Annotated in this window: 53 protein-coding genes (1 of these 53 running past the window's edge); 20 read left to right on the top strand and 33 right to left on the bottom strand. The window is 72.3% G+C overall.

Annotated features, from left to right (window positions below; genetic code table 11):
- Positions 1-127: 127 nt before the first annotated feature.
- Together AB0I21_RS13440 and AB0I21_RS13435 are read left to right on the top strand one after the other, a co-directional pair.
- Positions 128-2,320 (top strand): cellulose binding domain-containing protein, encoded by a 2,193-nt coding sequence (locus tag AB0I21_RS13440; RefSeq protein WP_360560931.1) that lies wholly within the window; start codon positions 128-130, stop codon positions 2,318-2,320.
- Positions 2,321-2,354: 34 nt separating this feature from the next.
- Complete coding sequence (locus AB0I21_RS13435; protein WP_360560929.1) at positions 2,355-4,433, top strand: discoidin domain-containing protein; 2,079 nt, start codon at positions 2,355-2,357, stop codon at positions 4,431-4,433.
- Positions 4,434-5,978: 1,545 nt separating this feature from the next.
- Here the strand turns inward: AB0I21_RS13435 and AB0I21_RS13430 are convergent.
- The 4 genes from AB0I21_RS13430 to AB0I21_RS13415 all read right to left on the bottom strand — a co-directional run bounded on the left by AB0I21_RS13430 (position 5,979) and on the right by AB0I21_RS13415 (position 7,589).
- Entirely contained in the window at positions 5,979-6,473 is a 495-nt protein-coding gene (locus tag AB0I21_RS13430; RefSeq protein ID WP_360560928.1) for a hypothetical protein, read from the bottom strand.
- On the bottom strand, positions 6,470-6,865 hold the full coding sequence (locus AB0I21_RS13425) for a hypothetical protein (RefSeq protein WP_360560926.1): 396 nt from the start codon (positions 6,863-6,865) through the stop codon (positions 6,470-6,472). Before AB0I21_RS13425 ends, AB0I21_RS13430 begins: the two co-directional genes overlap by 4 nt.
- Positions 6,862-7,101 carry a DUF2316 family protein gene (locus tag AB0I21_RS13420; RefSeq protein WP_360560924.1) on the bottom strand — a complete coding sequence of 80 codons (240 nt, stop codon included), beginning with the start codon at positions 7,099-7,101 and terminating at the stop codon, positions 6,862-6,864. The genes AB0I21_RS13425 and AB0I21_RS13420 overlap by 4 nt, the downstream gene beginning before the upstream one ends.
- Before the next feature lie 65 nt (positions 7,102-7,166).
- Positions 7,167-7,589 (bottom strand): MarR family transcriptional regulator, encoded by a 423-nt coding sequence (locus AB0I21_RS13415; RefSeq protein ID WP_360560922.1) that lies wholly within the window; start codon positions 7,587-7,589, stop codon positions 7,167-7,169.
- A 70-nt stretch (positions 7,590-7,659) separates the two neighbouring features.
- On the opposite strand from AB0I21_RS13415, the gene AB0I21_RS13410 reads away from it, so the two are divergent.
- Positions 7,660-8,283 carry a maleylpyruvate isomerase N-terminal domain-containing protein gene (locus tag AB0I21_RS13410; RefSeq protein WP_360561014.1) on the top strand — a complete coding sequence of 208 codons (624 nt, stop codon included), beginning with the start codon at positions 7,660-7,662 and terminating at the stop codon, positions 8,281-8,283.
- A 24-nt stretch (positions 8,284-8,307) separates the two neighbouring features.
- A complete protein-coding gene (locus AB0I21_RS13405) occupies positions 8,308-8,745 on the top strand; it encodes a DUF5990 family protein (protein ID WP_360560920.1) in 438 nt (145 codons plus the stop codon).
- Here the strand turns inward: AB0I21_RS13405 and AB0I21_RS13400 are convergent, their stop codons facing one another.
- From AB0I21_RS13400 to chvE, 6 genes are all read right to left on the bottom strand, one after another.
- A complete protein-coding gene (locus AB0I21_RS13400; RefSeq protein WP_360560919.1) occupies positions 8,746-9,201 on the bottom strand; it encodes a hypothetical protein in 456 nt (151 codons plus the stop codon).
- Positions 9,201-9,884, bottom strand: a complete 684-nt coding sequence (locus AB0I21_RS13395) for a molybdopterin dinucleotide binding domain-containing protein (RefSeq protein ID WP_360560917.1) — start codon at positions 9,882-9,884, stop codon at positions 9,201-9,203. The genes AB0I21_RS13400 and AB0I21_RS13395 overlap by 1 nt, the downstream gene beginning before the upstream one ends.
- Positions 9,851-10,309: a hypothetical protein gene (locus AB0I21_RS13390; protein WP_360560915.1), complete on the bottom strand. Its 459-nt coding sequence runs from the start codon at positions 10,307-10,309 to the stop codon at positions 9,851-9,853. The genes AB0I21_RS13395 and AB0I21_RS13390 overlap by 34 nt, the downstream gene beginning before the upstream one ends.
- A gap of 422 nt (positions 10,310-10,731) precedes the next feature.
- Entirely contained in the window at positions 10,732-11,949 is a 1,218-nt protein-coding gene (gene mmsB / locus AB0I21_RS13385) for a multiple monosaccharide ABC transporter permease (protein ID WP_360560913.1), read from the bottom strand.
- Positions 11,946-13,475, bottom strand: a complete 1,530-nt coding sequence (mmsA, locus tag AB0I21_RS13380) for a multiple monosaccharide ABC transporter ATP-binding protein (RefSeq protein ID WP_360560911.1) — start codon at positions 13,473-13,475, stop codon at positions 11,946-11,948. Before mmsA ends, mmsB begins: the two co-directional genes overlap by 4 nt.
- 35 nt (positions 13,476-13,510) lie before the next feature.
- The gene (chvE, locus tag AB0I21_RS13375) at positions 13,511-14,641 is read right to left on the bottom strand and encodes a multiple monosaccharide ABC transporter substrate-binding protein (RefSeq protein WP_360560909.1); all 1,131 of its coding nucleotides are present in this window, start codon (positions 14,639-14,641) and stop codon (positions 13,511-13,513) included.
- A 226-nt stretch (positions 14,642-14,867) separates the two neighbouring features.
- Between chvE and AB0I21_RS13370 the strand changes: the two genes are divergently transcribed.
- The 4 genes from AB0I21_RS13370 (at position 14,868) to AB0I21_RS13355 (ending at position 18,094) form a co-directional block, all read left to right on the top strand.
- Positions 14,868-16,208, top strand: a complete 1,341-nt coding sequence (locus AB0I21_RS13370; protein ID WP_360560907.1) for an AMP-binding protein — start codon at positions 14,868-14,870, stop codon at positions 16,206-16,208.
- A 48-nt stretch (positions 16,209-16,256) separates the two neighbouring features.
- Entirely contained in the window at positions 16,257-16,694 is a 438-nt protein-coding gene (locus tag AB0I21_RS13365; RefSeq protein WP_344504391.1) for a cold shock domain-containing protein, read from the top strand.
- A 2-nt stretch (positions 16,695-16,696) separates the two neighbouring features.
- Positions 16,697-17,680, top strand: coding sequence for an SDR family oxidoreductase (locus AB0I21_RS13360; RefSeq protein ID WP_360560905.1), 984 nt, complete (start codon positions 16,697-16,699; stop codon positions 17,678-17,680).
- Positions 17,681-17,761: 81 nt separating this feature from the next.
- A complete protein-coding gene (locus AB0I21_RS13355; RefSeq protein WP_360560903.1) occupies positions 17,762-18,094 on the top strand; it encodes a hypothetical protein in 333 nt (110 codons plus the stop codon).
- Here AB0I21_RS13355 and AB0I21_RS13350 read toward each other — a convergent pair.
- The 5 genes from AB0I21_RS13350 to AB0I21_RS13330 all read right to left on the bottom strand — a co-directional run bounded on the left by AB0I21_RS13350 (position 18,025) and on the right by AB0I21_RS13330 (position 21,924).
- Positions 18,025-19,599: a cellulase family glycosylhydrolase gene (locus AB0I21_RS13350; protein ID WP_360561012.1), complete on the bottom strand. Its 1,575-nt coding sequence runs from the start codon at positions 19,597-19,599 to the stop codon at positions 18,025-18,027. The two genes, AB0I21_RS13355 and AB0I21_RS13350, sit on opposite strands and share 70 nt — an antisense overlap.
- Before the next feature lie 179 nt (positions 19,600-19,778).
- Positions 19,779-20,549: a DUF305 domain-containing protein gene (locus AB0I21_RS13345; protein ID WP_360560901.1), complete on the bottom strand. Its 771-nt coding sequence runs from the start codon at positions 20,547-20,549 to the stop codon at positions 19,779-19,781.
- On the bottom strand, positions 20,546-20,770 hold the full coding sequence (locus AB0I21_RS13340) for a hypothetical protein (protein WP_360560899.1): 225 nt from the start codon (positions 20,768-20,770) through the stop codon (positions 20,546-20,548). Before AB0I21_RS13340 ends, AB0I21_RS13345 begins: the two co-directional genes overlap by 4 nt.
- Positions 20,771-20,878: 108 nt before the next feature.
- Entirely contained in the window at positions 20,879-21,277 is a 399-nt protein-coding gene (locus AB0I21_RS13335; RefSeq protein ID WP_360560897.1) for an RIP homotypic interaction motif-containing protein, read from the bottom strand.
- A gap of 53 nt (positions 21,278-21,330) precedes the next feature.
- Positions 21,331-21,924, bottom strand: coding sequence for a DNA mismatch repair protein MutL (locus tag AB0I21_RS13330; RefSeq protein WP_360560895.1), 594 nt, complete (start codon positions 21,922-21,924; stop codon positions 21,331-21,333).
- Between the two features lie 59 nt (positions 21,925-21,983).
- On the opposite strand from AB0I21_RS13330, the gene AB0I21_RS13325 reads away from it, so the two are divergent.
- Both AB0I21_RS13325 and AB0I21_RS13320 read left to right on the top strand, forming a co-directional pair.
- On the top strand, positions 21,984-22,697 hold the full coding sequence (locus AB0I21_RS13325) for a response regulator transcription factor (protein ID WP_360560893.1): 714 nt from the start codon (positions 21,984-21,986) through the stop codon (positions 22,695-22,697).
- A complete protein-coding gene (locus tag AB0I21_RS13320) occupies positions 22,694-24,013 on the top strand; it encodes a HAMP domain-containing sensor histidine kinase (RefSeq protein WP_360560891.1) in 1,320 nt (439 codons plus the stop codon). The genes AB0I21_RS13325 and AB0I21_RS13320 overlap by 4 nt, the downstream gene beginning before the upstream one ends.
- Before the next feature lie 21 nt (positions 24,014-24,034).
- Here AB0I21_RS13320 and AB0I21_RS13315 read toward each other — a convergent pair whose 3' ends face one another.
- The 6 genes from AB0I21_RS13315 to AB0I21_RS13290 all read right to left on the bottom strand — a co-directional run bounded on the left by AB0I21_RS13315 (position 24,035) and on the right by AB0I21_RS13290 (position 31,852).
- Complete coding sequence (locus AB0I21_RS13315; protein WP_360561010.1) at positions 24,035-25,501, bottom strand: serine/threonine-protein kinase; 1,467 nt, start codon at positions 25,499-25,501, stop codon at positions 24,035-24,037.
- A 101-nt stretch (positions 25,502-25,602) separates the two neighbouring features.
- Positions 25,603-26,199, bottom strand: a complete 597-nt coding sequence (locus tag AB0I21_RS13310) for a TetR/AcrR family transcriptional regulator (protein ID WP_360560889.1) — start codon at positions 26,197-26,199, stop codon at positions 25,603-25,605.
- 12 nt (positions 26,200-26,211) lie between these two features.
- Complete coding sequence (locus AB0I21_RS13305) at positions 26,212-28,359, bottom strand: YhgE/Pip domain-containing protein (RefSeq protein ID WP_360560887.1); 2,148 nt, start codon at positions 28,357-28,359, stop codon at positions 26,212-26,214.
- A gap of 82 nt (positions 28,360-28,441) precedes the next feature.
- Positions 28,442-29,023 carry an ATP-binding cassette domain-containing protein gene (locus AB0I21_RS13300; RefSeq protein WP_360560885.1) on the bottom strand — a complete coding sequence of 194 codons (582 nt, stop codon included), beginning with the start codon at positions 29,021-29,023 and terminating at the stop codon, positions 28,442-28,444.
- Between the two features lie 79 nt (positions 29,024-29,102).
- On the bottom strand, positions 29,103-30,728 hold the full coding sequence (locus AB0I21_RS13295; protein ID WP_360560883.1) for a methyl-accepting chemotaxis protein: 1,626 nt from the start codon (positions 30,726-30,728) through the stop codon (positions 29,103-29,105).
- Between the two features lie 65 nt (positions 30,729-30,793).
- Complete coding sequence (locus tag AB0I21_RS13290; RefSeq protein WP_360560881.1) at positions 30,794-31,852, bottom strand: LysR substrate-binding domain-containing protein; 1,059 nt, start codon at positions 31,850-31,852, stop codon at positions 30,794-30,796.
- Between the two features lie 71 nt (positions 31,853-31,923).
- Between AB0I21_RS13290 and AB0I21_RS13285 the strand changes: the two genes are divergently transcribed.
- On the top strand, positions 31,924-33,132 hold the full coding sequence (locus AB0I21_RS13285; protein ID WP_360560879.1) for an MFS transporter: 1,209 nt from the start codon (positions 31,924-31,926) through the stop codon (positions 33,130-33,132).
- 176 nt (positions 33,133-33,308) lie between these two features.
- On the opposite strand, the gene AB0I21_RS13280 is transcribed toward AB0I21_RS13285, so the two are convergent.
- The 4 genes from AB0I21_RS13280 to AB0I21_RS13265 form a co-directional block, all read right to left on the bottom strand.
- Positions 33,309-33,878, bottom strand: coding sequence for a DUF305 domain-containing protein (locus tag AB0I21_RS13280; protein WP_360560877.1), 570 nt, complete (start codon positions 33,876-33,878; stop codon positions 33,309-33,311).
- A 615-nt stretch (positions 33,879-34,493) separates the two neighbouring features.
- Complete coding sequence (locus tag AB0I21_RS13275) at positions 34,494-35,396, bottom strand: aminoglycoside phosphotransferase family protein (protein WP_360560875.1); 903 nt, start codon at positions 35,394-35,396, stop codon at positions 34,494-34,496.
- Positions 35,393-36,436, bottom strand: a complete 1,044-nt coding sequence (locus AB0I21_RS13270; protein ID WP_344504372.1) for a LacI family DNA-binding transcriptional regulator — start codon at positions 36,434-36,436, stop codon at positions 35,393-35,395. Before AB0I21_RS13270 ends, AB0I21_RS13275 begins: the two co-directional genes overlap by 4 nt.
- A gap of 115 nt (positions 36,437-36,551) precedes the next feature.
- Positions 36,552-40,019 carry a discoidin domain-containing protein gene (locus tag AB0I21_RS13265; RefSeq protein WP_360560873.1) on the bottom strand — a complete coding sequence of 1,156 codons (3,468 nt, stop codon included), beginning with the start codon at positions 40,017-40,019 and terminating at the stop codon, positions 36,552-36,554.
- A 255-nt stretch (positions 40,020-40,274) separates the two neighbouring features.
- On the opposite strand from AB0I21_RS13265, the gene AB0I21_RS13260 reads away from it, so the two are divergent.
- Positions 40,275-41,678: a GH1 family beta-glucosidase gene (locus AB0I21_RS13260; protein WP_360560871.1), complete on the top strand. Its 1,404-nt coding sequence runs from the start codon at positions 40,275-40,277 to the stop codon at positions 41,676-41,678.
- Between the two features lie 43 nt (positions 41,679-41,721).
- Here the strand turns inward: AB0I21_RS13260 and AB0I21_RS13255 are convergent, their stop codons facing one another.
- Positions 41,722-42,168, bottom strand: a complete 447-nt coding sequence (locus AB0I21_RS13255; RefSeq protein WP_360560869.1) for a response regulator — start codon at positions 42,166-42,168, stop codon at positions 41,722-41,724.
- Positions 42,169-42,262: 94 nt separating this feature from the next.
- On the opposite strand from AB0I21_RS13255, the gene AB0I21_RS13250 reads away from it, so the two are divergent.
- From AB0I21_RS13250 to AB0I21_RS13240, 3 genes are all read left to right on the top strand, one after another.
- The gene (locus AB0I21_RS13250) at positions 42,263-42,601 is read left to right on the top strand and encodes an STAS domain-containing protein (RefSeq protein WP_360560867.1); all 339 of its coding nucleotides are present in this window, start codon (positions 42,263-42,265) and stop codon (positions 42,599-42,601) included.
- Between the two features lie 34 nt (positions 42,602-42,635).
- Entirely contained in the window at positions 42,636-43,460 is an 825-nt protein-coding gene (locus AB0I21_RS13245; protein ID WP_360560865.1) for a zf-HC2 domain-containing protein, read from the top strand.
- A gap of 154 nt (positions 43,461-43,614) precedes the next feature.
- Entirely contained in the window at positions 43,615-43,860 is a 246-nt protein-coding gene (locus AB0I21_RS13240) for a hypothetical protein (RefSeq protein WP_360560863.1), read from the top strand.
- A 93-nt stretch (positions 43,861-43,953) separates the two neighbouring features.
- On the opposite strand, the gene AB0I21_RS13235 is transcribed toward AB0I21_RS13240, so the two are convergent.
- A complete protein-coding gene (locus AB0I21_RS13235) occupies positions 43,954-44,403 on the bottom strand; it encodes a DUF309 domain-containing protein (RefSeq protein ID WP_360560861.1) in 450 nt (149 codons plus the stop codon).
- A 32-nt stretch (positions 44,404-44,435) separates the two neighbouring features.
- Here AB0I21_RS13235 and AB0I21_RS13230 point away from each other — a divergent pair, with 32 nt between their 5' ends.
- Positions 44,436-44,699: a hypothetical protein gene (locus AB0I21_RS13230; RefSeq protein WP_344504361.1), complete on the top strand. Its 264-nt coding sequence runs from the start codon at positions 44,436-44,438 to the stop codon at positions 44,697-44,699.
- Positions 44,700-44,993 carry a hypothetical protein gene (locus tag AB0I21_RS13225; protein WP_360560859.1) on the top strand — a complete coding sequence of 98 codons (294 nt, stop codon included), beginning with the start codon at positions 44,700-44,702 and terminating at the stop codon, positions 44,991-44,993.
- A gap of 4 nt (positions 44,994-44,997) precedes the next feature.
- Here the strand turns inward: AB0I21_RS13225 and AB0I21_RS13220 are convergent, their stop codons facing one another.
- Positions 44,998-48,807: a SpoIIE family protein phosphatase gene (locus AB0I21_RS13220; RefSeq protein ID WP_360560857.1), complete on the bottom strand. Its 3,810-nt coding sequence runs from the start codon at positions 48,805-48,807 to the stop codon at positions 44,998-45,000.
- A 194-nt stretch (positions 48,808-49,001) separates the two neighbouring features.
- Between AB0I21_RS13220 and AB0I21_RS13215 the strand changes: the two genes are divergently transcribed.
- Positions 49,002-49,697, top strand: a complete 696-nt coding sequence (locus tag AB0I21_RS13215; protein WP_360560855.1) for a GntR family transcriptional regulator — start codon at positions 49,002-49,004, stop codon at positions 49,695-49,697.
- 42 nt (positions 49,698-49,739) lie between these two features.
- Here AB0I21_RS13215 and AB0I21_RS13210 read toward each other — a convergent pair whose 3' ends face one another.
- On the bottom strand, positions 49,740-50,594 hold the full coding sequence (locus AB0I21_RS13210) for a DUF2127 domain-containing protein (protein WP_360560853.1): 855 nt from the start codon (positions 50,592-50,594) through the stop codon (positions 49,740-49,742).
- A gap of 38 nt (positions 50,595-50,632) precedes the next feature.
- Entirely contained in the window at positions 50,633-51,553 is a 921-nt protein-coding gene (locus tag AB0I21_RS13205; protein ID WP_360560851.1) for a phosphatase PAP2 family protein, read from the bottom strand.
- 128 nt (positions 51,554-51,681) lie between these two features.
- Here AB0I21_RS13205 and AB0I21_RS13200 point away from each other — a divergent pair, with 128 nt between their 5' ends.
- Positions 51,682-52,473 (top strand): maleylpyruvate isomerase family mycothiol-dependent enzyme, encoded by a 792-nt coding sequence (locus tag AB0I21_RS13200; protein WP_360560849.1) that lies wholly within the window; start codon positions 51,682-51,684, stop codon positions 52,471-52,473.
- Positions 52,474-52,621: 148 nt separating this feature from the next.
- Here the strand turns inward: AB0I21_RS13200 and AB0I21_RS13195 are convergent, their stop codons facing one another.
- Both AB0I21_RS13195 and AB0I21_RS13190 read right to left on the bottom strand, forming a co-directional pair.
- Positions 52,622-52,954 carry a hypothetical protein gene (locus AB0I21_RS13195; RefSeq protein ID WP_360560847.1) on the bottom strand — a complete coding sequence of 111 codons (333 nt, stop codon included), beginning with the start codon at positions 52,952-52,954 and terminating at the stop codon, positions 52,622-52,624.
- Positions 52,955-53,233: 279 nt separating this feature from the next.
- The gene (locus AB0I21_RS13190) at positions 53,234-53,602 is read right to left on the bottom strand and encodes a hypothetical protein (protein WP_360560845.1); all 369 of its coding nucleotides are present in this window, start codon (positions 53,600-53,602) and stop codon (positions 53,234-53,236) included.
- Positions 53,603-54,104: 502 nt separating this feature from the next.
- On the opposite strand from AB0I21_RS13190, the gene AB0I21_RS13185 reads away from it, so the two are divergent.
- The gene (locus AB0I21_RS13185) at positions 54,105-56,240 is read left to right on the top strand and encodes a BTAD domain-containing putative transcriptional regulator (RefSeq protein ID WP_360560843.1); all 2,136 of its coding nucleotides are present in this window, start codon (positions 54,105-54,107) and stop codon (positions 56,238-56,240) included.
- 229 nt (positions 56,241-56,469) lie between these two features.
- On the opposite strand, the gene AB0I21_RS13180 is transcribed toward AB0I21_RS13185, so the two are convergent.
- Positions 56,470-56,583 carry the final stretch of a M4 family metallopeptidase gene (locus AB0I21_RS13180; RefSeq protein WP_360560841.1) on the bottom strand. It continues 2,109 nt past the right edge of the window, so only the last 114 of its 2,223 coding nucleotides appear in the window; its start codon lies off the right edge, out of view; the stop codon is at positions 56,470-56,472.

Genomic DNA, 56,583 nt, shown 5'->3' with positions numbered 1-56,583 from the left:
AGCATTGACGCGTGGTGATGCATTGCCCGGCCCTGGACCCCGGGACTACGGTCTCGCCGTCCCGGGTCGGGCAATTGTGACACTCGCCCGACCGCCCGTTCGCATGTTGTACAGCGAGGAGCGGATCGTGCGGTTCATCCCCCATCGGCGGCGGGCCGTCGCCATCGCCGCGGCCGGCGCGGTGGCCGTCGCCGCGGCCGCCGTCACCGTGACCGTGGCGTCGGCCGCCGCGTCCGGCTGCCGCGTCACGTACACCGTGACCAACTCCTGGCAGGGCGGCTTCGGCGCGAACGTCGACATCACCAACCTCGGCGACGCCGTGAACGGCTGGACCCTGGCGTGGACGTTCCCGGCCGGGCAGACCGTCACCCAGGCGTGGAACGCGACCGTCACGACCAGCGGCGGCCAGACCCGGGCTTCCGATGTCGGCTACAACGCGCCGATCGCGACCGGGGCGACCGTGTCGTTCGGCTTCAACGGCACGTGGACGGGTAGCAATCCATCGCCTGTTGGATTTTCGCTGAACGGCGTCACCTGCACCGGAGCCCCCACATCGTCCGCGCCACCGCCCTCTTCTTCGGCGCCGCCGCCCCCCACGGGCAACGCCAAGCAGATGGAGGATCTCGACCGCGGCCTCATCTCCGTGCGGTCCGGCAGCGGCAACCTCGTCTCCTGGCGGCTGCTCGGCACCGAGGCCCTGTCGACGGCGTTCAACCTGTACCGCGGCGGCACCCGCATCGCGACGGTCACCACCGGCACCGACTACCTCGACGCCGGCGCCGCCGCGGACGCCTCCTACACGGTGCGCGCGGTCGTCGGCGGCACCGAGCAGACCGCGTCGGCAGCGTCGCTGCGCTTCGCCAACGGCTACCTCGACGTGCCGATCTCCTCGCCCGGCTCCGGCTACACCGCCAACGACGCCTCCGTCGGTGACCTCGACGGCGACGGCGACTACGAGATCGTGCTGAAGTGGGACCCCGCCGATGCCAAGGACAACTCGCAGTCCGGTGTCACCGGCGTCGTGTACGTCGACGCGTACCGGCTGGACGGGCAGCGCCTGTGGCGGATCAACCTCGGCCGCAACATCCGCGCCGGCGCCCACTACACCCAGTTCCAGGTGTACGACTACGACGGCGACGGCCGCGCCGAGGTCGCCATGAAGACCGCGGACGCCACGGTCGACGGCACCGGCCGCGTCATCGGCAACGCCTCCGCCGACTACCGCAACAGCTCCGGCTACGTGCTCAGCGGCCCCGAGTTCCTCACCATGTTCAACGGCCTCACCGGCGCCGCCATGTCCACAGTGGACTACGTGGTGCCGCGCGGCACCGTCTCGTCGTGGGGCGACAACTACGGCAACCGGGTCGACCGGTTCCTGGCCGGCACCGCATACCTCGACGGGCAGCGCCCATCGCTGATCATGGCCCGCGGGTACTACACGCGGTCGGTCATCGTCGCCTGGGACTTCCGCAACGGCTCGCTGACCCGGCGCTGGACCTTCGACAGCAACAGCTCCGGCAACAGCGCTTACGCCGGCCAGGGCAACCATCAGCTCTCCGTCGCCGACGTCGACTCCGACGGCCGCGACGAGATCGTGTACGGGTCGATGGCCGTCGACGACAATGGCGCCCGCCTCTGGAACACCGGCAACGGCCACGGCGACGCCCTGCACGTCGGCGACCTCGACCCGTCCCGGCCGGGCCTGGAGGAGTTCAAGGTCGATGAGGACGGCAGCAAGCCCTCCTCGTGGATGGCCGACGCGCGCACCGGGCAGGTCCTGTGGACCACCCCGGCCAACGGCGACAACGGCCGCGGCGTGTCCGGCGACATCTGGGCCGGCAGCGCCGGCGCCGAGTCGTGGTCCTCCGCCGCCGACGGCGTCCGCAACCCCAAGGGCACCGTCGTCTCCACCCGCAAGCCGAGCTCGACGAACTTCCTCGCCTGGTGGGACGGCGACACGACCCGGGAGCTCCTCGACGGCACCCACATCGACAAGTACGGCACCTCCGGCGACACCCGGCTGCTGACCGCCTCCGGCGTGCACTCCAACAACGGCACGAAGTCGACGCCGTCACTGTCCGGCGACATCCTCGGCGACTGGCGCGAGGAGGTGATCTGGCCCACGTCGGACAACACCGCGCTGCGCATCTACAGCACGCCCGACCCGACCTCGACGCGGCTCTTCACGCTGATGCACGACCCGCAGTACCGGTGCGCGATCGCCTGGCAGAACACCGCGTACAACCAGCCGCCGCACCCGTCGTACTTCATCGGCAGCGGCATGTCGACGCCGCCGGCGCCCGTCATCTACGTGCGTTAGCGTTCCTGTCATACCTGGGCGGTAGCTTGTTGGCATGACGTCGGCGAGCTCGGACCTGATCCGCAGGGTGGATCGGTGCGTGCTCGCCGGCGACGTGCCGGGATTCCCCGTGGTGCCTGACGGGTGGCTGGCCGTGGCGGTCGCCCCCGCCGTTTCCGTCACTGCCTCGGACCTCGCCGCGGCGGTGCCGCCCGACGCCGAGCGCGTCGTGCTGCTCGCGGCCGGCCCGCTCGGCCCCGACCTCGCCGTGGCGCTGGACCGGCCCGTCGTCGCGCCCGACGGCCCGGTCGTGCAGACGCCCGGCGGGGTGATGGTCACGACCGACGCCGGCGGCGGCTGGTGGCGGCACCGGCCCGGCCGGCCCGCCGAGCCGCTCGGCCCGCGCTGGCCCGCACCCGACTGGCAGGGATCCGCGCCGCTGTGGCCCTCCACGGTCATCGCCCAGCCAGTCCCCGCCGGCTGGCTGCTGTCCCCCGCCCCGGTGGGCTCGGCGGCCGCCTTCGACGGGGTCGAGTTCGCCGTCGCCGTGGACCCGTCCCGGCCGCGGCTGCTGCTCGACCCGGCCCTCACCGGCGAGCAGCTCGCACTGGCCATGACCGCCCTGCCGACCCGCGTGCGGCGGGTCGCCGACCTCGTGCCGCTGGGCGCGGGCCAGGGCGCCGGCCGCGCGGTCGCCGCGACCGCCGCCGCCCGCCTCGGCGAGCCCGTCCACCTGGTCAACGGGGTGCCCCTGCACACGCCCGCCGGGTCGATCGTGGTGTTCGCCCTCGACGCCCACCGCCGGCCCGTGTGGGCGGAGCCCGCGTGGCTGCTGCGCCTCACCCCTGACGGCGGCGAGGAGGTCGTGGCGTCGTCCCCGCCGCACGCCTCGCTGCGCGAGCTCTCCCCCGCCACCTATGCGATGGACATGGGCTGGCAGGTGCGGTTGAGCGGCGGCGGGATCCATGCGTTCCCCGGCCCTCCCCCGCCACCCGCGAAGGGCCGCGCCTCGTTGCCTGACGCGGCTCCCGTCACCGAGTCGTTCGCCGCTGTGGATGCGGGCGGTTCTTCGGCCCCGGCTTCGTCCCCCGCTTCGTTCGCCGAGCGGCCGGGTGCCTACCGGGTCGTCGTCGGCACCGCCGGGGAGACGATCGACGACCTGGTGTGGCCGCCGCTGTCGGCGATGTTCACCGCGCTCCTGTCCGACATCCCCGCCGCCGTCGACCTCGTCGTGGAGGGCACGTCCTCGGCGTGGGGCGAGGCCGCCGAGCGGGAGCTCGCCGAGCGACACCCCGGCGGCGGCGTGACCAACGGGCAGGCACGCGGGTTCCAGCGCGCCGACCTGCTGCCCATGCCACCCGCACCCCTGCCGCCCGACCCACCGGCCGCGGCCCGCCGCGCCCGCAACGGCCTGGCGCTGCTGGCCGCCGCGGCGGTGGTCGTGGTGCTGCTCGCCGTCGCGGGCCTGGTCGCGTTCTGGCCTCGCGGCGGCAACGGCGCCGACCTCGCCGGCGACGCCGGGCCACAGACGGCGACGACCCCCGACGCCGCGCCCGGCACCCCGTCCGCGGCGGCATCGGCGAGCGGCAGCGCCTCCCCTCGGGCCAGCACGTCCGCCTCGCCCCGCGGCTCCACCCAGGCATCGGCGTCGGCAGCGGCCGGCCCCAGCCTCACCACCTCGGCCACGGGCACGCCCCCGCTGCCGCTGGACACCGGCACCGACGTAGCACGCGGCCGGCCGGCCACGGAGAGCAGCCACACCGACCCGTATGTCGCGAGCCGCACCACCGACGGCGACCCGATGAGCTACTGGGAGAGCCGCAACAACGCCTTTCCCCAGTGGATCCAGGTCGACCTCGGCGCCCCGGTCGCGGTCCGCCGCATCGTCCTGCGCCTGCCACCGTCGTCGGCCTGGCCCGCCCGCACCCAGACCGTGACCGTCCTCGGCAGCCCCGACGGCGCCACCTTCTCCGTCCTCGTCCCGGGCGCCGCCTGCCGCTTCGACCCCAACAGCGGCCAGCAGGCCACCCTCACCGTCAACGCAGGCAACCACCGCTACGTCCGCATCCTCATCTCCTCCAACACAGTCCAGCCCGCCGGCCAACTCTCCGCGATCGAGCTGTACCGCGGCTGACCCGTGGAGACCGCGCCCCAGACCACACACGCCATCGCCCCACCACGCCATCGCCCCACCACGCAGGTGCTCCCTGCGACGCCCCGCAACCACCCGACTTCGACTCCATCAACGGCAAGCCCGCCAGCTCAGACGACCACCACTACGTCCACAGTCCTACCGCCTCCAACAGGCCAACCCACCGGCCAACTCTCCTCAATCGAGCTGCACCGCGGCTGACCCGTGGGGACCGCGGCTGACCCGTGGAGACCGCGCCCCAGACCACACACGCCATCGCCCCACCACGCCATCGCCCCACCACGCAGGTGCTCCCTGCGACGCCCCGCAACCACCCGACTTCGACTCCATCAACGGCAAGCCCGCCAGCTCAGACGACCACCACTACGTCCACAGTCCCATCGCCTCCAACAGGCCAACCCGCCGGCCAACTCTCCTCAATCGAGCTGCACCGCGGCTGACCCGTGGCACCGCGCCCCAGACCACCCACGGCCCTGCCAGCACCCCCTGGACCTCCACAACACACGACTTCAACCTCACCAGCGGCCGGCGGCACCACGCTCGCCGTCAACTCACGCGACAACCGCTACGTCCGCGTCCGCATCTCCTCCACCACAGTCCAACCCGCCGGCCAACCCTCCGCGATCGAGCTGCGCCGCGGCTGACCCTCTCCGACCACGCGGGCCGCCACTCCGGACCGCGGCTGACCCTCACGACCACGCGTCAGCCCACCACGCGGACCATTCCTGACCACATCACCGTCGCGTCAGACGCCAGGCGCCGCCGGGCATGGTGCCACTGCCGCGAGGGGTCGTGCCCCCGTTGGTGTTGTCGCCACCACCACCAGCCGTGGCGCTCTGCCCGTCACACCAGGCCATCGCGTCGGGGCGCGTCATCTTCGTGTCATGCGCGGGCCACCACGCCCACCCACGCCATCGTCGCGTCACACACAACGCCAGGCCACCGCGTCGGGCCGCGTCATCTTCGCCTCATGCGCGGGCCACCACGCCAGCCCACCGCGGCCAGCCACGCCATCGTCGCGTCACGCACCACGCCAGGCCCCAACGCCAGGCCACCACGCCAGGCCACCACGCCATCTCATGCCATCGTCGCGTCACGCTCTGCGCCACCGTGCCAGGCCGTCACGCCAGCCAGAAGAGATCCCCATCGCCAGCAGTGCCACACCCTTCAGAGCTATGACGGCGGACACCGCGCCGCTCAACCGCGGTGGCACACCGCGGGCGGCCGCTCAGGCAGCCGGGCGCCACACCCCGCACAACTCGCCCCACACGACGAGAAGATCGAAGGACGAATCCGGCCGCCCGCATGACCAGAACCGTCCTTGGATCACAGCGGAGCACCGGTGAACCCGGCAGGCCGGACCGGACGTGCGGACGTTCGCCCGGACCGTCGAGCAGCACGATCGCCGCCACAGGTGCGCCACGCGCGGGCGTCAGGTCGGGGCGGGTGGCGTTCGTTGCTGCTGGCCGGCCTCTTCGGCCGCGGGGCGCGGAGTCCGATCGTCGTGCCGGGCGGTGAGGGCAGGTGTTAGTCGTGCGAGTAGCTGTCGACGGTGATGCCGTCGCGGCGGACGGTGATGTGGGCGTGGTCGCCGAATGCGTCGAGCAGCACCTGGTTGAACGCTTCGCTCTCGAGGGCGTCGGTGAACGCGCGGGCCCGGTCGTACCGTTCCTCGTCCGGGCCGGTGTATGCGCTGTGCCTCTGCCCGTTGACCCACTTGCCCTCCCGGCGGCCCAGCGACGGGTGTCGTCCGTCCTCGAGCCGGAGCTGGTGGGTCAACTGCGGCTCGAGGGCCGGGTCTTCGGGAGTCCGGAACCACGGCGTGTCGACGCTGAACACGCACGGGTCCCCGTCGTTGTAGTAGGGCGTGTACTGCGTCCAGCCGAACTCGACGATCACGTCGTCGGCGAGGAGCGCGCGGATCAGTGGTTCGAGGTCCGACAGCGGGCGCTGCTGCACCGTGGGGGCGGGGCGGATGATGGTCCCGTCGACCGGGATGCCGAGAAAGTTGAAGTGGCTCATTCGGCTGGCTCCTCGGTCCGGGGTTCGCTCTGCAGAAGGTGGGACAGCGGGAGTTGCTTGCGTTGCGCGCCGGACATCCACGGCGCGATCGGCATGCCGGCGATGTAGTCGGCCGGCGACGGGAGCCAGCCGAGGTCTTCCAGGACGTGCCGCTCCGCGATCAGCCGGACGGGGACCTGGACCGTCCCACCGGCGCTCCGGGGGACTTCGATGGTGCGGCCGAAGATGCGTTGGCACAGCCAGACGCCCTCGGTGTGGTGGTAGAGCGACCGGTGCCGGACGTCGCCGATCGTCTTCTTGGAGGAGTCGATGAACTCCTCTATCTCGATGTAGTTCTCAGGGGCGCCGCCCCACTTGCGCGCCGCTGAGACCGCATGGTGCCAACTGTTCACGCGCTCTCCCGCTCCCGGCGACGCCACGCCGGTAGGGAATGTAGATCATCGCCGGGCGGCGGGCAATCGCGGACGCCGGCGGGGTCGATGGCGGGGCGCGGGTGCAGGAGGTCGTCGAGGTAGGCGGTGGTGAAGCCGAGGTCGGCCGCCAGGGCGTCGGGGGTACGGCCAGTCAGGCGCTGGTTGGCTTGGAGCTCGGCGGCGGTCTGGGCCTTCTCGGCGAGGTTGAGTGACATGGGGTCCTCCGTGCTGGTTCAGGGCAGTGCGGTGGCGCGGGGCGCGGGGCGGTCCTCCGGGCTGATCAGGTCAGTGCGGCGGCGCGGGTGCGCAGGGTGGCGAGGGTGTGCGCCAGGGCGGCGCGTTCCCCGGTCGTCAGGTCGGCGAAGAGCTCGGCCAGGAACTCGTGCCGAGTCGCGGTGGCCAGGGTGTTGGCGTGTTCGCCGGCAGGGGTGAGGCGGACCAGGCGGGCGCGGCGGTCGCGTGGGTCGTCGGTGCGCTGGACCAGGCCGTCGCGGGACAGGCCGTCGATCAGCTCGGTGATCGTGCGTGGGGCGACGTCCAGCGCGGTCGCGAGCTCGCTCTGCCGGGCAGGGCCGGCGGCCAGGGCGCCGAGGACCCGCTTGCGGGCGACGGACACGCCGTGCCGCTGGAGGCGGGTGTCCAGGACCCGGCGGATCTGGGTCACACAGCCCAGCAGCTGGTCGACGAGGTCGAGATCGTTCACACCCAAACGATAAACCCTCATCGTGAGGGCCCTCAACAAACTGTCCGGCACCGAATAGGATCGGCGGGTGATGCGATCTGCGTTTCTCGATGCCAGTGACACCGCCGCGGGGCTGCTGCGGGACCCGGCCGTGACGGCGAGGTGGGGCGAGCCCAGTGCGCTGCCCGGGTTCACCGTCGGCGGGCTGGCCCGGCACCTCGCCAATCAGGTCACCAGGACCGTGACGCTGCTCGCGGGGCCGCCGGGTGAGGCCGCCGTCCCCGTTCTGGACCACTTCACCGGCGCGGGCTGGGCCGGGTCGGGCAGGGACAGCGACGACAACGTCCTCATCCGTACGCGGGGCGAGGAGGCCGCCGTGCTGACCAGCGCCGCCGAGCTGACCGCCGAGGTCGACGCGGCGCTGGACGAGCTGCGCACGACCGTGCCTGCGCAGCATCCGGAGCGGATCGTGGACCTCGGGGAGTGGGGGCTGACGGTCGACGACTTCCTGCTGACCCGGGTGCTGGAGCTCGTCGTGCACGTGGACGACCTGGCGGTGAGCCTCGACGTACCGGCGCCGCAGCTGCCGCCGGAAGCCGTCACGGCCACCGTGGAGCTGCTCGGCAGGCTGGCGGTGTGGCGGCACGGGGCGCTACCGGTGGTCAGGGCACTCGCCCGGCAGGAGCGAGCCCCCGCGTCCATAGCCGCGCTGTAAACCAAGCGGCATAGGGTCAGGGGTGTGCGAATCCGGATCGAGGGCACCGACCTGCCGGGGCGGCGCCCCGGCGCCGACGCGTTGCGGCTGCACAACGTACACGTGGGCGTGCAGCGCAAGGCCGAGGTGGTGGACAGGGTCCGGGCCGACGCGCCGGACGTGACCTGGGACCTGGAGGTGACCAGCCGGGAGGTCGACGGGCTGCTCGACGTCGGCGGGCCATGGGTGCACGGCCGGCCCGGGGCACGGTTCCTCTACCTGAGCTGGGGCGCTGTGACGGGCGACGAGTTCGCGATGTTCCGCCGGGCGAAGCTCATGTTCGGCGACATCCCGACCGAGGTGCTGCGGGCGGCGCACGACGGGGCCGGCACGCTGCACGGCCGGCTCGGCCTGACCGACGCGGCGGGCGACCCGGTGTGCGCACGGGTCCGCCCGCCCACGATCGTGTGGACGGTGCGCTGATCAGGCGACGACGAGCGCCTGCGGTGCCGCCTGCCGGATGCGGGTCCGCAGCCACTTGAGCTGCACGGCGGTCTCGCCCTCGCAGCGCAGCACGACCCGCAGCAGGTCCTCGTCCCGCACGCCGCGGGCGGCCTGACCGACGACGGTCCAGCTGACGTCGCACTCGGCCGCCATGAGGTACAGGTCGTGCAGGTCCCGCAGGAGGCCCAGCCCGCCGCCGCGCGTGCCGGTGAACAGGGTCGAGTGGAGCCGGTCCGGCTCGTCGGGTGCCTCCGCCGCGTACCGTGCGGCGAAGGGTGCGAGCTGCGAGGCGTGCGCGTCGCACTGGGCCGCCAGCCGGGTGCACAGGGCGCGGATGTCGGGCTCGTCGCCGTGCGCCGAGGCGACCTCCCGGAACGCGTCGGCGAGGCAGGTCTGCGAGCGGTGCAGCAGGCCGAGGTAGTGACCGAGATGCATCACGTCACCTTGTCGAGACGGACCGCCGTGACCTTGAACAGCGGCTGTTTGGAGACCGGGTCCCAGGAAGTGACGGTCAGTTCGTTGGCCGCCCGGTCGAAGGCCCCGGGAGCGTCGAAGTACCCTTGGTGGAACGGGATGAAGACCACGCCGGGCCGGATGCCGCGGATCCGGGCGGGCGCCCGGACCGTGCCGCGCGGTGAGGTCACCGCGACCAGGTCACCGTCGCGGATGCCGGCGGCCGCGGCGTCCGCGGCGTTGACCTCGACCCACGGCTCCGGCGCGGCGGCGTTGAGCTGCGGCGCGCGGGCCGTCTTCGTCCGGCTGTGGAACTGGTGGACGCTGCGCCCGGTCGTCAGCAGCAGCGGGTACTCGCCGGTCGGCGTCTCGGGCGACGGCTCGTACGCGACGGCGTGCAGGAACGCCCGGCCGCCGGGCCGCCTGGCTGCGTACTCCTCCTTGGTGAGCTCGGCGCCCGTTGCCAGGTCGTGGCCGTAGCTCTCGCAGCGGTCCGGGTCGGTGTTGAAGACGCCGTCCGTGTAGAGGCGCTCATCCCCGAACGGCCACTGGATGCCGGTGTAGTCGCACGGCCGGCCGGCGCCGCGCAGCTTCCACGCCTCGAACGCCTCCTCCGGGGTGCTCCACGGGATCAGCGGGTCCCCGGAACAGGAACGGAAGTCCATCCGACGCAGGCCGCCGCGGTCGCCTGGTTGGACTGGTAGAAGCCCTGCAGCACGGTCGACAGCAGGCGCTCGGACGTGCCGAGCAGCTCCGCGGCCCGCTCCACGTCGGCGGCGCGGACGTCGCAGATCTCGGCGACGCGGTCCGGCCGGTACGGGTCGACCACCTCGCACAGGTTGTCGAAGCCGACCGTGTGGTCGCGCACGTACGAGGCGTCGTACCGGTCCCGCTCGATGAGGAGGCGGAGCAGGCCGTTCATCAGGGCGAGGTTGGTGCCGTTGCGGACGGCGAGGTGCAGGTCGGCCTCGCGGGTGACCGGGGTGCTGCGCGGGTCGACGGCGAGCATCGCCGGCGGGTTCGGGCCGCGACGGCGGTCCAGCATCCGTGCCCACAGCACGCAGGCGGTCTCCGCGACGTTGTGCCCCACCGCGCGATCGTGTCGCAGTGATCGATGTCGGTGTACGAGCCCGGCTGCCCGTCAGTGCCGAAGCTGGCCTTCAGCGCCGCGGCGGCGGTGGCGGTGCACAGCCGGGTGTTGCCGTCCATGTGGAGCACCGACGCCGACTGGTGCCAGGAGTCGACGTCCTCGACCGTCAGGCAGGAGTCCAGTCTGGTCGGCCAGGTTCCGCCGGCACCGTACGGTGTGCGCGGCCCCCACGGGTCGGCGATTCGGTCCTGGGTCACACCGTGACCAATGCCCTGGAGCGCGCGGGCGAACCAAAAATTGAGGCCCGGGGGATCGTCAGCATCCCCCGGGCCTCTCCATCCACCGGTCCGCGTCCCGCCCAGGTCACGTACCGGCGAAACCTCAGCGGCAGCGGCCCGCCCAGGTCACGCACGAGCGAGACCTCAGCGGGAGCGGCCCGCCCGGCGCTTCGCCCAGACGTCGAACGCGACCGCCGCCAGCAGGACCAGGCCCTTCACGAGCATGACCCGCTCGCTCGGGGAGCCGATGAGGGACATGCCGTTGTTGATGACGGCCATGATGAGGCCGCCGGTGATGGCGCCGACGACCTTCCCGACGCCGCCCTGCACCGCCGCGCCCCCGATGAATGCCGCGGCGATCGCGTCCAGCTCGAACGCGTTGCCGGCGGTCGGGCCGGCCTGGTTGAGGCGGCCGGCGAAGATGATGCCGGCGATCGAGGCGAGCAGCCCCATGTTCACGAAGATCCAGAAGGTCACCGACTTGACCTTGACGCCGGACAGCCCGGCGGCCTGCAGGTTGCCGCCGACGGCGTAGATGTGCCGGCCGAAGACGGTGCGCTGGGAGATCAGCGTGTACAGCAGGACGAGCGCGGCGAGCAGGACCAGCACCCACGGCAGGTTCTTGAAGCGGGCCAGCTGGACGATGATGAACATCAGCACGAGTGACGCGCCGGCGATCTTCGCGACGAACACGGGAAGGCTGTCGACGGCCTGCCCGTAGCCGATGCGGCCGCTGCGGGCCCGCCACTGCACGACCGCGATCCCCGCCACCGACGCCAGCCCGACGAGCAGCGTGAAGCGGTCCGCGCCGCCCAGGACACCCAGATCGGCATTGCCGAGGAAGCCCGGCGTGAAGCCGTTGGCGAGGGTCCGCACGTCGTCGGGGAACGGGCCGATGCCCTGGTTGCCCAGGACGGTCATGGTGAGCGCCCGGAAGACGAGCATGCCGGCGAGGGTGACGATGAACGCCGGGATCCCGAAGTACGCGATCCAGAACCCCTGCCAGGCGCCGATGAGCGCCCCGACGGCGAGGGTGGCCAGGATCGCGACGGGCCATGGCACGTCCAGGTCGACCATGAGCACCGCGGCGACGGCGCCGGTGACCGCGACGACGGAGCCCGCGGACAGGTCGATGTGCCCGGCGATGATGATCAGGATCATGCCGATGGCGAGGATCAGGATGTACGAGTTCTGCACGACGATGTTCGAGATGTTCTGCGGCTCCAGCAGCGAGCCGGACGTCAGGACCTCGAACAGGACCACGATCGCGGCGAACGCGATGTAGATGCCGCTCTGGCGCAGGTTGACCGAGAAGCGGGTCGGCGCCACGGTCTCCGTGTCGGCCTCCACGATGGTCGTCATGAGCGTTCCTTAAAGCTGGTCATGAGCTGCATGAGCCGCTCGGGGGTCGCGTCGGCGCGGGGTAGTTCGCCGGTGACCCGGCCCGCCGACAGGGCGTAGATGCGGTCGCAGATGCCGAGCAGCTCCGGCAGCTCGGAGGAGATGACCAGGATCGCCTTGCCCTCGTCGGCGAGCCGGTTGATGATCGTGTAGATCTCGTACTTGGCGCCGATGTCGATGCCGCGGGTCGGCTCGTCGAGGATCAGTACGTCAGGGTCCGTGAAGATCCATTTGGCGAGCACGACCTTCTGCTGGTTGCCGCCGCTGAGCGTCCCGGTGACGGCGCCGACGCCGGGCGCCTTGATGTTGAGGCTGCGCCGGTAGTCCTCGGCGACCCGGAACTCGCGGTTCTCGTCGACCCAGCCGCCCTTGGCGATGCGCGGCAGCGCGGCGCCGGAGACGTTGCGCTGGATGTCCTCGATGAGGTTGAGGCCGTACCGTTTGCGGTCCTCGGTGGCGTACGCGATGCCGTGCGCGATCGCGTCGCCGACGGTCCGCAGCTCGACCGGGACGCCGTCCTTGTACACCTGGCCGCTGATGCCGGTGCCGTAGCTGCGCCCGAAGACGCTCATCGCGAGCTCGGTGCGCCCGGCGCCCATGAGTCCGGCGAGCCCGACGATCTCGCCGCGGCGCACCGACAACGACGCCCGGTCGACGACGACCCGCCCGTGCTGGGTGGGGCTGTGCACGGTCCAGTCCTCGATGCGCAGCGCCTCGGCGCCCACCTCGTGCGACATCCTGGGTGGGAAGCGGTGCGACAGGTCCCGGCCGACCATGCCGGAGATGATGCGGTCCTCCGACACGCCCAGCTCGTCCATGTCGAGGGTCTCGATGGTGCGGCCGTCGCGAAGGATCGTGGTGGTGTCGGCGACCGCCTCGATCTCGTTGAGCTTGTGCGAGATGATCACGCAGGTGATGCCGCGCTCGCGGAATTCGAGGAGCAGGTCCAGCAGGTGCCGGGAGTCCGACTCGTTGAGCGCCGCGGTCGGCTCGTCGAGGATCAGCAGCCGGACTTCCTTGGACAGCGCCTTGGCGATCTCGACGAGCTGCTGCTTGCCGACGCCGAGGTCCATCGCCGGTGTGACCGGGTTGTCACGGAGACCGACCCGGCGCAGGAGCGCGCCGGCGTCGGCGTTCGTGCGGTTCCAGTCGATCAGGCCCCAGCGCTTCCCGGACCGTACCCGCTCGTTGCCGAGGAAGATGTTCTCGGCGATCGACAGGTGCGGGATGAGCGCCAGCTCCTGGTGGATGATGACGATCCCGCGCCGCTCGCTGTCGCGGATCCCGGCGAAGTGGCAGGGCTCCCCGTCGAAGTCGATGTCGCCGGTGTACGAGCCGTGCGGGTACACGCCGGACAGCACCTTCATAAGGGTCGACTTCCCGGCGCCGTTCTCACCGCAGATCGCGTGGATCTCCCCGCGACGGACCTCGAGGTTCACATCCTGCAGCGCGGCAACGCCGGGAAACGTCTTGGTGATGCCGCGCATCCGCAGGATTACGTCGGACTGAGCCTGGGACATGGCTACTTGAGGTCGCTCTCGGTGTAGTAGCCCGAGTCGATGAGGACCGTCCTGTAGTTCGACTTGTAGACGATGACCGGCTCCAGGAGGTACGACGGGACGACCTTCACGCCGTTGTCGTAGTCCTTGGTGTTGTTGGTCTCCGGCTTGCCGCCCTTGAGGACCGCGTCGGCCATCTTCACGGTGACGTCGGCGAGCTTGCGGGTGTCCTTGTAGATCGTCGCGTACTGCTCACCGGCGATGATGGACTTGACCGACGCCTTCTCCGCGTCCTGGCCGGTGACGATCGGGTAGGGCTGGCCGGCGGTGCCGTAGCCGCTGCTCTTCAGCGCCGACAGGATGCCGATCGAGAGGCCGTCGTACGGGGACAGCACGCCCTGGACCTTGGTGCCGCCGACGTAGGTCTTGGTGATGATGTCCTCCATGCGCTTCTGCGCCGTGGCGGGGTCCCACCGGAGGATGGCGACGGTCTTGAAGTCGGTCTGCCCGGACTTCACCACGAGGGTGCCCTTGTCGATGTACGGCTTGAGCGTGTCCATCGCGCCGTTGAAGAAGAAGGTGGCGTTGTTGTCGTCGGGCGAGCCCGCGAACAGCTCGATGTTGAACGGCCCGGTCGCGGTGCCGTCGCTGCCGTCCTCCTTCTTCAGGCCGAGGCCGACCAGCAGCGACGTCGCCTGCTGCACGCCGACCTTGTAGTTGTCGAAGGTGGCGTAGTAGTCGACGTTCGGGGACTTGCGGATGAGCCGGTCGTACGCGATGACCGGGATCTTCTTGTCCGCGGCCTGCTGCAGCTGGGTCGTGATGGCGGTGCCGTCGATCGAGGCGATGATGAGCAGCTTGGCGCCCTTGGTGATCTGGTTCTCGATCTGGTTGACCTGGGTCGGGATGTCGTTCTCCGCGTACTGCAGGTCGACCTTGTAGCCGAGCTTCTCCAGGGCCGCCTTGACGTTGTTGCCGTCGGCGATCCACCGCTCGGAGGACTTCGTCGGCATCGTGACGCCGATGAGGCTGCCCGCGCCGGCGGCGGCGCCCGCCTCCTTGTCGGCGGTCTTCTCGGCGGAGCCGCAGCCCGTGACGCTGAGTGCGACGGCGAGGCTGAGGCCCGCGGCGGCCAGTGCTCTGGTGAACTTCATCGGGGGTGTCCTCCACGGTGTACGCAGGGTGCAGCGCCCGGTGACCCGCTCATGTGAGCGCTATCAACGGTGCCGGCAGGAATCTGTGGGTGTCTTGGTCATGGGAGGACTTGAAAGCCGGGAAACGTTTCAAGCCCGTGGCGGGGGTGTTGCTCGGCACAGTGTTAACGCTCACAAATGAAGGTGTCAAGACACCATCGGATCACGAAATGGGAGGATGGTCGTCATGCGCCTGCTCGCCGGCACCACCGGCCCGGGATCCGCCGACCGGCCCGACGCGGTGACCGTCGACGGCCGGACCCTGTCCTCCGAGGCCCTGCTCGGCGCGGCCCTCGCGGTCGCCGCGGACGTGCACGGCGCGGCCACCGTCGCCGTCGACGCGACCCCGTCCCTGGAGACGGTCGTCGCGGTCGTCGGCGGGCTCCTCGCCGGCGCCGCCGTCGTGCCCGTGCCGTCCGACGCCGGCCCGGCCGAGCGCTCGCACATCCTCGACGACTCGGGGGCCTCGGTCGTCCTGGACACCGTCGACGTCACCCGGCGCTCGTCGGTCAGCCTGCCCACGCCGGCGCCCGAGGCCCCGGCGCTCATCATGTACACCTCCGGCACCACCGGCGCGCCCAAGGGCGTCGTGCACACGCACGCGTCGCTCGAGGCCGGCGTGGACGCCGTCGCCGACGCGTGGGACTGGACGCCGGACGACCGGCTCGTGCACGGACTGCCGCTGTTCCACGTGCACGGTCTGGTGCTCGGGGTGCTCGGTGCGCTGCGGGCCGGTTCTCCGCTCGTACACACGCGGAAACCGCAACCTGAGCGGTATGCCGCCGCCGGTGGGACCCTCTACTTCGGCGTGCCGACCGTGTGGTCGCGGATCTGCGCGCAGCCCGCCGCGGCCCGGGCGCTGTCCCGCGCGCGGCTGCTCGTCTCCGGCAGCGCCGCCCTCCCCGTGCCGGTCTTCGAGCGCCTGCGCGCGCTGACCGGCCACGCACCGGTCGAGCGGTACGGCATGACCGAAACCCTGATCACGATCAGCAGCCGCTTCGACGGCGCCCGCTTCCCGGGGGACGTCGGCGTCCCCGTGCGCGGCGTCGAGACCCGCGTCGAGGCGTCCGACGGCGACATCGGGGAGCTGTGGGTGCGCGGACCCATGCTGCTGCGGCGGTACGTCCACCAGCCCGCCGACCTGGTGGACGGCTGGTTTCGCACCGGCGACATCGCCCGCTGGAGCCCCGACGGCCGGCACCGGATCGTCGGCCGCGCCTCCACCGACCTCATCAAGTCCGGCGGCTACCGCATCGGCGCCGGCGAGGTCGAGGACGCCCTGCTGGCGCACCCCGCGGTCCGCGAGGCGGCCGTGATCGGCACCCCGCACGCCGACCTCGGCGAGGCGGTCACCGCGTACGTCGTCGTCGCCCCCGGCGCGGCGCTGGGCGCGGATGACCTCGTCGACTTCGTCGCCAGGCAACTCTCCGTGCACAAGCGGCCGCGCGTGGTGCACCTGGTCGAGGCGCTACCACGCAACGCCATGGGCAAGGTGCAGAAGAAGCGCCTCGGTGGTCCTATGCTCTGATGTGCCGGACCCAGCGGACGCGGGCCGGCTCGATGGCTGGTGGTGGTCGTGGTGGAGACAGGCAGAATTCTGCGGTTCGACGAGGTGCGTGGTTACGGGTTCATCGCCCCCAACGCGGGCGGCGAGGACGTGTTCGTCCACGCCAACGACTTCGGCGAGCAGCGGCACCTCGTGCATCCGGGGATGCGCGTCGAATACGAGGTCGAGGAGGGCGAGCGGGGCCTGAAGGTCGCCACCGTGCGCATCCTCGACGCGCCCGCGCGCCGCGAGCACGCCCGGCCGTCGCGGCCCGTGCACCATGACGACGAGGACGCCGAGCCCGGCGACGACGACGGCCTGTGCGACGTGCTCAGCAGCCGCGAGTTCTCCGCCGAGGTGACCGAGCTGCTCATCCAGCACGTCCCGTCGCTCACCGGCAGCCAGATCTCGCAGGCGCGCCAGCATCTGGTCAGCTTCGCGCGGACCCACGGCTGGGTGGAGAGCTGAGGATGAGGGTCCTCTTCATCGGCGGCAGCGGCATCATCAGCTCCGCCTGCACCGACCTGGCCGTCTCCCGCGGCATCGACCTGTACGTGCTGAACCGCGGCACCAGCACGACCCGGCCGCTCCCGCCCGGCGTCACGGTCCTGCGCGGCGACATCCGGGACCCGCTGTCCGCCCGCGCCGCGCTCGACGGCCTGACCTTCGACGCGGTGGTGGACTGGGTCGCGTTCACGCCGGAGCACGTGCGCACCGACGTCGAGCTGTTCCGCGGCCGGACCGGTCAGTATGTCTTCATCAGCTCCGCGTCGGCCTACCAGACCCCGCCGGCCCGGCTGCCCGTCGTGGAGTCGTCCCCGCTGCGCAACCCCTTCTGGCAGTACAGCCGGGACAAGATCGCCTGCGAGGACCTCCTCGTGCGGGAGTACCGCGAGTCCGGGTTCCCCGCGACCATCGTGCGCCCCTCCCACACGTACGACCGCACCCTCGTGCCCTTCGACGGCGGCTGGACCGCACCCGCCCGCATGCGCGCCGGCCGCGAGGTCGTCATCCACGGCGACGGCACGTCCCTGTGGACCCTCACGCACCACACCGACTTCGCCCGGGGCTTCGTCCCGCTGCTCGGCCACCCCCGCGCCATCGGCGACGTCTTCCACATCACCAGCGACGACGTCCTCACCTGGAACCAGATCGCCGAACACATGGCCGCCGCGCTCGGCGTCACCGCCAAGCTCGTCCACGTCCCGTCGGACGCGATCGCCGCCGCCGACCCGGACTGGGGCGCCGGCCTCCTCGGCGACAAGGCCCACTCGATGGTCTTCGACAACAGCAAGCTGCGCGCCCTGGTCCCCGACTACGTCGCCACCGTCCCCTTCCACGTGGGCGCGCGCGAGATCGTGGCCTGGTTCGACGAGGACCCGTCCCGCCAGACCGTCGACGACCGCCTCGACAAGCTCATGGACGACCTGGCCGCCCGCTACCGTCCCGCCTGAGTCGCCGATTGGCCGGACTTGTGCGCGGCCCGGAAGCCGGGGCGGCACACTGGGTCCGGGAGATCAGCGCGAGGACAGGTCATGAGCCAGGACCCGGCGGGGGACGACGAGGCGGAGCGGTGGGCGCGGTTCGCCCGCAGACCGCACCCGTCCGCGACGCACCCGGGCCGGCTCCGCAAGGCCGTGGCGGTCTACGTCGCGGTGGTGAGCGCGGTCGCCTGCGCCGCCATGACCGAGTTCGGCCGGCTCGACCACGAGATCCCTGTGGCGCTGGACCAGACACCATCCCTGAGCCGCCGCGCCGGTCCTGGGACCAAGACCGGCGCGGCGGGGTCAGTACAGCGTCAGGAGCAGGTCACGCCGTTGAGCTTGACGTTGCTCGGGGCGGGGGTGGAGGGGCCGTTGGCGGTGTAGCCGACCGACACCGACGCGCCCGCGGCGAGGGACGGGGCCCAGGTGGGGCCGGCGGCGGTGAACGTGGTGCCCGACTGGGTCACCGTGGCGTTCCAGCCGCTGCCGAGGGTCACGCCCGACGGGACCGTCCACGTGATCGAGAACGGGTTGACCGCGGCGCTGCCGGTGTTCTTCACCGTGATGGCCGCCTGGTAGCCGCCCTGCCACGCGTTGTCGATGCGGACGGTGGCGGTGCAGGAGCCGGTGCCCGTGTTTCCGGACGGCGACGTCGAGACCGACGGCGAGACCGAGCGCGACGGCGAGACCGAGCCGGTCGGGTTCGTGCCGCCGACGGGCGGGATGAGGTACGGCTGCAGGATCGACTGCTTCTGCTGGTTGACCGTCTTCCAGTCGTCGCCGACGATGCCGCCCGTGTCGCCGGAGTTGGGGTTCCAGGACCAGTAGGTGAAGTCCATGCCGGTGACGCCGGTGCCCATGTACTCCATGAGCTTCTTCAGCCACAGCACGTCCTGCGGGCTCTGCAGCGTCGAGCCGAACTCGCCGACGAGCACCGGCGCGATGTTCTGCTTCTCCAGGTAGCCCCAGAACTGGTCCCAGATGGCGGGGAGGTTGTTCGGGAACGCCGGGTCGTCGAACCACGCCTGGTGGTAGACGGAGTTGCCGTACTCGTGCGCGGAGTAGACGAGCTTGTTGGCCTTGTTGAGCCGGACCGGGAACTGGCCGGCCTTCGACAGGTTGCCGCCCCACCAGCCGCACGGCTCGTCGGGGATGTTGTCCCACGCGTTGGCGTTGCCGCCGCTGGGGCAGCTGACGCCCTCCACGACGATGAGCCAGTTGGGGTTGACCTCCAGGATGGCGTTGCCGGCGCGCTCGGCGGCCAGGCGCCAGTCCCGGTTCACGTCACCGCAGCCCCAGCACGACCCGGTGCCGTTCGGGTCCGTGCCGTCCGCGTGCGGCTCGTTGTGCAGGTCCGCGCCGACGACGGTCGGGTTGTTCGCGTAGTGCTGGGCGAGCATCCGCCAGTTGCTGATCCAGGTCGACTCCGGCGTCGCCGACACGTACCAGAGAGCGCTCTGACCGGCGCTGGTCGGGCGGTGCCGGTCCAGCAGGATGCGCATGCCCTTCGTGCCGGCATAGGCGACGACCTTGTCGAGGATCTGCAGCGGGGTCAGGCCCTGCAGGTCGGGGTTGGTGTAGCCGTCGACGCTGTTGGCGGCCGCGCCGGGCTTCAGGGCGTCCTCGGAGAAGGGCACCCGCAGCGTGTTGTAACCGAGGCTCGCCATCTGGTCGATGTGGTCGCGCCACGGGCGGGCCCACAGGCCGTGGAACGTCTTGTTGTCGGTCTCCATGCCGAACCAGTTGATGCCGGTCAGGCGCACCGGGTTGCCGCCGGCGTCGATGATCTGGTTGCCGCGCGTGCTCAGGTAGCCCGTGCCGGTGCCGCCCACAGCCGCCGACGCCGTGCTGTTGAGCCCGATGACGGCGACCGCGCCGACGACGGCCAGGCTGCTGGCCGCGACGGCGGCCCAGAGTCTTTTCACCACACCCTCCTCAGTCGAAACTGCCACCGGGACGGGAGTCGTGGCAGTGGCAGGCCGACGCTAGGAGCGGGCGATCGCACGTGTCGTCGCCGCCGCCACGGTACGAGCAAAACCGCAGGTCAGCCGGGCGTGAAGGGCGAAAGTTACATCGTGGGAAGCTGCGCCAGCAGCTTGCTGTGCGCGTCCAGGACCTGCTGGGCGGCGGCCTTGGTGGCGGGGTCGGCACCGTTCTTCGCCTCCGACCCGCACAGCGCCGTGGTGCCGGTCAGGTGGTCGCGGAGCACCTCGAGGGCCTTCGCCGGCTGCTGCGCGGCGGGCACGGCGCGGATCGCCGCCATGTCGGCGTCGACGACCATCCCGGGCAGGTCGTGCCCGGCGTGGATGCTGGAGTCCTCGACGGCGCCACCGTCCGCGAGGGCCTTGCGCAGCGCGGCGAGCTCGGTCCGGTGACCGTCGGCGGCGGAGCGGGCGATCGGCGTGAGCGCCGGGTCGCCGCCGGTGACGATGAGGTCGAACAGCTGCCCGGCGCTGGTGTTCAGGGAGATCATCAGCTGCAGGTATGCGATGTCCGTCGGGTTCAGCGACGTCACCGCGACGGGCGCGGTGCTGCGCTGCGCCGTGGGGGCCGTCGGCTCGTGCGCGGGCCGCGCCCAGAGGACCACGACGGCGAACGCGGCGACCAGCACGATCAGGACCGCCCCGACCCTGCGCCAGCCGTCCCGCCCGCGTTCCCCCGCCTCATCGACCGTCTCGTCGACCGCCTCGATTTCCGCTGCTTCCGCGGTACCGGTGGAGTCCGCGCTCGCAGAAGCCTTCGGGGCTTCCGAGGCCTCCGTCGCCGCGGCCTCCTCAGCCGGCGCCTCGGTGGCCGGTGCTTCCGCCTGCGGCGCCTCGGCGGGCTGGTTCGACGTCACCGGCCGCCACCCCCGCCGCGGCGGGGAGGGAGGTCCGCCGCGGTCGGGGTGGCGGCCCCGGCCGACGGCGCCGCGGCGCTGAACGCAGCCGCGGTGTGGCCTGCGGGGTGCGGGCGCATCCCCGGCAGACCCGTGGACACGACGCCCCCGCCGCGGGCCCGGTGGGCGAGCGGCGGCATGGTGGCGGGTGGCGGTCCCACGACCGTCCGGGCGGTGGTCACGCATCGACGGTAAGCGCCCGGACCTGCGGAGAGCATTAGACGAACTTTAAGATTTGCCCTGATCGCTCCGACGTTTTCCGGGGCCGCCGATAACAGTTTTCCGGCAGATCACGCACCGAAGTGGTTGGTCTGCACGTTGTGTTCGCCGACCTGGACACCGCTGGAGTTCGTGATGGTGACGCCGGGGCCGCCGGGCAGCATCGCGGCGATCTCCGCCGCCAGCTCCGGGTCCCTCGCGAGCGCGGCGCGCACCTGCGCCCGCACGAGGTCGGTGAGGTCCTCGTCGTCGGGCGCGGTGCCGAGGTCCGCGACCGCCTCCTCGATCTGCTGGCCGCGGCCCGACCGGAACAGCCGCCGCAGGACGCGCCGGCCGACGCCCAGACCCGCCTCGGCGGTGGCGTCGCCTGCCTGGTCGACGACGCGTTGGACGACGGCCGTGCCGTACGCGCCGACCGCCGCGGAAACGAACGGCACGACCGCGCTGGTGACCTCGCCGACATCGATCATGACAACCTCCCGGGAAACGTCACCGCCTGTGTAGCACCGCCCGGTCGAGGCGGTCAGGTCCCGATGCGGGTGACGGTGCCGTGCGGGGCGCCCTGCCACCACATCGCGTCGACGAGGTAGGCGGCGTCGCCACCGGCGGAGATGAACTGCACGACCAGCCGGCTCGGCTCGGTCTGCCCGCGCGACACGGAATACCCGTCGCGGGGCGTGGCCGTGACGACGGAGACGGCACCGTCGCGGATGCGGATGACCGCGTCGCCGCCCTCGGACCGGAACGAGCGCAGGTACGTGTCGACGCCGTCGGAACCGGTCGTCACGGTCCAGCCGTCGACGACGCGGGCGGGCGCGGCGGTGGTGACCTTCGCGGTCGGGGTGGCGGCCGCCGACGTGCGCGGCACCGCCGAGGTCGGCGCCTGCGGCGTGGTCCCGGCGGCCGCGGGCGGGGACACCGGCGTGGTGACCGGCGGCAGGCCGGGCTGCGGGATCAGGTCGCCCGGCCCGCGCGCCTCCGCGGCCGGCATGGGCAGCGAGTCGGACGGCACGGCCGTGCGCAGCACGGGGCGCAGCGCCAGCGACGCGACGCCGATACTCGCCGTGGTCGCCAGGCACCACAGCAGCACCGGCACCGCCGCACGTCTGACCCGCACCGGCAGATCTTCTCACCCACCCCGCTCCACATGGCAAACCCGGCGGTTACCGTGTTGCCATGCCGCTGATCCTGCTCGTCGAGGACGACGTCGCCGTGTCCGGCGCCCTGTCCAGGGCGTTGACCGACGCCGGTCACGTGGTGCGTCCGGTCGGCAACGCCGGGTCCGCGCTGCGGGTCATCGCGACCGACCCGCCCGACCTGGTCATCCTCGATCTCGGGCTGCCGGACATGGACGGGCTCGACGTGCTGCGGATGCTGCGCGGCATCTCCAACGCGCCGGTCATCGTCGCCACCGCCCGGCGCTCGGAGCGCGACATCATCCGGCTGCTCGACGCCGGCGCCGACGACTACGTGACAAAGCCGTTCTCCAGCGCCCAGATGTCGGCGCGGATCAACGCGGTCCTGCGCCGCGGGCAGGGCACCCCCGGACCCGCCGCCGTGCCGGCCGGCGTGACGATCGGCGCGCTGCACGTCAACCCGCAGCAGCGGTTCGCGTCCATCGGCGGCCAGCCGCTGCAGCTGACGAAGAAGGAGTTCGATCTGCTGGCGTACCTCGCCCAGCGGTCCGGCCGGGTGGTGAGCCGGCGGGAGCTGCTGACCGAGGTGTGGCAGCGGCCCGACAGCTCCGGCGAGGACCAGACGATCGACGTGCACGTGTCCTGGCTGCGCCGCAAGCTCGGCGAGAGCGCGACCCAGCCGCGGTATCTGCGCACGTTCCGCGGGGTCGGGGTCATGCTCGTCGACCCGGACCAGGCACCCGCACAGCCATGAGAAACGCGCTCATGCGCCTCTCGTTCGCGATCACCTCGATGATCGCGCTGGCCTTCCTGGTGCCCCTCGCCTACGTCACCAAGGAGATCGCCCACGACCGTGCCCTGGCCGAGGCCCGCTACCAGGCCGACGCGATGGTCGCCGCCCTCGCGTCCACGTCCGGCAACGGATCCGGCGCCCTCGACCGCGCCGTCGCCACGGTGCCGGCCGGGCAGAGCGGTCGGCTCGCCGTGCACCTGCTCGGGGAGCCGACGGTCGGCACCAGCCACGCCGCCGTCGCGGAGGTGGACCGCGCCGCCACGCAGGGCAGGTCGCTGACCGTCGACGCGCCCGGCGGCGTCGCCTACCTCCAGACGGTCGTGCTGGACGGCGACCGGACCGCGGTCGTCGAGGTGTACGTGTCCGACGCCGACCTCGGCCGCGGTGTCGGCGCCGCCTGGCTGGCCCTCGCCGGCCTCGCGGTCGTCCTCATCGGCGGCTCGATCCTGGTCGCGGACCGGCTCGGCGCGCAGATCGTGCGCTCCACCAAGCGCCTCGCGGACGGCGCCCGGGCCTTCGGCGACGGCGACCTGCACGCCCGCGTCGAGCCGGACGGCCCGCCCGAGCTACGGGACGCGGCGCGCAGCTTCAACCGCATGGCGGACCAGATGGTCGCCTTCGCCGACGCCGAACGCGAGCTCGCCGCCGACCTCTCCCACCGCCTCCGCACCCCGCTGACGGCGCTGCGCCTGGACGCCGACGCGATGCCGCCGGGCCCGATCGGCGAACGCATGCGCCAGGCGTTCGACGCCCTCGACGACGAGATCGAGCAGATCATCACGACCGCCCGCCGGTCCGCCGCCGACCGCGTGCCCGAGAGCACCGACCTGGTCGAGGTCGTCGCCGACCGCCTCGCGTTCTGGTCGGTGCTCGCCGAGGACCAGCAGCGCCCCTGGCGGGTCGTCGGCGGCCAGGAGCCCGTGTGGGTGCCGGTCGCCGAGTCCGACCTGGTCTCCGCGGTCGACTGCATGCTCGGCAACGTCTTCCAGCACACCCCGGAAGGCACCGGTTTCGAGGTCCACGTCTCCCCGCGCGGCCTCGTCGTCGACGACGCCGGCCCCGGCATCGCCGACCCGGCGCGCGCCCTGCGCCGCGGCTCCAGCGGCGCCGGCTCCACCGGGCTGGGCCTGGACATCGTCCGCCGCGTCGCGGAAACCGCCGGCGGCCGTCTCGTCGTCGAGCGCAGCCCGCTGCGCGGTGCCCGCGTCGCGGTCGTCCTGGAGCCGGTCGCCCTCACGGCCCCGCCACCCCGCCCCCAGCGCCGCGTCGTCCGCTGACGCGTCATCGGCGGACCCGGCTCAGTCGTCCTCGTTGCGGGGCGGTGGCAGGCTCGCCGCGAGCCGGTCCAGGCTGGCGAGCACCGCGGTGTAGCCGGCCTGCTGCGTCTTGCCGTCCTTGCGCTGCTCGCCGAGCTTCCTGCGCAGCTCGGCGACCTTGTCCGCCGCCTTCTCCTCGTCGCCCTTGGTGATGAACCGCGCGATCTCGTCGAGCCGCTTGTTCAGCTCCCGCGCCGACTCGGCGGAAAGCTGCCCGGCTCCCGCCTGCTCGCCGACGGTGGCACGCGCCGCGGCGAGGGCGTCACCGGGCAGGCTCTGGGACGGGGCAGCGCTGGTCGGCGCGGCAGCGGACGTCGGGGGCGCGGCGGCCGCCGCCGAGCTCGTCGGGCCGGCACCTGACGACTGCGGGTTGTCGCGTCCGGCCATGATCGCGGCCGTGATGGCGACGACCGCCACGAGGACGACGACCGCGGCGAGCGCGACGCCGATCGGTCCGATCCCGGTGCGGCGGCCCGCGGGAGCCACCTCCGCGGCCGGCGTCACCGGCATCGACTGGGTCGGCGCGACGACGGCCGCGGTGGCCCGGACCGGCTGCCGCGCGGCAGGGACGGCGGCGGTGGGAACGGCCGGGAAGGCCGCGGTGGCGGCCGGTGCCGTGCCGTCACCGAGGTGCTGCAGCAGGGCCCGGGCCTCGGCCGCCGTCGCCGGCCGGTCGTCCGGTCGCTTGGCCAGCAGCCTCGCGAGCATCCCGTCCACCCGCGGCGGCAGGCCGGGCCGGACCGTGGAGGCCGGCACGACCGGCTGGTTCACGTGCTGCCACGCGATCCGCATCGGCGTCTCGCCGGCGAACGGTGGCTGCCCGGTCAGCATCGTGTACACCACGCACCCGAGCGCGTACACGTCGCTGCGGGCGTCGACCGGCCCGCCGGTGATCTGTTCGGGCGCCATGAACGCCGTGGTCCCGAGCACCTGCGCCGACGCGGTGAGCTCGGCCTGCCCGGCGCCGGTGACGCGGGCGATGCCGAAGTCGCAGACCTTCACCCGGTCGGCGCCGGCGCCGGTGAAGAGGATGTTGGCCGGCTTGACGTCCCGGTGGATCACCCCGGCGGCGTGCGCGGCCTCGAGCGCGTCGCAGACCTGCACCGCGACGGCGGCGGCAGCGGCCGGCGGCAGCGGGCCGGCGACGAGCCGGTCGGCGAGGCTCCCGCCCTCCACCAGCTCCATCACCAGGAACGACACCGCACCGCCGAAGTGCGCGGCGGTGTCGGCGCCGACGTCGTGGATCGCGACGATGTTCGGGTGCGACAACTGGGCGACGGTGCGCGCCTCCCGGTCGAACCGCTCCCGCGCCGTCCGGTCCGCCGCCCCGGCCTCGGGCAGGACCTTGACCGCCACCGCGCGGCCCAGCCGGCGGTCGAAACCCAGCCACACCTCGGCCATTCCGCCCCGGCCCAGCACACGCCGAAGCTCATACCGACCGCCCAGCACAACCTCGACCACGGCCTACCCTGACACAGCCCGGCCCGCACCGCACAGCCGGCGGCCGGGCCGCCGGTCACCGGCCGGTCCCGCGGGACCGCCGGGCGGCGTCACACGCCCACCCGGGCCCGGATCACGGTGATCAGCGCCTCCTGGACATCAGCCAGGGAGCGGTCGGGCTCGAAGACGAGCCAGTCGACGGCGACGACGAGGCAGACGCCGAACAGCGCCGCCGCCGCCATCCGGACGTCCAGCGCGGCGTCGAAGTGACCCTCGTCGACGCCGCGACGCAGGGCGCCGGCGATGACGTCGACGGCCTCGCTGCGCAGGAGCTGCAGCGTCTGGTGCCACTCGCGGTTGGTCCGCCACATCTCCGAGAGCAGCAGCTGCGCGAAGGAGCGGTGCCGCTCGATGTACGCCAGCTCCGCCCGGATCAGCGCCAGGACCGCCTCGGGCGGCGGCACGCCCGCGACGGCGGCCCGGAAGTCGGCGGTGAGCAGGCCGACGCCGTGCCGCAACAACTCCTCGAAGAGCGCGTTCTTCGAGGGGAAGTTGTAGTAGACGGTGCCCTTGGCGACGCCCGCGCGCAGGGCGATGTCGTCGACGGTCGTGGCGGAGAAGCCGTGCTCGGCGATGAGCTCCATCGCCGCGTCGTACAGCCGCTGCCGGGTGTCGGTGCGCCGTCTGGTCCGGCCGTCCTCCGCCACGTACGAAACCCCCTACATCACCAGATCCGGGTGCAGCTTGGACGTCGTCAGGCGGCGGCCACGCCACGCCGCCAGGGTCGTCAGCGCGAACGCCGCGGCGGCGAACCCGGCCAGGACCAAGGCCCCCGTGACGACCGTACCGCCCGGGCCGCCGTTGACGAGATGCCGGACCCCCGACACGACGTACGTCATCGGCAGGAACGGATGGATCGCCTGCAGCACACCGGGGGTCGTCTCGATCGGGTACGTGCCGCCGGACGACGTGAGCTGCAGCATCAGCACCGCGAGGGCGACCAGCCGGCCGGCCGCGCCGAGCCTGGCGCCGAGCCACTGCACGATCGCGGTGAACGCGACCGCCGTCAGGCACAGGAACCCGTACATGGCCAGCGGGTGCGCGGGATGCAGGCCGAGCGCGAACCGCACCACCAGGAACAGCGCGGTCGCCTGGGCGACGCCGACGGCCAGGCCCGGCAGCCAGCCGGCCAGGGCCGCGCGGTGGGCGGGCGCGCCCGACACGAGGTGCCGGCGGGTCAGGGGGCGCAGCACCATGTAGCTGATCATGGCGCCGACCCAGAGGGCGAGGCCGAGGAAGTACGGCGCGAACCCGGCCCCGTACGTCGCGGACGGGTGCTCGGTGGAGCGGTCCAGCGCGACGGGGTCGCCGAGGACGCCGGCCCGCTCGGCGCGGGTGTCCGGGTCGTAGCCGGGGATCTTCGCCGCGCCGTCGGACAGGCCGCGGGCGAGCCGGCTGGCGCCGTCGGACAGCTCGCCGAGGCCGCCGGCGAGGCGGCGCCCACCGTCGGAGAGGGCGCCGAGGCCGTCGTCGAGCTGCTGGGCTCCGGTGGAGAGCCGGAAGATGCCGCCGGACAGGTCGCGGGCGCCGTCGCGGGCCTCGCCGGTGCCGGCGTGCAGCTGGGCCGCGCCGCCGGCGAGCCGGTCGAGGCCGTCGGCGAGCTGGTCGACCTGGGCACGGGCGGCGGCGACGTCGTCGGCGAGGTGCGGGGCCGCCGCCGCGACCTGCCGGGCGAGCTTCGACGCGCGGTCCAGGTCGGCGCGGACCGCACCGAGGTCGCCGGTCTCGAGCCGGGTCTCCACGGAGCGGGCCGCGGTGACGGCGGCGTCCGCGGCGGCGACGGCCGTCTTGTACTCGGCGGTGCCGGCGATCTGCGGGTACCGCGACCCGAGCGTGTCCAGGGCGGCGCGGGTCGCGGTCGCCCGCTCCGTCGCGGTCCGGGCGAGGGCGGGCAGCGCGTCGAGGTGCTCGCGGAGCAGGTCGGCGCCGTCGGCGATGCTGGTCGCGGCGGCCTCGATGAGGGCGGCGTTGTCTCGCAGCACCGGCTCGACCGTGTCGGCGGCGGCGCCGACCTTGCCGGCGAGCAGGCGCCCACCGGCGGCAGCCTGGGCGGTGCCGTCGGCGAGCTGCGCGGCGCCCTGGTCGAGGGCGACGAGCCCGTCGTACAGCCGCTGCGAGCCCTTCGTGGCCTCATCGAGTCCGGCGGCGAGGTCCCCGGCGCCGCCGGCGGCCCGGTCGAGGCCGCTCACCAGCGAGCCGGCACCGGCACCGGCCTGGGTGGCGCCGGCGGAGAGCTGCCCGGCGGCGTCGGCGGCCTGGGCGGTCTGCGACTTGAGGTCGGTGAAGCCGATCAGCATCCGGTCGAAGTAGCCGCCGGCGACGGACGCGGCGGCGCTGGCGCGGACCTCGGTGAAGACGCTGCGCGACAGCTGGCCGGTGAGGTAGTTGGTGGCGTCGTCGTTGACCACGAGCAGCCGCCCGCCGGTCGGGTCGCGGTCCGGGTCCGGCGGCGTGACCAGGGACGCGGAGAAGTCCGCCGGGATCTCGAAGACGAGCTGGAACCGCCCGTCGGCGAGCCCCTTGCGGGCCGCGGCCTCGGTGGTCTGCTGCCAGCCGAAGACGTCCCGGCGCAGCAGCTTCGCGGTGAGGTCGTCGCCGGCGTGCACGGTGCTGCCGTCGGCGGCGGTCGCGGGCCGGTCCGCGTTGACGACGGCGACCGGGATGTGGCGCATGTTGCCGTACGGGTCCCAGAACGCCCACAGGTACAGCGCCCCGTACAGCAGCGGGATCAGCGCCAGCACCACCAGCGCCGCCACGGTGATCGGCGCGCGGGTGAACCGCCGCAACTCGAACCTGGCGAGCCTCATGCCGTCACCTCCGCTGCGCTCCGGCGCCCTCCCGAGGCAACCTGCCCCCATGATGAGCGGCCCGAGACGCTCCGCTGGCCGCTCATCGCTGCCCCTCCAGCTCGAACACGCTTCCGGTCCCGGCTGCGGCAACCTCGCGGGCGGCGGCGATGACGGCGATCCCGTCGGCGGTGAGGGCGTCGAGAGCCTCGTCCAGCAGCGCGCGCTCCTCGATGGACAGGCCGCTGTCGACGTCGTCGACCACGACCGCGGCCGGGGCGGCGACCCTGGCCAGGGTGATGCCGAGCAGGTGCCGGCCGAGGACGTCGAGGTCGCGGCCCAGCGTGCCGGGGTCCAGCGCCGGGTCGATGGCGACCGGGCGCCGCCTCCTGAAGGGACCGTCGAGCAGCAGCCGGCGCTCCTCGACGTGCTCGGCGACGGTCAGCGCGGGCTCCGGCTCGTGCACGCCGGGGACGTGCGCCAGGGCGATGACGCCCTCCCGCCGGACGGTGCCGGCGCTGGTCCTGAAGCAGCCGGCGAGGGCGAGCAGCAGCGACGTGCGGCCGCTGCCGGCCGGGCCGGTGACGGTGACCCGCTCCCCCGCCGCGACGTCGAGGTCGACGTCGCGGAACACCCAGCCGCGCCGGGTCCGGGCCCCGAGCCCGCGCGCTTCCACCACGCTCATGGCGGTCTCCTGACTTTAGACTGACCAGTCAGTCTAAAAACATTGCCGCGCGATGACGCAAATGGATGTGCCGGAGGTCTCAGATCCGGAAGCCCGCCACGAGGGTCCTGACCTCGTGCGACATGCGGGCGAGCTCCGCCGAGGTGCGCTGCGACTCGGCCACGCCCTCGGTCGTGACCTGGGCGGCTGCGGCGACCGAGCCGATGCTGGCGGCGATCTCGGTGATCCCGCCGGCCGCCTCGGCGACCCCGCGGTTCATCTCGCCGGTGGTCGCGGTCTGCTGCTCGACCGCGGACGCGATGGTCAGCTGGTAGTCGTTGATCTTCGCGATGATCTCGCCGATGTTGCGGATCGCGGTGACCGCGGTGTCGGTGTCGGCCTGGATGCCGGCGACGCGGCGGGAGATGTCCTCGGTGGCCCGGGCCGTCTCCTGGGCGAGGTCCTTGACCTCGGTCGCCACGACGGCGAAGCCCTTGCCGGCCTCCCCGGCGCGGGCCGCCTCGATCGTCGCGTTCAGGGCCAGGAGGTTGGTCTGCCCGGCGATCGACGCGATCGTCTTGACGACGTTGCCGATCTCGTGCGACGACTCGCCGAGCTTCGACACGGTGGCGTCGGTCGCCCGCGCCGCCGACACGGCCTCGCCGACGACGAGGGCGGCCTCGTTGGCGTTCTGCGAGATCTCCCGGATCGACAGGCTCATCTCCTGCGAGCCCGCCGACACGGTGTGCACGTTGCGGGTCACCTCGTCGGCGGCGCTCGCCACGACGGCGACCTGGTCGCTGGTCTGCGCGGCGCTCGCCGCGATCTGCGTGCTGGCCCCCGACAGCTGCTCGGCCGCGGCCGCAAGGGTCGACGAGGTCCGCCCCAGCGTCCGCACCGCCGCGCCCATGCTCTGGGTCGCCCGGTTGAGCGCGCCGGCCATCGCGCCGACCTCGTCGCGGGTGTCGAGGTCGAGCCGGCCGGTGAGGTCGCCGTCGGCCATCTGCGCCAGCACCCCGCCGACGAGGCGGATCGGCCCGACGATCCGGCGCACCGTGACCCAGCCGAGGGCCGCGGCGATCAGGCAGCCGGCGACGAGGCAGGCGACGATGACGCCGCGGCTGCTGGAGTACTGGTCCGCGTTGCGCTTCGCGGCCGCCGCCGCGGCGGTCCGCTCGTAGGCGGCGAGCCCGTCGAGGGCCTTGTTGGCGGCGTCGACCAGCGGTGCGGCCGCGCCCCGGAACGCCTGCTCGTACAGGGCGTCGTCGCTGGCGGCGGCCGCCTGGACGAGCCGCTCGTCGCGGACCTTGTGCAGGCCGGTGACGGCCTGCCGCAGCGCGGCGAGCAGCTGTTCCTGGGGACCGTGCATCCCGAGCGCCTGGTAGGCGTCGATGCCGTCCTGCAGCTCCTTCGCCGCGCCGAGGGCCCGCTGGCGCTGCGCCTCGGTGGCCGCCGGGGTCGTGGCGATCGCCATCATCGCCAGGCTGTTGATCTCGTCGTCGAGCGCGCCCTGAGTGGTGTTGAGCATGCTGGTCGGCAGCAGGTTGTCGCGGTAGATCGCGGTGGCGTTGGCGTTGGCGGTGCCCAGCGCGGCCAGCCCGGCCCAGGCGACCAGGCCGCCGGCGAGGAGCGCGACGGCCAGCGCCGCCGTGATCTTCACGCCGATCCGGATGTCGCCGAACCACCGGAGCGGCCCGCCCGCACGGCGGGGCGTCGTGTCCGTCATGGCACCTCATCGCAGAGAACCCGTTTGCCGTCCGTTCGGCCCGCGGCGCACCCACCTGAGCGAATTCAGCGCTCGAGACGGTGGGCGTCGACCATGTCGAGCAGCGCGCGGACCGCCGCGCTCGGACCGCGCTCGGAGGCCGTCGCCACCCCGAACGTCCAGCGCAGCCCCGCCCCGGCGACCGGCAGCGTCACCAGCCCGTCACCGGACCCCACCGCGAAGCGCGGGATGAGCGCCACCCCGAGGCCGTTGCGCACGTAGTCGGCGACGGTGGCGATGTCGGCGACCTCCAGCGCCACCCGCCGCTGCAGTCCCGCGGCGGCGAATCCCCGGTCGACCTCGGTCCGGTTGCCGTAGCCGGGCGGCGAGTCGACGAACGGCTCGTCGACCAGGTCGGCGAGGCTCACGGATGCCCTGCCGGCGTCGCTCACGGAAGCCTGGCCGGCGCCGCTCACGGAAGCCTGGCCGGCGTCGCTCACGGAAGCGTTGCCGGCAGGGCTCACGGAAGCCTTGCCGGCAGGAGGCACGGAAGCCGCACCCACAGGGGCCACGGAAGCCGTGCCGGCGGGACCCGGTGAAGCCCGGCCGGCGAGCCTGTGCCCGGCCGGCAGCACCGCGACGATCGGCTCGGCGACGAGGACCCGCACCGACAGGCCCGCCGGCGGGCGCCCGGCCAGCGACAGGAACGCGACGTCGAGCTCCCCGTCCAGCAGCGCCCGGGCCAGTCCCGCCGAGCCGGTCGGCGCCGCCCGCATCCGCAGGTCGACGCCCGGGTGCTCGGCGCGGAACTGGCCGAGCAGCCCCGGCAGGTCGACGAAGCCGACCGAGATCAGGGTGCCGATACGCACGGTGCCGCGCAGCCCGCCACGGACCTCGTCGACGGCGTCCCGGGCCGCCTGGGCCGCGTCGATCGTCGCCCGGGCCGCGGGCAGCAGTGCCATGCCGGCGTCGGTCAGCGCGACGCGCTGCGACGTGCGCTCGAACAGCGGCGTGCCGAGCTCCCGCTCCAGCGCCCGGATCGCGGCGGAGACCCCGGACTGCACCACCCGCAGCCGCTGGGCCGCGCGGGAGAAGTTGCGCTCCTCGGCGACGGTCACGAAGTACACCAGATGCCGCAGCTCCATCACCGATGATGATAGCTGCGAGCACGAACATTCGTCGCAGGTGCTCGACCTGCCGCGGCACAGTCGGGCCCATGACCAGTGTGCTGACCCGCCCCGCCCGACCGGCTCCGGCGGCTCCGTCGACGTCCCGCCACGAGCGGGGGTTCTGGACCGTCGCGGCGGCGTTCGCGGTGTCCCTGGCGTTCACCGTCGTGCCGACCCCGCTGTGGGCGATCTACCAGCGGCACGACGGCTACTCGACGATCGACGTCACGGTCGCGTTCGCCGCGTACGCGTTCGGCGTCATCGTCAGCCTGTTCCTCGCCGGCCACCTGTCGGACCTGTGGGGCCGACGCCGGATCCTGCTGCCGGCGATCCTGCTCGAGGCGGCGGCCGCCGCGCTGTTCCTGACCTCGACGTCGCTCGGCGTGGTCGTCACCGCCCGCGTCCTGTCCGGGCTCGGCGTCGGCATGCTCACCGCGACCGCCACCGCGCACCTGTCCGAGCTGCACGCCGCCGCCCGCCCGTCCGCCGGCCGGGCCCGGGCCGACCTGGTCGCGACCGTGGCGAACCTCGGCGGCTTCGCGGCCGGCCCGCTGCTGGCCGGCCTGCTCGCCCAATTCGGCCCCGCGCCGCTGCGCACCTCCTACGCGGTCTTCCTGGTGCTCCTGCTCGCGGCGGCGGCAGTGGTCGCCCGCGTCCCGGAGACGGTCTCCGCCGCGCCGCGCCCGCGCCGGTACCGCCCGCAGCGGATCTCTCCCCGCTACCTCGCCGCCGGCGGTGGCGCGTTCGCGGCGCTGTCGGTGCTGGGCCTGTTCACCTCGCTGGCGCCGGCCTTCGTCGCGGGCACCCTGCACCACCCGTCGCGGGCCCTCGCCGGCCTGGTCGCGGCGATGGTGTTCGCCAGCGGCGCCGCCACGCAGATCCTGCTGCGCCGCGAGCCGGTGCGCCGGCAGGTCGCCGGCGGCGTGGCGCTCATGGCCGCCGGCCTGCTGACGCTGACCGCCGGCGTGTGGGCGGCGAGCCTGCCGGTGTTCCTGCTCGGCGGCGCGGTCGCCGGCGGCGGCGCGGGCGCGCTGCTCAAGGGCGCGGTCTCCACGGTCGTCGACCTGGCGTCCCCGGCCACCCGCGGCGAGGCCTTGGCCGCGGTGTTCCTCGGCGGCTACCTCGGGCTCGCCGTGCCCGTCCTCGGCCTCGGCGTGGCGACGCAGTTCCTGCCGGCGAGGGTGGCGCTGCTGGGCTTCGCCGCCGTGACCGTCCTGGTCACCACCCTCGCCGGCGCCCGGCTGCTGCGCCGCTGAGCCGACGCCACGGCCTCCGCGACCCGGAAGCGCCACACACCGCCAACCGGATGGATCACGGCGACGCAGTTCCCGCCGGCGAGGATGGCGCTGCTGAGCTTCACCGAAGCGATCGTCCTGGCGGGCGGCCGCCGGCTACGCCGCTGAGCCGGAGGAGCCGCACAACGTCCTCGGGATCACGGCGCACCGGGCAGCTGGGTCAGGCCCGCCGTCCTGGACGCCTCCACCTGCCTGGCGAGGTCCTTGACGGCGGCGCTGGTGCCGTTGGTGATCTCGGAGCGGGCCAGGCTCGCCAGCTGATCCAGGTGCTCCCGCAGGCAGGCGGTGACCTTCCGGTCGAACTCGGTGCCGCCGGCCCCGCCGATCGCGGCCAGGCTGTCGGCGTCGACGAGGCCCGGCATCTTGTGCCCGGCGTGCGGGTTGGTCTCGTCCAGCCCGGCGCCGCGGCGCAGCGTCTTGAGCTGCTGGATCTCGCCGGCGTACCGGCTGCGCAGCTCACCGGCCAGCTGGACCAGCCGCGGGTCGGCGCCGCGCTCCTTCGCGAGGTCGAGGACCGGCAGCAGCTGCTCGTCCATCGGGATCATCAGCTGCACCCACGCGATGTCGGTGCCGCCGAAGTCGGTCGTGGCCGGCGCGCTGGCCGGCGCGGCCGGCGGCCGCTCGGGCGGGTCGCTCGCGCACGCGGACCCGAGGGCCAGGACGGGGACCAGGAGGAGGGCGAGCTTCGTGGCGGGGCGTGGTGGCACGGCCGGGCTCCCTTCGTCGGGGACCGATCCCGCGGCCGCGGCGGTCAGGGCGCCCAGAGCCCGGAGCGACCGGCCGCGACCGCGGGATCGATGCAACGGGACGGCGGCTCGCGCGGTCGTCCCGCCGGCGGCGACCCCAACCCGGTCGCCGTCGGTGACGTGCTGGTGGACCCTCCGGCCGGCCTGAACGGCACGGCCCGGACGGCGCACCTGGCCGGCACCGGTGGGCGCGGCGCGGGCCGGGAAACGGCACCGCGGGCCCGTCGGACGATCTTCGAGCAGCCCCCGCCTGGACGACCAACCCGAACAGCCTGTCCTACGGCGTCGGTCAGGTGACCCAGCCAACCCCCGTCGATCCGTTCGGATCGTGTGGCCGGCCACCTCGGCGCTGCTCCCCGCCGGCACCCGACCCGGCTGGAGAGCGCTCTCCGTAAAGGAAGTTTCCCGCTGGTACCGGGTGGTGTCAACAGCTTGCGACGGGTTGACGAAGAAGATCCGAACGGGCAGACTCGAACCATCTCGGAGAGCGCTCTCCAAGCGGTGGACTCCCGGGCTGTCACGCCCTTCCGGCAGCTCCCGGCGCGCGTCACTGACCAGAGTCGTGGCGCGCCCCGGTTACCGTCCGTCCGGGAGCAGCACCTGGTCCAGCGCGTGCGCGCCGATCGCCGCCATGGCCGGGTTGTCGGCGGAGCTCGCCGCGATGGCCGAGCCGATGCTCAGCGCCCAGCCCCGCGCCCGCCGCCACGTCGCGTCGTCCGTCGCATCCTCGAGCGGCGCCAGCGTGGCATAGGTCTGCCGGAACACGGCCCGCCCGGCGGCGTCGAACACCATCCAGGCGGCGGCGAGGTCGGTGGCGGGGTCGCCGGACGTCAGGTCGCCGAAGTCGATGAGCGCGGCAAGCCGGCCGTCGTCGCCGGCGAGCAGGTTCGCCGGGTGCGGGTCGGCGTGCAGCCACACCGGCGGGCCCGTCCACGGCGGCGCGGCGAGGGCCTCCTCCCAGGCCGCCGCGAGCCCGGCCGGGAAACCGCCGCCGGCGAGGCGCTCCCGCACCGGTTCGGTCCGGTCGCTCAGCGGCACGCCGCGGAAGGCGTTCGGCGGCGCGTCCGCGGGCGCGGGGACGTGCAGCGCGGCGAAGGTGTGGGCGAGGTCCGCGGCGAACGCGACCCGCTCCGCCACGGGCACCGCGGTGGCGGGGTGGCCGGGCAGCCACGGGTTGATGCTCCACGGCCACGGATACGACCCGGCCGGCTCCCCCACCGCCACCGGGACGGGGACCGGCACCGGCAGCCGCGGTGCCAGGCGCGACAGCCAGCGCTGCTCGTTGACCAGCAGCGGCACCGCGACGGCGCGCCGCGGCAGCCGCACCGACCAGGTGTCGCCCAGCCGGTAGACGGCGTTGTCCCAGCCGTTGGCGACCAGTCGCAGCGGGCCGTCGAAGTCCGGGTGCTGCGTGCGTACCAACGCCGCCACCAACGACTCGGAGACCGCCACCTCGGCCGCAGGAGTGCCGGCCGTCATGCGGACTGGCGGACGACGAGCTTCGGGTCGAAGATGACCGACTCGACGCGCAGGGAGGGATCGTCGATGCGGGCGAGGACCAGCCGGGCGCTCTCCGCCGCCATGTCCTCCAGGGGGTGCCGGACGGTGGTGAGCTGCGGCCGGGCGTCGAGCGCGGCGCTGCTGTCGTCGAAGCCGACGACCGCCACGTCGTCGGGGACCCGCAGCTCGCGGCCGCGCAGCGCCATCACGGCCGCCTGGGCCATGACGTCGTTGGCGACGAACACGCCGTCCAGCTCGGGCTGCTGGTCGAGCAGCTCCAGCAGGGCGGTCTCCCCCGACTCGTAGGTGAAGCCGCCCTCGACGGTGGGGAACCAGGCGTGCCCGTGCCGGGCGAGGGCCTGCCGGAAGCCGGTGAGCCGGTCCTGGCTGGCGGGGACGTGCGCCGGGCCGGTGATCATGCCGAGGCGGGTGCAGCCGCGGCCGATGAGGTGCTCGGCGGCCAGGACGCCGCCGGCGTCGTTGGCGAGGTCCACGTAGCTGATCGGCACCGGCTGGGCCGGGCGGCCGACGAGGGCCGCGGCGATCCCGGCCTCGTAGAGCTGGCGGGGCAGCGTGTCGTCGGGGTGCAGCGACAGCACGACCGCGCCGTCGGCCTGGCCCTGCCCGAGGTCGCCGACGAGCCGGCCGCGGGCCTCGTCGGTGCCGACGATCTGCAGCGCGAGCTGGATCCCCCGCGGGCGCAGGACCGACATGACGCCGCCGACGATCCGGCCGAAGAACGGGTCGGCGAAGAACCGGCGCATGAACGGGTCGTCGTCGTGGCTGACCGAGTCGGAGACGACGAGGGCGACGGTCCCGCTGCGGCGGGTGACGAGCGACCGGGCCGCGCGGTTGGGCACGTAGCCGGTGGCGTCGACGGCCTGCCACACGATCTCGTGCAGCTTCGGGTCGACGTTGCGAACACCGTTGATGACGCGCGAGACCGTCGCCCGGGAGACGCCGGCGGCTTCCGCGACGTCTTCAAGGGTGGGCTTGCGGGCCGAACGTGGATCGCTCATGGCCGGTTTTATAGCACGGAGCATGGAGAGCGCTCTCCACTACATAGCATGAAATTCGCTGAAAAATACAGACGAAAGGGCGGGCGGCAGACGCCGCCCGCCCGAATCGCGTGACTTACCGGTACACGCCGAACTCCCAGAGCGAGTACCCGTAGGTGGTGGCCCGGGCGGTGCCGTTCATGCGCACGTAGCGGGCGTTGCCGTTGACGTTGATCTCGTCGAAGCCGCCGTTGCCGGTGGTCGTCGAGTAGATCGTCGTCCAGTTGTTGTTGTCGTCCGAGGTCTGGATCTGGTAGCCGGTCGCGTACGCCGCCTCCCAGGCCAGGAAGACCTTGTTGAAGGTCTGCTTGCTGCCCAGGTCGACCGTGCACCACGCGGTGGCGACCCACTCCGACGCCCAGCGGGTGCCGTAGTTGTTGTCGGTCGCGTAGGACGGCAGCTGCGGGCCGTTGGTGCCGGTCGGCTGGTAGGTCGACGCGGTCACCGTCTTGCCCTGGGCGATGTTGGTGCCGGCGATGACCGGCGGGACGACCTTGAACGACTTCGTCTCGATGCCCACGTTGCCCTGGCCGTCGAACGCGTAGACGTACACCTTCCACACGCCGAGGGTCTCCGGAGCGGTCACCGTGAAGGTGGAGCCGTTCTGGGTGAAGTTGACGTTGCGGAAGCCGGTGTTCCCGGTGATGTGCTTGTCGCTGATCATCACGTTGTACCGGATGGTGTCGTTGTTCGGGTCGGTCGCGGCGACGTTGACGGTGAACGTGCCACCGGCCGGCACGGCGGTCTGGTTGCCGACCGTCATGCTGGTGATCTCCGGCGCCGTGTTCGCGAGGGGGGTGCCGGTGTACGCCTGCTTCAGCGCGCCGTACCCGAGCCGGCGCCAGCCGCCGCCGTAGGTGTTGAGCCAGACGCCACCGAAGTCGTTCTCCAGGCCGTAGTGGAACTCGGTCGCGCCGAGCGCCACGCCGGGGTGCCCCTTGATCGCGTTCCAGCTGGCCGTGTAGCCCGCCCGCTTCTGCAGGTCGGTCGGCTCGCTCGGCACGCCGTTGACGTCGTTGGGGACCTCCCACTCACCGGACGGGCCGGCCTCGGTGACCACGTACGGCTTGGTGTAGCCGCCGGCGATCCAGTCAGGCTTGATGTTGTTGATCGCGCCGTAGGAGTTGACCGCGAGCAGGTCCAGCGCCGGGGAGTTGTTCTTGTAGTACGGCCACGCGCCGGTGTACGCGTCGGTCGAGGTGACCGGGTGGTTCGGGTCGGCGGCGTGGATCGCGACCGCCAGTTCGTTGACGAACTTGGCGTACGCCACGCGGCGGGCCTCGACCGTCGCGGCGTCCAGGCCGTGGTCCTGCATGGTCAGGATGACCTCGTTGCCGACGTCCCACATCAGCACGCCCGGGTTGTTCTTGAGCGCGTTGACCCGGTTCACGACCTCGGTCTTGGTGGCGTTCTTGTACGCGGTGTCGTTGACGTAGTCGGCGCCCTGGTTGAGCCAGTGCCCGACGATCACCTTGATGCCCTGCTGCGCGGCCCGGTTGAGCAGGGTCGGGGTGTTCGCGTCGTCCACGCCCCAGGTGCGGATCGTGTTGACGCCCATGTTCTTCAGGTCCCGCATGTACCCGTCGGCGGCGGCCTGCGGCGGGCCGTAGGTGAGGCCCTTGACCTCGTACGGCTGGCCGTTGACCTGCAGCTGCCAGTTGCCCTGCGAGCCGGTGACCTTGACGACGCTCGGGCCGGCCGGGGTCGCCGGGTCGGTCATCGCGGCCGGCACGGTGCCGGTCTGCTTGGACACGGAGACGGAGTCCACGGACAGCACGCCGCCGGAGGTGGTGTCCGGGGTCGGGGTGGTGAAGCCGGCGATCGCGTTGGGCAGCGAGCCGCCGATGGACAGGTCGAGGCGCAGGTAGAAGCCGTGGTTGACGGCCGCGTTCCACGCGGTGACGCCGACCTGACTCTTGCGCACGATCCAGGACTGCTTGCCGTCGAGGTAGAAGCGGATCTCCTCGTCGGTCTTGGTCCGGTCGATGACCTGGGTGTACTCGTGGTAGCCGGTCTGGCAGCCGGTGCAGCTGGCCAGGCCCGAGGTGCGGCCGTTGTACTCGCCGCACGGCCCGTCGGGGGCGGTGCCGCAGTGCAGGGTCTGCGACAGCTGGCTGCGGCCGTTGACGTCCATCATGATGTCGGTCTCGCCGACGGACGGCCAGTTGGTGTAGTTGCCGCGGTAGGCGGCGCCGGTCGCCCGGAACGCCGGCCAGTAGCCGGCCGCGTTGGCGACGTCGGGCTGCTTGAGCACGGCGGTGAACTTGACCTGCTCGCCGGCCGCGGCCTGGAAGTCGGTCCGCTGGGTCTCCAGCCGACCCGAGGTCCACGCGCCGCCGCCGTCGCGGATCGCCTTGATGTTCAGCTTGCCGGCGCCGTCGAGGTACACGTTGGCGGTGGAGGCGCTGGCGGTCTCGACCTCACCGGTGCCCCAGTTCGCGGCGCCGCCGGGGAACTGGGTGCCGGTGCGCAGCAGCCAGTTGGCCGCGTTGGGCGAGGTGTTGGCGGCACCGTCGAAGTTGTCGCTCCACACCGGGGTCCAGTTGGGGTCCTGCGACGGCGGGGTGCTCGGCGACGGGCTGGTGCTGGTCGGCGGGGTGGTCGAGGTGCCGCCGCCGGTGGAGATCTTGAACTCCCACAGCGAGTACCCGTAGCCGCCGGGGCGGGCGGTGCCGTACATCCGCACGTACCGGCCGGCGCCGGTCACCGGGATCGTCTGGGTGCCGCCGGTGCCGGTGCTGGTGGTGTAGACGTCGGTCCAGCTGGTGGCGTTGTCGGAGACCTGGATCTGGAAGGCCTTGGCGTAGGCGCCCTCCCACTGCAGCACGACCTGGCAGATGTTCTGCTTGCTGCCGAGGTCGACCTGCAGCCACTGCGGGTCGCTGAACTGGCTGCTCCAGCGCGTGCCGGCGTCACCGTCGACCGCGGCGGAGGCCGGGGTGCCGGCGCCCTCGACGCTGGAGGCGGTGGCGGTCTTGCCCTGCGCGGCGTTGGTCCCGGTGTTGCACGTGCCCGGGTTGGTGGTGCCGTCCAGGGAGCCGTACACCTTGAACTCGTACAGCGAGTAGCCGTAGCCGGTGCCGCGCTCGGTGCCGCTCATGCGGATGTACCGGCCGGTGCCGGAGACGTTGAGCGTCTGCGTGCCGCCGGCGCCCGTCGTCGTGGTGTAGATGTCGGTCCAGGTGCTGTCGTTCGCCGACGTCTGGATCTTGAACGACTTGCCGTAGGCGCCTTCCCACTGCAGCACGACCTGGCTGATGGTGGCGGTGCCGCCGAGGTCGATGCGGATCCACTGCGGGTCGCTCCACTGGCTGCTCCAGCGGGTGCCGGCGTTGCCGTCGTTGACGAAGCTGGCGGCCACGTCGGGAGCCTGGTCCGACGACGACGTGACGGGCTTGCCCTGCGAGATCAGGCTGTCCGCGGCGCGCGCGAAGGGCGCGACCACGACAGCGATGGCTGCGACGACGGCGGCCACCAGGATGATGCGCCATCGCGAACTGAGCAGTCTCCGCCAGGCGGGGGCGGAAGCGTGTGCCGGATGCACGTGAGCTCCTTGCTGAGGGGTGTGGAGGCGCGGCGGGCGGTTTGGAGAGCGCTCTCCGATAGGTCGCAGTGTTGCCCCGTGGTTTCCCGCGTGTCAAGAGTGGCGGACTTCTTTGCGAGCAAATTGCCCGTTTTGCGAAGAAGCGCGCCACGCCGCACCTTGACACCCGTACACGCGACGTCGCAGTCTGGTCACACGGCTTGGAGAGCGCTCTCCAAGCCTCCAACTTGTCGCACGGGGAAAGTGGTGGTGGGTGTGAGCACGACAGCGGTGCGGACCGCGGCAGAGGTCCTGACGTTCCCGTCGAACTTCTGGTGGGGCGCGGCGACCGCCGCCTACCAGATCGAGGGCTCCGTGGACGCCGACGGCCGCACCCCGTCGATCTGGGACACCTTCGCCGCCCAGCCGGGCCGCATCGACAACGGCGACACCGGCGCCCGCGCCACCGGGCACTACGAGCGCTACCGGGGCGACGTCGCGCTGATGAAGGACCTCGGGCTGTCCGCGTACCGGTTCTCGATCGCGTGGCCGCGGATCCGCCCGGCCGGCGGGTCCGGCGTCAACGAGGCCGGCCTCGGCTTCTACGACCGGCTCGTCGACGAGCTGCTCGCCGCCGGCGTCCGGCCGACCGCGACGCTGTATCACTGGGACCTGCCGCAGGAGCTGGAGGACGCCGGCGGCTGGACCAACCGGGACACCGCGCTGCGCTTCGGCGACTACGCGGCGGCCGTCGCCGCGCGGCTGGGCGACCGGGTCGCGCTGTGGAACACGCTGAACGAGCCGTGGTGCTCGGCGTTCCTCGGATACGGCACCGGCGGACACGCGCCGGGCCGGCGCGGACACCTCAACGCGCTGGTCGCCACGCACCACCTGCTGCTGGCGCACGGGCTGGGGGTCGCGGCGCTACGGTCGGCGGGGGTCACCGGGCAGGTGTCGGTGGCGCTGAACGCCGGCGCGGTGCGCCCCTTCACCGACGCACCGGCGGACGTGGACGCCGCGCGGCGCATCGACGGCCTGCTGAACCGCATCTTCTTCGACCCGATCCTGCGCGGCGCGTACCCCACGGACACCATCGCCGACATCGCGGACATCACCGACATGCCGTACGTGCGGCCCGGCGACCTGGAGGTCGTGTCGCAGCCGGTCGACGCGGTGTGCGTCAACTACTACCAGCCGGACCTGGTCAGCGCCGCCACCGACGGGACGCTCGACGAGGGCACGCCCTACCCGACGGCGCAGCACGTCCGCTTCCACCCGACGCCGGGCCCGGTCACGCACATGGGCTGGTCCGTCGACCCGACCGGCCTGCGCGACCTGCTCCTGCGGATCCGCCGCGACTACGGCGACCGCCCGATCTACGTGACGGAGAACGGCGCCGCCTACGACGACCGCCCCACCGCTGACGGCGCGGTCCACGACCCCGAGCGCATCGCCTACCTGCGCGGCCACCTCGCGGCCGTCCATGAGGCCATCACCGCCGGCGTCGACCTCCGCGGCTACTTCGCGTGGTCCCTGCTGGACAACTTCGAGTGGGCGTTCGGCTTCAGCCGCCGGTTCGGCCTCATCCACGTCGACTACGACACGCTCGCCCGCACCGTGAAGTCCTCGGGCCGCTGGCTCGCCGAGTCCATCACCCGCAACGCCATCGACGCCCCCTGACCCCGTTTCCGTGATCCGGGAGGCCTCGGCGAGGTCTTCCGGATCAGGCGGTCGCGTTGCGGCGGACGCTGATGTAGAACGTCTCGATCCGGCGCACGACGTGCATCAGGCTGGCGAAGTCGACGGGCTTGGCGATATACGTGTCGACCCGCAGCTCGTGGCTGCGCAGGAAGTCCTCCTCCGCGCGGGAGCTGGTCAGCACCACGACGGGGATGTCGTTGAGCGCCGGGTCGGCGTGGATCGCGGCCAGCACCGCCCGGCCGTCGACGCCCGGCAGGTTGAGGTCCAGCAGCACGATGTCGGGGCGGGGCGCCGCGGCGTAGGCACCCTCCCGGCGCAGGAACCGCAGCGCGTCGGCGCCGTCGGCGCAGACCGTCAGCCGGTTGGACACCTTGTGGTCGGCGAACGCCTCGCGCGTGATGAGCACGTCGCCCGGGTCGTCCTCCACGAGCAGGATTTCGATCGGCACGCCGGCGGGCGAGTCGTCCACGGGTCCTCCCAACAGCATGTTCCGGCCCAACGATATCGTCCGGCACAAGACCGGCTACCGTCATACCGCCACTCAACGATGCGGAGATTGCCTGATGACGTTCCCGATCTCGACGTTCGATGGGCACACCGTGGTCCGGGCGGATGGCGAACTCGACGTCAGCACCGCGCCGCGGCTGCGCGAGGCGATCACGACCGCGCTCGACGAGGGCTCCGGCACGGTGATCGTCGACCTGACGACCGTCACGTTCATGGACTCCACCACCCTCGGCGTGCTGATCGGCGCCCACAACCGGGTCCGCGAGAGCGGCTCCGGCTCGCTGCGCCTGGTCTGCCCCGAGGAGCGGATCCGCCGGGTCTTCCGGATCACCGGGCTGGACAACGTCTTCCCGCTCTTCGACACCGTCCAGGACGCGGTGAACGCCGCCGGATGACCTGCGGGGCGCCTCCGTCTGGCACCATCGGGTCGTGGAACGTTGCGCTGCCTTCCGCGAGGCGCTGTCGGCCCGCCTCGACGGTGAGGACGAGCCGATCGAGGCCGCCCTCACCGACGCGCACCTGCGCCGCTGCGCCGGCTGCCGGGCCTGGCACGCCGACGCGGTGACGGCCACCCGGCTCTTCCGGGTCCAGCAGGTGCCCGCACAGCCGGCCGGCGTGGACGACCTCCTCGCCGCCCTCGACGCCCACGGCGTGCTTCCGGCGGCCGATGTACCCCCTGCGCCCGCCTCTGGGCTCCGCCGGCTCACTTCCTGGATTCGTGGCCGGATCGGCCGGGCCCGAGTCGTCCTGGCGCTGCGCGTGCTGCTCGGGGGCTTCGGGGCGGCCCAGTTCATGCTCGGCATCGCCCAGGTGACGACCGCCGCCACCGCCTCCGACCTGCACGGCGACGGCGCGGGCCACCTGTGGCACGAGTCGGCCGCCTGGAACGTCGCGATCGGCGCCGGCTTCGGCTGGATCGCCAGCCGCCGCGGCCGCCCCGCCGGCGCGCTGCCGATGCTGACGGCGTTCGTCGGGCTGCTCGCGCTGCTCAGCGTCAACGACCTGCTCGCCGGCCGGGTCGAGACGGAGCGGCTGCTGAGCCACGCGTTCGTCCTGGCGGGGTACGCGATCGTGATCGCCCTGACCCGTCCGGCCCTCGACCCGGGCTTCTTCGACGGCGGCTCCTCGACCTCGGGCTCCGGCGGCGCTTCGGGCGGCTCCGGCGGCGCTCGGGGCGGCGGCGCGCCGCGGCGGCCGCTGCGGATCGTGCCCGGGCAGGCGACCGCGCACGTCACTGACCGCGAAGCCGCCTGACGCTCACCTGACACTCACTGACACTCACCCGGGCGCCGTTCGCGGCGCCTGACGCCCATCCGACGCGTGTCGAGGCTCACCGCCCATTCAGCTGTGATGATCTTTCTGAATCGATACAGTAGACGTCAGAGAGACCAGACCAAGGAGAAGCCAGATGCCTGCACAGACCACGGCCAGCCGCGTCCGCAACGCCGTCACCAGCCGCTTCGAGGCCCGCCGCGCCCGCAGGGCCCTCGCCCGGGAGATCGCCGCCTACCGCACGCCCGCCGAGCGCCTCGAGCTCGACCTGATCCTCGGCCGCCACACCGCCGACGAGACCCGCGAGATCGACGAGATCCTCCGCGCCCAGGCCGCCGCCGAGCGCTCGACCTTCCAAGCCCTGCCGGTCGACCGCACCTAACGCCACCGCGGGCGGGAGCGGCACCACGCCGCTCCCGCCCGCCTTCGCGACCGCTGTACCTACCCGACCCGTTCTGTCGCTGGAACGCGGCGCTCACCGCAGTCGCGGCGCCGGGGCGTCGGGCGGGACGGTGCCGGCGACGACGCCGCGGGCCCAGGCCACGAGGCCGGGCGCGTCGATGCCGTGCGGGACGGGCATCTGGGCCTCGATGCGGTCGGCGGCGCGGGTCAGCAGGCGGTGGCCGCCGGTGGGGTTGCCGCGGTACAGGTGCGTCAGGCCGACGGCGAGCTGCGCCAGCCCGCGCCACAGCTCGCGGTCCTCGGCCGGGGCGCTCTTCCAGGCGGCCTCGAGGACCTCGTGGGCGTGAAACGGGCGGCCCGCGTCGAGCAGCTCCTGCGCCAGGGTCAGCGCGGCGTCGGGGGTGGCGTCGACGTCGTCGGGCATCGTCGGGATGCCCTGCGCGCCGCGCGGAAGGGGGCGGCCGAGGCCGTCGCGCGGGCGGGCGCTGCGGGCCCGGCCGGCATCGTCGCGATCACGATCCATATCCACCAACGTAGTGGTGCATGATGGACGGCGTGACGCAATGGGAGTATGCGCGGCTTGAGTATCGGGCGGCTGGGACGCTGGGCACGGACAAGTTCGAGGACTGGGACGCGGTGTTCCACCACCCGGGTGGGGTGCAGCGGTGGGGCACCGACGAGCGGTACAACGACCTGCGCCACCTCAACCGGGCAGGTGCGGAGGGCTGGCAGGCGTATGACCGCGCCGCGCTCGTCGTCGGGCAGCCGCACCGGCTCCACGCCGTCACCTACTCGCTCCGCCGGCCGATCCAGCGCTGAGTGCGGGCACTCCTCGCGACGCACTGGGGCCTGACCGGCGCCGAGGTCGTCGACCACCACGGCGGGATGAACTCACGCACATGGTTCGTGACCGCGGGCGGCACCCGGTACGTCGCGAAGTCCGCCGCCGGTGACTGGTTCCCCGGCGGCGTCCCCGTGCCGCTGCGCTACCGGCACGCGGTGCAGGCCGACTACTTCGCCCGCCGCATCGCCGGCGACGACCTGACCGGCATCGCGGACCCGGCGGAGAACGAGCAGGGCCTCGAGGACGCCCGCCGCGCGTTGCGCGCCTGACGCGTCAGATCATGCGCATGCACCAGACGGCTTTGCCGTCGGCGGTGGGCCGGGTGCCCCAGCGGTCGCACAGCGAGGAGACCAGCTGGAGGCCGCGGCCATGCTCGTCGTCCGGGGTCGGGCGCTGTTTGCGGGGCAGGTACGTCGCGGTGTCGTGCAGCTCGAGGACGACGTGGGTGCCGCCGTTGCGCAGGCGGAGCTGGATAGGCGGGCGGCCGTGCAGCACGGCGTTGGCGGCGAGCTCGCTGACGACGAGGACGAGGTCGTCGACGACGCGGGACGGGGCCTCCCAGCGGCGCAGGGTGGTGGCGACGAACTGGCGGGCGGTGCGCACGGCCCGCTCCTCGGCGGGGATGTCCTGGACGACGGACCGCTCCTCGCCGGGCTCGGCGACGACCCGGGCCAGCAGGACGGTGATGTCGTCGTCCGGGCCGTCGGGCAGCAGCGCGTCGACGAGCCGGTCCGGGACGTCGGCCAGCGGACCGGTCAGGGTGCTGACGTGGGCGGCGAGCGCGCCGATGCCCGTGTCGAGGTCGCGGTCGCGGTGCTCGACGAGACCGTCGGTGTAGAGGGTCAGCAGCGCCCCGACGGGCAGCTCGACGCGCTCCTCGCTCAGGGTCAGCGGGCCGGTGCCCAGCGGCGGGCCCGAGACGGTGAGCGGGCGCACGGTGCCGCCCGGTAGCAGGAGCAGCGGCGGCAGGTGGCCGGCGTTGGCATACGTGAGGCTGCGCTCGCCCGGGTCGTACACCGCGTAGACCACCGTGACGATCTGGTCCTCGCGCAGGTCGCGCACGACGCCGTCGAGGAACTCCAGGACGTCCGCGGGCGGCAGGTCGAGCCGGGCGTAGGCACGGACCGCGGCCCGCAGCTGGCCCATCACGGCGGCCGCCGGGACCCCGCGGCCCATGACGTCGCCCATGACGAGGGCGGTGCGGTCGGCGCCGAGCTCGATGACGTCGTACCAGTCGCCGCCGACCTGCGTGCCGGCGACGCCGGGCCGGTAGTAGGTGGCGACCTCGAGGTGCTCGGGATCGAACGTGAGCGGCGGCATGAGGCTGCGCTGCAGCTCGTCGGCGATGCGGTGCTCGCGCGCGGCGGCCTCCTGCAGGCCGCTGGCGGCGGCGAGGGCCTGCTCGGCGCGGCGCTGCTCGGTGATGTCCTGGTTGGAGCCGCGCAGCCGGACCGGGGCACCGGTCGCGTCGAGCTCCAGCTCGCCGATGGTGCGGAAGACGCGCAGCGAGCCGTCGGGCTGAAACACCCGGGCCTCGTAGTCCAGCGGCTCGCCGGCGATCGCGGCCGCCATCGCCGCGTCGACGAGCTCGCGGTCGTCGGGGTGCAGCAGCGCGTTGGTCGCCTCGCGGGCGGCGGGGTCGAGCAGCTCGGCGGCGGTCATGCCCATCTGCCGCAGGAACTCCTCCGAGCCGTGGACGTCGCCGGTGGCGAGGTCGAGCTCCCAGCTGCCGACGGACGCGAGGCGCTGCGCCTGGTCCAGCAGCTCCCGGCTGCGCTGCAGCTCGTCGCGGGTGCGCCGGACCCGGTCGAACTCGAGGTTGGCCCGGACCCTGGCGCGCAGCTCCCGCGGCGAGAACGGCTTGATGAGGTAGTCGTCGGCGCCCGCGTCGAGGCCTTCGACGGTCGCCTCGTCGCCGGCCCGCGCCGACAGCATGACGACCGGCAGGAGCGCCGCGGTGCTGTCGGCGCGCAGGGCGGCGACGAGGCCGAAGCCGTCGAGCTCGGGCATCATGACGTCGGTGAGGATGAGGTCAGGCCGGGTGTCGCGCAGCAGGCGCAGCGCCGCCATGCCGTCGGACGCCTCGACGATCTGGTAGTCGGCCTCGAGGATGGTGCGGATGTAGTCCCGCATGTCGCTGTTGTCGTCGACGACCATGACCGTCGGCGCCGTCGAGTGCACCGGCGTGGCGGACGGCGGCGCGGGGACCATCCACCGCTCGACCTCCGCCAGGAACCCGGGCACGACCCGGTCCGCCGCCGACTTCCGGTCGGCCGCGTCATGCGCGCCACCGGCGGCACCATCGGCGGCGTCGGCAGCGTCGGCAGCGCTCTCAAGAGCGGTGCCGGAAGCGGTGTCCGGCGCGGTGCCGGCGGCAGGGTCGGGGGCGAACGGGAGCCTGACGGTGAACGTGCTGCCGGCGCCGGGCGCGCTGTGGACGCCCGCGGTGCCGCCGTGCAGGGCGGCGAGCTCCGCGACCAGGGCGAGGCCGATGCCGGAGCCCTCGTGGGTGCGGGAAGGGGTGCCCATGATGCGGTGGAAGCGGTCGAAGAGGTTGGCCTGGTCGGCGGGGTCGATGCCGACGCCCGTGTCGGTGACGCTGAGCTCGGCGGCGCCGCCGACCTCGGCGACCCGGATGGTGATCGAGCCGTCGAACGTGAACTTCAGCGCGTTGGACAGCAGGTTCAGCGTGATCTTCGCCCACATCTCCGGGTCGGCGAGGACGGGCCGGGGCAGCGGCGGGCAGTCGATGACGAGGTGCAGGCCGGCGCGCTGGGCGGCGGTGTCGAACATCGCGGCCAGCTCGGCGGTGGCGGCGGCCAGGTCGAGCGGCTCGAAGCGCGGCTCGACCTTGCCCGACTCCAGCTGCGAGAAGTCCAGCAGCGTGTTCACGAGCTTCAGCAGCCGCTCGGCGTTGCGGTGCACGACCTCGACCCGCTCGCGCTGGCCCGGCGGCAGCGGCGTGGCCTGGTCGGTGAGGGCGTCCTCGGTCGGGCCGAGCAGCAGCGTCAGCGGCGTGCGGAGCTCGTGGCTGACGTTGGTGAAGAACGCCGTCTTCGCCCGGTCCAGCTCGGCGAGGGACTCGGCGCGGCGGCGCTCGGCCGCGTAGGAGCGGGCGGTGCCGATCCTCGCCGCGAGCTGCCCGGCGATGAGGTCGACGAAGCCTGCGTACGCGGAGTCGAACGGGCGGTAGCGGTTGAGCCCGACGACCAGGAAGCCGTACGGGCGGCCGCCGCCAGGCTTCGGCAGCGGGACGAGGCGCGCCTCGGTCGGCGGCTCGTCCCACGCGCCGGTCGGCAGGTCGGTGTAGCCGCCGAGGGTCAGCGGGGCGCCCCGGGCGAGCTCCGCCACGGGCCAGAACGGCCCGGCGTCAGGGTCGAGCACCGCGGGCGCCGCGGGCGCGCCGGGCTGCACGCCGGTGCCGCAGGCGAGGTGGGCGGTGTCGGCGTCGTCGGCGAAGAGGTACGTGAGGGTGAAGGGCAGATCGTCGGCGCGGGCCCCGAGGTGCCGGACCACGGCGTGGAAGAGGCCCTCCTCGCCGTCGCCGGCGCCGTCGCCGGCGGTGTCGGTGCCGAGGTCGCGCAGGGTCGTCATGCGGCGCTCGCTGATGACGCGGTCGGTGTCCTCGCTGACCACGCACAGCATCCCGGCGATGACCCCGTCGTCGTCGGTGAGCGGGCTGTAGGAGAAGGTGTGGTAGGTCTCCTCGGTGTAGCCGCTGCGGCTGAGGAACAGGCGCAGCGCCTCGTCCCAGGTCGCGTTGCCGGTCTGCATGACGGCGGCGATCCGCGGGCCGATCTCGGGCCAGATCTCGGCCCACACGTCTCGGGCCGGCTTGCCCAGGGCCCACGGGTACTTCTTGCCGAGGGTGTCGCGCCGGTAGGCGTCGTTGCAGAAGAACGTGAGCTCGGGGCCCCACGCCATCCACATCGAGAACCGGGAGCCGAGCAGGATCCGCACGACCGAGCGAAGGCTCTGCGGCCAGCTCGCGGGCTCACCCAGCGGGGTCGCCGCCCAGTCGACCGCGCCGAGGTCGCGGCTCACCTCGGAATCGTCGGACGTCGACCAGGCCGCCTCACCCACCCGACCAGCGTACGCAGAGAACGGGGCTCGTACACCGCGCCAGTGCGCCATCGGCGGGTGCGGCCGCCCCCGTCTCGCATCAGCCGCACCGCCGATGGCGAACCAGCTGCGGGAATGTGAGGATGACACTGCCCTCCATCCGATCGTATATGATCGTGCGGGCGCCCGGCCCCTGTCAAGAGCGGAACTCGCACGTGCAGCATGAGCACAGCAGTACCGGGCCGTCCGGGCCCGCGGACCATGACGAGCCGCCCGCGCCGTCGAAGCACGAGCTCGCCTACGGCCGCATCCGCCAGCGGATCCTCGACGGCCGGTACCGGCCGGGACATCGCCTCGTGCTCAGCACCCTGGCCAGGGAGCTGGACGTCAGCCCCGTGCCGGTGCGGGAGGCGATCCGGCGGCTGGAGGCGGAAGGCCTCGTCAGCTTCGAGCGCAACGTCGGCGCCCGGGTAGCCACGCTCGGCGACGACGACTGGGTGCAGCTGGTCGAGATGCTGGCGCTGCTGGACGGATTCGCGTTCGCGGCCGCGGCGCCGCAGATGTCCGCCGAGCGGATCGGGACCGCCCGGGGGCTCAACGCCCAGCTGCGCCTGGAGCAGACCAACGAGCGGGTCATGGCGCTGCACCGGGAGTTCCACCGCACGATCTACGGCTGCTGCGGCAACCGGCACGTGATCGAGGCCCTCGAATGGATCTGGGACCGCATCGACGCGTCGCGGGTCCTGGCGTCGCTCTACCCCCGGCTGCGGGTGCGGGCCGCGGTCGACGAGCACGACCAGCTGCTGGACCGGCTGGAGCGGGGGGAGGACGACGCGGGCACGCTCGAGGCCTGCGCCCGCGAGCACAACCTCAACACCATCCGGGCGATCAGGTCCGCCCGGGAAAAGTAGAAGACCGGCATCCACGGGGGAAGATGCCGGTCTCGCGTTCAACTATACGACGCCCGCACGTTTCCCGCCAGAGGTCAATTCCGTCGGACGGTCGTCACCCTGGGCGACCGGCGCCTTCGGGTTGCGCAGACCCTTCGGCAGGGTCGGCTCGCTGGCGGCGATCTCCACCTCGATCAGGCTGGTCTCGTGCCGCTCGGCGGCGTAGGCGGCATGCCCGCCACGCAGCCCGAAGAGCCGCTTCGACAGCAGGATGTAGAGCACGGCGACGATGTTCACCACGAGCGCGCCGATGCGCAGCCAGGTGACCTTCTCCGACAGTTCGTAGATCTCCACCGGCAGGCCGAGCGACGTGGCGACGACGGCGAAGTACTCACCCCAGCGCTTCAGCATCCACAGGCCGACGCCCTCGACGACCTGCAGGACGCCGTAGACCATCAGGCCGATCGCGACCCACAGCAGCGTCTTGGACTCCGCCTCGATGACCGTCCGGATCGTGTGGATCATCGCGGAGTCCTCGAACTTCCAGCCGATCCGGTCCGCGAACGGGCGCAGCAGCGGCAGGTCCTCGTTGAACGCCCGCTCGACGCCGTCGCGGTGGGTGCGGAAACGGTACACCCCGTAGCCGGCGAGCAGCACGGCGATGCCCTTGGCGAACCGCTCGATCGACAGCAGCCGCAGCACGAGCGCGTCGCGCAGCGCCCTGCCCCGCAGCACGATCGGGGCGTCCTCGGCGGGGCCCTGCGCCTGCGGCTCGCCGATGACGAAGTCGCCGCACCGCAGGCAGCGCCACGCCGCGCCGACGGGGGTCGTGGCGTGCAGCCGCTCCCGGAAGGGCGCCTCGTCCGGGGCGTAGGTGACGTGCCCGCGGCGCGCGCAGGTGCGTAGGTTCCAGTCCACGCGCTATTCGTACCGCAGACGCGCCGGCCCCGCGTCGGTCAGGTCGGCTTTCCAACGGTCTGCGGATGCCCGGCGTCGGTGATCGTGTCGCCGAAGGTGGCCAGGTAGGCGGCCTCGCCGACGGCCAGGTAGTCCAGGTTGCGCCGCAGCTGCGCGGGGATCTCGACCGGCGCGGGCGCGTCGGCCTGCGTCCCGGTCCGCCCCCGGGCGCGCTTCCTGGTGCGCCCCACGACCAGCATCAGCGCGCCGACCAGGATCGAGGCGATGATCCCGTCGAGCCAGTAGTGGTTGGCGGTGCCGACGACGACCAGCATGGTGATCACCGGGTGGGCCAGCCACAGCCAGCGCCACCGGCTGCTGGTCGCCGTGATGAGCCCGAGCGCGATGACCAGCGCCCAGCCGACGTGCAGCGACGGCATCGCCGCGTACTGGTTGCTGAGCGTGTCGGTCTGCGGCGGCCCGTACACCGACGGACCGAACTTCGCGGCGGTGTCGATCATCCCGATGCCGGCCAGCATCCGCGGCGGCGCGAGCGGGAACCCGAGGTGCATGACCAGCCCCGCCGCGGTCAACCAGGCGAGGATCCGCCGGAACCGCAGGTAGTGTGCGGGGCGGAAGACGTACATGAACACCAGGAACGCGACGGTCGCCGGGAAGTGCACGACGGCGTAGTAGACGTTGGCGGCGCGGATGACGGCGTCGGAGGTGAGCAGCAGGTGCTGCAGGTCCGCCTCGCCGGGCAGCCACAGCGTCCGCTCGGCCTGCCACACCAGCTTCGCGTTGGCGTAGGACTCCCCGACCCGCCCGTCGACGAGCAGCCGGCCCATCTTGTACGCGAGGAAGAGTCCGACGATGAGCAGCAGCTCGGCCCAGGCACGGGGACGTATCCGCGTCCCTTGCTGGGACGTGGTTCGCGTGGCGGCGTCGTCCCGTTCACGCAACCCGGGCCCCGTGTTCACGATCGACAACGTACCTGATGTTGCCAACCCGGCAATATTGCCGATCAGGCAGTCCTCGTCATGTCCTGCGTCACAAACTTGTTTATGCTTCAAGGAAATTGTCGATGTTCAAGCGTTGAAGGAGCACGATGAGCAGCCGAGCCGACCAGGCGATCGCCGCCCTGCGCAAGGGGCACGAGGATCTCACCACCGTCGTCCGCGGCCTCACGTCTGAGCAGCTCACCAGCCCTTCGGCGGCGAGCGAGTGGGACATCTCCCAGGTGATCAGCCACCTGGGCAGCGGGGCCGAGATCAACCTGGAGGTGGTGCGCGCCTCCCTCGAGGGCCGCCCCGCCCCGGAGTTCGAGTTCAACAAGGGCGTGTGGGCCCGGTGGGACGGGATGACCCCGGTCGAGCGGGCTGTCGAGTTCCCGGCTGCGAACCAGCGCCTGGTCGAGGCATACGAGGCCCTCGACGCCGAGCAGCGCGCCTCGCACCGCATCGACGTGGGCTGGATGCCCGAGCCCGTCGACGTGGCGACGTCGGCGGTGCTGCGACTGACCGAGTTCGGCTACCACGACTGGGACATCCGGGTCGCGCTCGACCCGTCGGCGACCCTGGCGCCGGAGGCGGCGGTGCTCATCGACGAGCGGGTGGAGGGTCTGTTCGGCTGGATCGCGAAGCCGGCCTACCTCGACGGGCGCACGGCCGATCTGCTCGTCACGCTCACCGACATCGGCGAGCAGCGCGGCCTGCGCCTGGCCGACCCGGTGACCCTGGGCGCCGCCCCGGCGTCGCCGGACGGCGAGCTGAGCCTGACCCTGGACGCGTTCCTGCGCCTGGCCGCCGGCCGCCTCGGCTCCCGGTATACCCCGTCCGACGTGAAGATCACCGGCCCGATCACCCTCGACGACCTCCGCGCCGTCTTCCCCGGCTACTGAGTTCACTGCCGTCCCCCGGACACAGAGCGACCCCGGCACCGGAGTTCCGGGCCGGGGTCGCGAGGGGTGGGGGGACGAGCGGCAAAGCTGAGTGTCGAGCCATGCTGCGACGCGGTCGTGCCGGACGTTGCCGCAGCGGATCCGCGGCTCAGGCGGCCTTGAGGTTCTTCAGGCAGAGCACGTCGCCGTTCTTGCCGGCCTCGCCCCACCAGTACAGGTCGGTGGTCCCCTCGAACGGGTCGCAGACCTTCGTGTCGTCGGCCATCGCGTCCGACTCCTTCTTGTCGCCGACCTTGCCGACGACGCTGTAGTCCGCGTCGGCTCCGCCGCACTTGACGATCTTCAGCTCGTTGGCCGCGACCTTGTGCATGCAGTCACCGACGTTGGCCTTCTCGGCCGAGTCGCGGTTGAGGTACCACCCGATCCCGGCCAGGACAACCAGCACAACGATGGAGACGCCGAATCTAAGAACCTTGGACATGCGGATTTTCTACAGGTCACGGAGCGTTAGCGCTGCCCCGCTCTCATATCGAATCCATCACGGCCAGGTCTCACATTGGCGCAGGCAGGACCGGTCGGTGCCTGCCTGCGCCGTTGTGGGCGTTATGCCATGTGTCGACGCTGTGTTGTCGGCCACAGACGTTCGGGGCCTAAAGGCCCGCGGACGTCAGAGGGTGAGCGTCCAGGTGTCGATCCTGCCGGTGTCGCCAACGACGGCACTACAGCCACCAACACGTAGGAGTTGAGTGACCTGCAGCCTCTACGCCGTCATCATGATCGAGGAGAGGAAGTACTGATTGTCCTGGCAATAGGCAGCGGACGAGTTTCCCGAGTCGGGGGCGTAAACCCAGTCGCCGTAGTAGAGGTACTTGAGGTTGTCGGTCGGCTGATAGGCGCACATCACCCGGACTCGGTAGTACCCCGACCCACCATAACAATGGATAATGGCGTATCCCTCATATCCAGGGAAATCCCACGTTTGGCAGCTGGTCGGCGCCGCCATGGCCGCAGCAGGAGCGACGAACACGGCGCCGAGCGTGGCGGCCAACGCAACCGCTCCGCCGGCGAGGAACCGACTCACAGTGCGCGATTTCGGACGTTTGACGTCTGCGAGGTCCGGCTTGGTCATGCTACTCCTCTACCTCGAGGGTCGCCGACGATCTGGTCGGCACCCGAATCAGCGGTGCAGGTACACGCATGATCGTCGACCACGGATCTGCCAATTTCCTTGCGGAACGATGCCCGTACGCCACACGTACTTGACTCAGCCCTTCGTCAAGGCAGCGGCGGCGTTCCAGTCGGCACTCGAAACCTGCAGGCGCACCTGCGGCAGGTCGACCCGCCGCGCCAACACCCCCGCCCTGGCGTCGCGCCCCACGATCACCACGTCCCGCCCAACGAGCACAGCCTCCAGCCGGGCCCGTCGCTCCAATACCTGAGCAACGGACGGCGAATCATGCACTCCCAGGACGCACCAAACCACCCACCAAGCTCAAGGGCGGCTCAGTCGAGACCTCGGCCGATGGGTGACAATAAACACACATCAGGCCACCCGCAATCTTCAATCCCCCGTTCATTCAAGACCATCGATTAGAATCGTTGCAACACTCACGGGGAACGTAGGTGGCGCGATGAGGTACAAGGGGGGATTCGGCGCAATCTTGCGCCTACATCGCCAGGAGGCCGGACTCAGCCAGCAGGAATTGGCCAGAGTCGTTGGCATCAGCGTGTCCGCGATCCGCGACCTCGAACAGGAGAGGACCCGACGGCCACGTCAGCGCTCGATCGACGCCCTTGTCGCCGCACTCCGGCTCACAGATGATACCGAGGTGGCATTCCGCCGCGCAGCCGTGTTCATGATGAGATCTTGCCCCTCAGCCGTCCCGGACGGTCCAGTGCGGCTCGGGATACTCGGACCGTTGACCGTCTACCGAGGGCCAACGCCTGTGCTCATCAGCCGTGGACGTCAGCAGGTCCTGCTCGGCAGGCTTGCTCTGTCTGTCAACACCGCGGTGCCGCAGGTTGAGCTGATCGACATGCTCTGGCCTGACAGGCCGCCGGAAAGTGCGGCCCAGTCGCTCTACACCTTCATATCGAGGCTGCGGTCGATGTTGCAGCGAACGTCCGAGAACGGCGACGCGGTCATCAGCCGCACCCCGGCCGGCTACCAGCTCAACCTTGCCGAAGACCAGATCGACCTCGCCGTGTTCCGCCGAACGGTCCGCGCGGCCGTCACGTCGGAATCCGACCGCGCCTTGAATCTTCTGGAGACCGCTGCCACGCTCTGGCGGAGTGCCCCCCTCAGCGATGTGCCGCAATTGCAGGCGCACCCGATCGTGACATCAGTCGTCGAGGAGCGCATCGCCATGACGCTACGCCACGCCGACCTCGCGTTGGGCCTCGGAAAGCCGGGCCGGAGCCTCCCGGCGCTCCGCGAGGTCGCTGCCGCCCATCCGCTGCACGAGCCGGTCCACGCCCGCCTGGTCTCGGTTCTGGCCGCCGAGAACCGGCAGGCCGACGCGCTCAACGCATACACCGCCATCAGGCAGCGCCTCGTCGTGGAACTGGGCATCGAGCCGGGTCCCGAGTTGGCCGAAGCGCACCGTCGCGTTCTGCTTCAGGAGCCGACGCCCGTCTCATCGCGACCGGCAGCCCAGTTCATCGAGCGCCCCGGGCCGACGGTCGGACACTCGCCGAATCAACGGACGTCCGACAACGCTGGTGGGTCCGCGGGCTCCCCGCGCACGCCGCGCTGCTTGCCGAGCTGCGTGTCCCAGCTGGTGGGTCGGGATGGGGAGCTTGCCCGGGCATGTGACTCGCTAGGAGCGACCGACGCCGGCACACAGCGGGTACTTCTCATCGACGGTATGGCAGGTGTCGGCAAGTCGGCGTTTGCCGTGGCGTTGGCGCACCGTGTTCGAGCCGAGTTCGCGGGCGCACACCTGTTCGTTGACCTCCAGGGCTACAGCGACGCCACCCGGTTGAGCACACACAGGGCCCTCGGCCTGCTGCTGGGCCAGTTGCTGCCCAGTCGGCGGATACCCAAGGAACTGCCGGACCGGCTCGTGTTGTGGCGCACCGAGATGGCCGAGCAGCGCGGCATCGTCGTGCTCGACAATGTCGCCGCCTCGGCACAGATCGAACCCCTGCTGGGCGGTCTCGGTCCCAGCCTCGTCCTGGTCACCAGCCGCACTCGGCTCGGACTGATTGACGGCGCGTGGTCGCTGGCGCTGGATCCGCTCGAACCCGCCGATGCCGTGCTGCTCCTCCGGGAGTGTGTAGGTGACCGCATCGACCGGGAACCCGCCTCCTCGCTCGCATTGGCCGAGCTCTGCGGTCGGCTGCCGCTCGCCCTGCGGCTCGTGGCCCACCGCCTCCACCAGCGGAGCCTGTGGAGCGTACAGGCCATGACTGAGCAGTTCTGCGCGGCCGATCCGTCCTTGCTCACGGTCGCGTCGGAGGGTCTCAGCGTGAGGGGTGCATTTGCCGCGTCGTACCGGCAGCTCACAGCACCGCAGAGGCGGCTGTTTCGGCTCCTGGGGCTTCACCCGACCGGGGATTTCAAGGTCTTGCCGATCGCGGCGCTGGCAGACCTTCCACATGCCGCCGCTCGTGACCTGCTCGACGAGCTCGTCGAGGCCAACCTGGTGCTGCCGCACGCACCAGGCCGGTACAGCATGCATAACCTGCTCCGCGAGTTCGCTGCCTCGCTCGTCGAAACGCACGAACGCGAACCCGCCATAACTCGGATGGGCATATTTACCTAGACTCCACACAGGCCCTGAGCAGACTGACCCGCCCTCTTGACCCCGCCACACCGGCCGACCAGAGCGAGACGCGACAGTTCGCCAACGCTGCTGGGCCGGACTGACTAGCTGCGGCTCTATGGGTGGCTGCCGGCGTTGCTGGAACGGGCGGGAAGCAATCAGCTTCCCGCCCGATCCTTTCAGTGCTTGGTCATCGACGTTGGGACGCTTGGAGCGGAATGCTCTCCGGTTACAGGGTAAGCGTCCAGGTGTCGATCCGGCCGGTGTCGAGGGTCGCGGCGTCGCGGACCCGCAGGGTCCAGGTGCCGTTCGCGGCCTCGGTCGACAGGTTGACGGTGAAGTT

Source organism: Dactylosporangium sp. NPDC050588 (genome assembly GCF_040654975.1).
Classification (GTDB): Bacteria; Actinomycetota; Actinomycetes; order Mycobacteriales; family Micromonosporaceae; genus Dactylosporangium; species Dactylosporangium maewongense.
This window is presented reverse-complemented; position numbering and strand designations above follow the sequence as displayed.

What these genes read in the sequence shown, in the direction of transcription:
- AB0I21_RS13335 (WP_360560897.1), bottom strand. Translation starts at nt 21,277, where the DNA reads ATGATCGATGTCGGCGAGGTCACCAGCGCGGTCGTGCCGTTCGTTTCC.
- AB0I21_RS13305 (WP_360560887.1), bottom strand. Translation starts at nt 28,359, where the DNA reads ATGAGGCTCGCCAGGTTCGAGTTGCGGCGGTTCACCCGCGCGCCGATC.
- AB0I21_RS13435 (WP_360560929.1), top strand. Translation starts at nt 2,355, where the DNA reads ATGACGTCGGCGAGCTCGGACCTGATCCGCAGGGTGGATCGGTGCGTG.
- mmsB (WP_360560913.1), bottom strand. Translation starts at nt 11,949, where the DNA reads ATGACGACCATCGTGGAGGCCGACACGGAGACCGTGGCGCCGACCCGC.
- AB0I21_RS13200 (WP_360560849.1), top strand. Translation starts at nt 51,682, where the DNA reads ATGAGCAGCCGAGCCGACCAGGCGATCGCCGCCCTGCGCAAGGGGCAC.
- AB0I21_RS13320 (WP_360560891.1), top strand. Translation starts at nt 22,694, where the DNA reads ATGAGAAACGCGCTCATGCGCCTCTCGTTCGCGATCACCTCGATGATC.
- chvE (WP_360560909.1), bottom strand. Translation starts at nt 14,641, where the DNA reads ATGAAGTTCACCAGAGCACTGGCCGCCGCGGGCCTCAGCCTCGCCGTC.
- AB0I21_RS13400 (WP_360560919.1), bottom strand. Translation starts at nt 9,201, where the DNA reads ATGCATCTCGGTCACTACCTCGGCCTGCTGCACCGCTCGCAGACCTGC.
- AB0I21_RS13370 (WP_360560907.1), top strand. Translation starts at nt 14,868, where the DNA reads ATGCGCCTGCTCGCCGGCACCACCGGCCCGGGATCCGCCGACCGGCCC.
- AB0I21_RS13325 (WP_360560893.1), top strand. Translation starts at nt 21,984, where the DNA reads ATGCCGCTGATCCTGCTCGTCGAGGACGACGTCGCCGTGTCCGGCGCC.
- AB0I21_RS13355 (WP_360560903.1), top strand. Translation starts at nt 17,762, where the DNA reads ATGAGCCAGGACCCGGCGGGGGACGACGAGGCGGAGCGGTGGGCGCGG.
- AB0I21_RS13285 (WP_360560879.1), top strand. Translation starts at nt 31,924, where the DNA reads ATGACCAGTGTGCTGACCCGCCCCGCCCGACCGGCTCCGGCGGCTCCG.
- AB0I21_RS13250 (WP_360560867.1), top strand. Translation starts at nt 42,263, where the DNA reads ATGACGTTCCCGATCTCGACGTTCGATGGGCACACCGTGGTCCGGGCG.
- AB0I21_RS13395 (WP_360560917.1), bottom strand. Translation starts at nt 9,884, where the DNA reads ATGGACTTCCGTTCCTGTTCCGGGGACCCGCTGATCCCGTGGAGCACC.
- AB0I21_RS13240 (WP_360560863.1), top strand. Translation starts at nt 43,615, where the DNA reads ATGCCTGCACAGACCACGGCCAGCCGCGTCCGCAACGCCGTCACCAGC.
- AB0I21_RS13195 (WP_360560847.1), bottom strand. Translation starts at nt 52,954, where the DNA reads ATGTCCAAGGTTCTTAGATTCGGCGTCTCCATCGTTGTGCTGGTTGTC.
- AB0I21_RS13190 (WP_360560845.1), bottom strand. Translation starts at nt 53,602, where the DNA reads ATGACCAAGCCGGACCTCGCAGACGTCAAACGTCCGAAATCGCGCACT.
- AB0I21_RS13270 (WP_344504372.1), bottom strand. Translation starts at nt 36,436, where the DNA reads ATGAGCGATCCACGTTCGGCCCGCAAGCCCACCCTTGAAGACGTCGCG.
- AB0I21_RS13410 (WP_360561014.1), top strand. Translation starts at nt 7,660, where the DNA reads ATGCGATCTGCGTTTCTCGATGCCAGTGACACCGCCGCGGGGCTGCTG.
- AB0I21_RS13420 (WP_360560924.1), bottom strand. Translation starts at nt 7,101, where the DNA reads ATGTCACTCAACCTCGCCGAGAAGGCCCAGACCGCCGCCGAGCTCCAA.
- AB0I21_RS13295 (WP_360560883.1), bottom strand. Translation starts at nt 30,728, where the DNA reads ATGACGGACACGACGCCCCGCCGTGCGGGCGGGCCGCTCCGGTGGTTC.
- AB0I21_RS13360 (WP_360560905.1), top strand. Translation starts at nt 16,697, where the DNA reads ATGAGGGTCCTCTTCATCGGCGGCAGCGGCATCATCAGCTCCGCCTGC.
- AB0I21_RS13430 (WP_360560928.1), bottom strand. Translation starts at nt 6,473, where the DNA reads ATGAGCCACTTCAACTTTCTCGGCATCCCGGTCGACGGGACCATCATC.
- AB0I21_RS13235 (WP_360560861.1), bottom strand. Translation starts at nt 44,403, where the DNA reads ATGGATCGTGATCGCGACGATGCCGGCCGGGCCCGCAGCGCCCGCCCG.
- mmsA (WP_360560911.1), bottom strand. Translation starts at nt 13,475, where the DNA reads ATGCGCGGCATCACCAAGACGTTTCCCGGCGTTGCCGCGCTGCAGGAT.
- AB0I21_RS13275 (WP_360560875.1), bottom strand. Translation starts at nt 35,396, where the DNA reads ATGACGGCCGGCACTCCTGCGGCCGAGGTGGCGGTCTCCGAGTCGTTG.
- AB0I21_RS13290 (WP_360560881.1), bottom strand. Translation starts at nt 31,852, where the DNA reads ATGGAGCTGCGGCATCTGGTGTACTTCGTGACCGTCGCCGAGGAGCGC.
- AB0I21_RS13300 (WP_360560885.1), bottom strand. Translation starts at nt 29,023, where the DNA reads ATGAGCGTGGTGGAAGCGCGCGGGCTCGGGGCCCGGACCCGGCGCGGC.
- AB0I21_RS13185 (WP_360560843.1), top strand. Translation starts at nt 54,105, where the DNA reads ATGAGGTACAAGGGGGGATTCGGCGCAATCTTGCGCCTACATCGCCAG.